Origin of the sequence: Butyrivibrio sp. XBB1001, assembly GCF_000424505.1 — a bacterium.
GTDB lineage: Bacteria > Bacillota > Clostridia > Lachnospirales > Lachnospiraceae > Butyrivibrio.
This window is the reverse complement of sequence record NZ_AUKA01000001.1, coordinates 288,357-346,027: the sequence shown is the minus strand read 5'-3', so window position 1 is coordinate 346,027 and position 57,671 is coordinate 288,357. Positions and strand designations below refer to the sequence as shown.

Genomic DNA, 57,671 nt, shown 5'->3' with positions numbered 1-57,671 from the left:
GTGAGACCATCAAGAAAACTGCATTTAAGGTTACAAGAGTAGGCCAGCTTGTAGCCAAAGAGGCATCAGAAAGACTTGGAGTTCCTTTCGGAATCATAGATCTTTCACTTGCTCCAACTCCAGCAATTGGAGACAGCGTAGCTGACATTCTTCATGAGATTGGTGTTGAGCATGCGGGAGCACCTGGAACTACTGCAGCTTTGGCTCTTTTAAATGATCAGGTTAAAAAAGGCGGTGTTATGGCATCTTCCTATGTAGGAGGCCTTTCAGGAGCTTTTATTCCAGTAAGTGAAGATCAGGGCATGATAAATGCAGTGGAAGCTGGTTGTCTTACTCTTGAAAAGCTCGAAGCCATGACCTGCGTATGCTCTGTTGGACTTGATATGATCGCTATTCCTGGAGATACCAAGGATACAACAATTGCCGGTATTATTGCTGATGAAATGGCAATTGGTATGATAAATCAGAAGACAACAGCGGTTCGTCTTATTCCTGTTATTGGAAAGGGCGTTGGCGAGACAGTTGAGTTTGGCGGACTTTTAGGCTATGCACCAATAATGCCTGTTAATCAGTTCTCCTGTGATGCCTTTGTAAATCGTGGTGGCAGGATTCCTGCTCCTGTTCATAGCTTTAAGAACTAAAAGCGCAGGACTCATTTAGAAATAGATAACTGTATAAAAATATATAAAAGAGATAAGGATACCTGTATTATTGCATGGATCCTTATCTCTTTTGATATATTAAATCTCTTCAGATTTCCTATGACATTACAATATTTTGGAATATTTACAAAAGGTCTTGCAATTATACGAAAATGAGAATACTATATTAACTGTACTAGATATATTAGTACAGTTAATATGAAGCAGTTTTTTTATCTTGCACAATACACCTGGTCAGTCTTAATGAAACTATTAACTAATAATTATGGTGGGGATGATATGAATCTAATTGACTATCAGGATAGCAGACCTATCTACGAACAAATTGTTGAAAATTTTAAAACACAAATGTACAAGGGAATCCTTCAGGCTGATGATCAGATGCCATCAGTCAGGAGCCTTGCTATGGAACTGTCTACAAATCCTAATACAGTTCAGAAGGCCTATGCAGAGCTTGAGAGACAGGGCTTTATTTATACTGTAAAAGGGCGAGGGAACTTTGTTAAGGGCAATACCTCCATGATGGACAACAAGAAGAATGAGCTCATAAATGCTATAACTGAGCTTTTTAAGGAAGCGCAGGATATTGGAATTCCTATCGATGAGCTTGTAGATGAAATCAAAAAGCGCCTGAGCAGTATGGGAATTGTAGCATGCGCTGCATCTGACAAATTAGGGAAAGAGGGAGGTTATCATGATTGAACTTATAGAACTAGTAAAAGATTTTGATGACATCAAAGCTGTCAATCATGTCACTATGTCCATATTAGATGGGGAAGTGTTTGGACTTGTTGGAACAAACGGAGCAGGAAAGAGCACAATACTAAGGATAATTTCTGGCGTTATAAAGCCGGATAAGGGAATTGTCTGTGTGGACAACAGACCGGTTTATGATAACCCTGAGGTTAAAAAGAATATTTTTTACATATCAGACGATCAATACTTCCTTCCAAATTCTACACCTGAGGAAATGGCTGATTACTACCAGGAAATCTATGATAACTTCGACAAGCTCCGCTTCTTTAAACTCTGCGGCGGCTTTGGCCTTGACATTAAGCGTAGGATCAGCTCTTTTTCCAAGGGTATGAAAAAGCAGGTATCAATTCTTCTTGGTATTTGCTCGGGAACCAAGTATTTAATATGTGATGAGACCTTTGATGGTCTTGACCCGGTTGTAAGACAGGGAGTAAAGAGTTTATTTGCTGCAGAGATGGCAGACAGAGGCCTTACACCTATAATTGCTTCCCACAACCTACGCGAACTTGAGGATATATGTGATCATATAGGCCTTCTTCATAAGGGAGGAGTGATCCTTTCAGAGGATCTTAGTGATATGAAGCTCAAGATGCAGAAGATACAGTGCGTATTTGCAAGCGATGAAGAGGAAAAGGCAGCTCTTGAGGGAATAGATATTCTGATCCATGAAAAGAGGGGAAGACTTCACACCATCACGATGCGAGGAGAAAGAGAAGATATAGAGGCGGCCTTTAAGAGAGGAAATCCTGTATTCTTCGAAGTGTTGCCACTTTCCTTAGAGGAGATATTCATTAGTGAAACGGAGGTAGTTGGGTATGACATCCGCAAGTTTATCCTTGAGTAATAGATTTTCTAATCACAAGAAATACGTAACAAGAACTCTTTGGTCTTCTATAATTGGCTTTCTGTTAATGGCAATTTACTACATTCTTGGTGTGGCAGTAATGGTCTCAAGATCTATCAATTATGGAAAGATATACCACCAGAGCCCTGAGTATATGTATCACGAGATGCAGAATGCAGTGACAAAGGTTATGGGATTTGAACAGCTTGGATGGATCCTGGTAGTTGGCGTAGCTATCGCCTTTGCATTTCAGGGTTTTTCCTACGTCTTTGAGCAGAAGAAGCTTGATTTTTATCTGAGTCAGCCAACAACAAGAGCTGAGAGAATGAGGAAAACATATTTTAAAGCAATTTCTACATTCCTCATTATGTACATTTCTGTTAATGCCATTGCACTTTTAGTTGCAACCTGTATGGGAGCCATGAGCAGAGTAGTTTTGGTTTCTGTACTTATAGAAACTCTTCGAAGCTTTGTTTTGTTTTTTACTATATATAACATTACAGTTCTGGCAATCCTCTTGTGTGGAAGCCTTCCAATTGCAATGCTTGTAATGGCATTTTTGATGCTGATATCTGTTGTATATGGCTATGTTTTCACAAGCTACAAGGAGCTTTTTTTCTCAACTTATGCGGCAAGAGGAGATGGATATGTAATAGCATCACCTCTCTATGACAGATTTATTATCATGAAAATGATGATTGATCAGGCTAGAGGGACAGGGGAATTATATAATACTTCTCTGGAATCTGTATTTGAATGTTTTAAAGAGACTATTTCTTATGATGTAGATATTCTGGTTGTTGGTCTTTTGGCATTTGTCTGCGTTGCTGTAATCAGCAGATTCAGAAAGGCTGAACATGCCGGGAAAGCTATTGTTTTCAGACCTTTTAGATGGATTGCCAAGATATTATCCTGCGTAGTTATAGGTCTTGCCAGTGGCTTTATATTCTATGCCATGAATGATTATGTCTGGAACAATGGATCTAAGTTTTTTATCATGATGTTTGCAATAATGGTCCTTGGAACAGTTATTTCCGGATGCATTATTGAAGCTATTCTTGATGGCAACATTAAGAGCTTTATTCAGGGAAAAGCCCAGACAATTATGGCTGTGGCTATCGCTTCACTTATATTTGTAATCTTTAAGGGCGACCTTTTGGGATATGACTGTTATGTGCCTTCCAAGGATAAAATTGAGAGCTGTGCATTTATTGGATCAGGCTATGATTACACAATTTACGAAAATGGACAGTTCAAGGACGGCTATAATATGTCGGAAGACTACATGTTTATTACTGACATTGACTCCTTCGTTGAACTTTCAAAGGCTGGAATGAGCACAAAAAAGAAGTGGGCCGAATATGATAGAACAGGAAATTATCACGATCTTGGATGGAGCGAAACAATTGTATACAGGCTAAAGAATGGCAGAAGTGTATATAGAGATATCTGTATTCCTTATGACATTGACGAACAGCTCCTTTCAAAGCTAATAGATTCTGATGAATATAAGAAGGGTTATTTTGTATTCTTCCATGATGAGGATATGAGGGAGTTTGATGCTGCAAATGCCAAGACAGGAACTGTTACTTATATATCAGGACCTGCTCAGAAAGTTACTACTGATATTCCTTATGCTGAGCTGAGCGATGCTTATAGAAAAGATATAGACAAATATTTTACTTATGAAATGGCCAAGGATACAGTGCCTGTTGGGCAGATTTCATATGACAATAATACTAATCACGGCTATGCGTCTACTACAATGAACGTATATGACTGCTATACTAACACAATTGACGTACTTAAAAAGTATGGCGTATTTGTTGAAAGCACATTGGACGTAGAACAAATAGAAAGCATAGAGGTAACTAATTACTATCCGGGATATGATCTTGAGAGCCAGGATATGGATGAAATTGATATAAATGTTGAATCAAAATCAATTACCTATACCGAAAAAGCACAAATTAGCGATATAATAGAAAATGTAGTGCTTGATTCTTACTACAGCAGATGGTATAGAAGTGACAAACTGGTAAATAATCAGTTTAACGTTATGATCAATTTTAAAAAGACTGGGGAGTCTAATAGTAATTACGCATCTTATTATTCTTTTGAAATGGGGAAGGTACCTGATTTTGTTTATTCCGACACCAACTAAACTAACAACACTTCAGAAGAAAAAGCTTATTTCCTGGCTTTTTCTTCTGCCTTCACTACTTGGAGTCATTTTGTTTTTTGTGGCTCCTTTTGGAGTGGTTATTTATTATTCATTGATAAATAACCCCATTCAAAAAGAGTTTGTAGGTTTTGATAATTTTGTAAATGTATGGAACAATGCAGCTTTTAAGCAGGCTGCCAGCAATTCACTTATTTTCTCTTTGATCGCAGTTCCGCTGGCAGTAGTTCTATCACTGTTTCTGGCTGCTGTTATGGAATCAAGGATTCCCTTTAAGAGTTATTTCAGGACCTTTTTCTTAAGCCCACTTATGGTGCCTACAGCATCTGTAGTTCTTATCTGGCAGGTAATGTTTCATCATAATGGAATAGTCAATAATTTTATGGTTTTCTTTGGCCAGAATAAGATAGACTGGCTTAAATCCGATAAAGCTGCCATCGTAATTGTAGCTCTTTTCCTATGGAAGAACCTTGGATACAACATGATTTTGTTTATGTCAGCTCTAGCCAGTATTCCCAAGGATCTTTTGGAGGTTGCAGCCCTTGAAAATGCCAATAAATGGCAGGTTTTCTGGATTGTTAAGGTAAGATATATGTCATCCACGATATTGTTTGTGGCAATCATGTCACTGATAAGCTCCTTTAAGGTATTTAGAGAGGTTTATCTTATGACAGGAGACTATCCATATCAGACGCTGTATATTTTGCAGCACTTTATGAATAACACCTTTGCTTCTCTTGACTATCAGAAATTATCATCAGCGGCCATCATCATGTTTATTGTAGTTACTATACTGGTGTACATCATGTACGCAATAGAGAACTGGTTTGGCAAGGATATAGAAGGGTAAAAGAGAAGATGAGCACGCAGGTTGGATTTAGACAAAAAGCTAAAAAGAAAAAAATAAGAATAGATAATTTTAAGACTGTACTTGTAACCGTGGCTGCCATTATTTTCGCCTTCATATTTCTTTTGCCAACAATCCTGACAGTTACGAATTCATTTATGTCGGCATCAGAAATAAGCGCCAATTACGGATCAATATTTGCTACGACGGAAAAAGGCGGCAAGGTATTTATATCAAAGACAGTAAACCTTAAGTTTATTCCGGATATGGTATCTTTCTCCCAGTATTACACAGTTTTGTTTAAGAGTCCGGAGTATTTATTCAAATTCTGGAATTCAATAATATATGTTGGCCCTATTGTAGTGTTTCAGCTACTGATAGCAACTCTGGCTTCCTATGGATTTGCGAGATATTCGGGGAAACTCAAGAACGCAATATTTTTTGCATATATCATTATGATGCTGATGCCTTACCAGGTTACGCTGGTTCCTAATTTCCTGGTATCTAGGGCAATTGGTATATATGGAACCAAATGGGCTATCTGGCTTCCAGGTATTTTTTCACCCTTTGCGGTGTACCTTCTTACTAAGTTTATGAGAAGGATACCAACTGAGGTGATGGAAGCGGCTTCAATAGATGGAGCTGATGAATGGTATATCTTTTCAAGGATATGCTTCCCGCTCTGCAAGGGCGGTATAGCTTCTATTTCCATTTTGGTATTCTTTGATTACTGGAACATGGTTGAGCAGCCACTGATTCTTTTGCCGGATTCAGATATGCACCCACTTTCGGTGTTCCTATCCAAGATAAATGCAGGTGAGATTTCTCTTGCCTTCGCAGTTGCAGTTATATATCTGGTTCCGCCGCTTCTGATCTTCTTGTACGGCGAGGACTATCTGGTAGAGGGAATCTCTTACCAGGGGGGAATAAAAGGTTAATTAAAAGGGAGAGTTAATAGAAATGTCAGATTTTAAGGATAATGAAAAAGAGATTGTTGAAGTGGTAGAGACTGATGGAACTTCAGCTCTTGCGCCAAAAGAAAAGGATAAAAAGCCTGTAAATAAAAAGGATATGATAAAGAATGTTGCTATCGGATTTTTGTCTGTGATGCTGCTTCTTACATTCTTTTCAAATACCATTATGAATTATTCACTGCCTCAGGTGGCAACTCAGAGTATTTCCTATGGCTCTATCAGTCCTCAGATAAGAGGGTCAGGAACGGTCAGTGCTGAGGATCCTTACAATATTACAGTTAAGGAGACCAGAAAGATCACTGGAGTAGCTGTTAAGGAAGGCGCTCACGTAGAGATTGGCGATGTTATCTATTACCTTGAGGACAATGAGTCTGAGGAGCTTAAGTCTGCCAAGGAAAAGCTTGATGATGCTGAGACGTCTTATGAGCAGGCTCTTTTTTCAGGAGATGTTCCAGATGATGTTATTTCAAGAGTTAGAAGCGGAAGCACAGCTACAATGGACTCTTATCAGCTTAAGCTTAAAGAGGTAAATACAGCCTACGATAATGCTAAGGCCCTTGCAGATGCTGCAACCAAGTCCAAGGAATATCTTGAGAAATTAAAGACAACTGATGCTAATGCAATTGAATATAACAAGCTTACCTATGAGTATGAAAATGCTATGGCTGCTTATGAGATTGCCAAGATCGAAGGCTCTGACATGTCCAAGGAAGATAAGGAAAATGCTGAGAGGCAGTGGAATCTTGATACTCAGGATAATAAGAGAGAGCAGACTGAGCTTGCTACTTATAAGAGCCAGATAGAGCTTAGCTATGATAGTAAGATTCTTGAAGCTACAGCTAATGAGACTGAAGCCAAGAAGCAGCTTGAGGATGCAGAAAAAGAAAAGACTAAGGTCACAACTGCCATTAAGACAGAGATTTCTCTTTGCCAGCAGAGAGATAAGATAAAGGAACTTAAGGAAAAGATTGCCAAGCTTGAAGAAGAGTCTGTAGGAGCTTCGATCAAGACTCCTGTTGCAGGAATTGTTTCTTCACTTGCCAAGGCATCTGGCGAAACTATAAATGCTGATGAAGCTGCTGCAGTTATTCAGGTTGATGGAAAAGACATGACAACAAGCTTTTCTGTTACTAATCAGCAGGCACAGAAATTAAAGATAGGTGATGCTGCAAAGCCTCAGAATGCATGGATGTTTGGCGATGATTTCAAGGCTACACTGATTTCAATCAAAAACGACAAGACAGATCCAGCAAATAGAAAGCTTTTAACATTTAAGGTTGAGAGTAAGGATATTACTCCTGGGCAGTCTATATCTCTTGCTATCGGAGAGAGATCAGTTGATTATGACATGGTCGTTCCAAACAGTGCAATAAAGACAGGTACTGCCAGCAAGTTTGTTCTTGTAGTTAAGAGTAAATCAAGCCCTCTTGGAAACAGATATATTGCTACCAAGGTTGACGTGGATGTTCTTGCTTCTGATGACAATTATTCAGCTATAACAGCAGCACTTGATGGTGATGAGTACGTTATTACCACATCAAATAAGCCTGTTAAGTCAGGGGAACAGGTGAGGCTTGCAAATAACTAATGATTTTTGAAAAAATATGGGGATATATTAAAAAATTCTTTTCCAATAGGAAAAGAAATATAGTACTTATCATTGTTTTATGCCTTTTGGTTATTGACCTGGTGCTTGGTCTTATCAGCAGAGTAATTATTGCAGGTCTTCCAGACCAGCTCGGGGCAAGTCGCTGGGAGTATGATGGCAAGGTTGCTCAGGTAAGCGTTTTTTTTACCGAGGATAGAGAGATTACACCTAGCGAGATCAGAAAACTTGAATATACCATGGAGCTGGAATTGCAAAAGGCTGGTGTCATGCCTGATGTAGAGGAAGATACTCAAAGTGATGGCAAGGAAATAGTTGATACTATAGATATAGGACATGAGAATACTCCAAAAGAGGAGGAGGCTTCCGCCATATCAGATTTGTATAATAGCTGCTACAGTGCTCAGGGACTTTCAACATTAAGTTTTGAAAACAAGAATGCTGAGAACGTTGATACAATAGGTGTTGATGGGGATTTTTTCTTTTTCCATCCTATGGAACTTGTGGCTGGATCCTATTTTATGCCTGATGATGTGATGAAGGATAAGATAGTTATCGATGAGCAGCTAGCATGGGAGCTTTTTGGTTCAAACGATATCATAGGGCAGTGCGTAACTATAGGTGGAATCAATCATTATGTTTCGGGCGTCGTCAAAAGGCAGGAAGGAAAATTAAAAGATGCTGCCGGATTATCAAAGAGTATCGTATATATGTCATATGATTCCCTTTCAAGATATGGCGAGATACTAAGTGGTAAGACAAGCCAGGTTGATCTTTCTGAGGATGGAAGTAAGGCAAACATCGGCGGAATCAACTGCTATGAAGCTGTTATGCCAAGCCCTGTAGATGGTATCGCTGCCCAGATAATTAAGACCAGCTCTGGATACGATGATCAGTATATTACAGTAGTTGATAATTCTGATAGATTTTCTTTTTTCAAACTCTGGGAAGTATCCAGAAATTTTGGAAAAAGAAGTATGTGGGATAAGCCAATCTTTTATCCTTATTGGGAAAATCTTGCAAGAGGTTATGAGGATATTCTTGCTCTTTTAAATCTTGTAAGAACGGTATGTGTAGTAGTTATAAGTGTAATATTGGCGGTTTTGGTAGTACTTGCTTATCGGAATAAAAAATGGACCGTAAGAGGTATTGTTAATTACCTGGCAGATAAGAAATATGATTTTGAATCTGACAGACAAAAGAAACTGCTACAAAAGCAAAATAATGATAAATGAGAGAGGAGATTATGAAAATGAAAGGTTATTTAAAAAGAGGCCTGTGCATAGGAATGGCCATGGCTTTAGCTTTTTCTTTTACCGGATGTGGAAAAGAAAAAAAGCCAGATAACGAGCTTTTAGAAGAAGCTTCAAAAGCTTCAAAAGATCATGTATTTTCGGTTAATGCTGTTGATATTGATGGCTTACCAGAAAACATTAACAGAATAGGGGCTATTGGAGACAGAGTTTATGCCGTTTCTTCTTCAGAAGATGATTATGTTTATGTATATACATTTAATCCTGATGGATCAGATCTAAAGACCACTAAGATTCCATCAGCTTATAATATGTATTATCAGAATACTTGCCCTGATAAGGATGGTAATGTTTATGCTGTCTGCTATAAGTACAATTATGAATATGAGGACGAAGAGACATCTGATGAGCCTGCGGATGAGACTTCAGAAGATGGAGAGATTGGTGTAGCCCATGCAGGCGAAGAAGCTGCGGAGGAAAAATCAGAAGAAGCTTCTGAAGAAGTCTCTGAAGAAGCCTTGGAAGAAGCTTCAGAGGAAACTTCTGAAGAGGTTTCTGAAAATGAAGAAGATAAAGAAATAGTAGATTCTGAGCAGGAAAGCTATTTTGTTAAGTACGACTCTGAGGGAAAGCTTCTTTATCAGGTTGACCTAATGAAAGAATTCGCAAGCGATGAAGACTACTTTGATGTTCACGATTTTACTGTAACAGATGATGGAATTATCCTGTTTTCAATGGAAAAGGGAATCTTTACCTATTCAGAGGAAAATGGCTTTAAGACAGTTGTAGACAACGCAGGACAGTACATGTATTACTACTTCCAGAAAGGCTTTAATGGCAAGCTTTTTGTTAGCTACTATGGAGATACAGGATATTGCCTTAGCACTTTTGACCCTAAAGATGGAAAGATTGGCGAGCCTTCAAAGGTTTTGGGAAATGGTGATTATTCATTTTTTGGTGGAAACGGATATGATCTGTATATCAGCGATAACACAGCCTTTTATGGCTATGACGCTGCATCCGACACCAAGACCAAAATTTTAGATTATGTTGATTCTGATATTCAGCTTACAAATTCTACCAGCTTTGCTGTTGCAATAAGTGATGTGGAATTCCTTGCTTGTATACCAGATGAGGAGTATAACTTCCATCTTTACAGACTTAATAAGATTCCACCAGAGCAGGTTAAAGACAAACAGATACTCACACTTGGCGGATACTATATTGATTATGATATTAGAAGATTGGTCTATGATTTTAATCAAAAGAGCAATGACTATAAGATTAAGTTTGTAGATTATTCTGCATTCGATAATGAAGAAGGCTCAGATAGCGCTGGCGCTGATAAGTTCAATATGGATATTATATCTGGTAATACTCCCGATATTATAATTATTGGCAATCAGATGCCCGTAGATAGTTATATCAATAAAGGACTGTTCCTTGATCTGACTCCATATTTTGAAAAAGATCCTGATATATCTGAAAGTGATATGGTCACAAATGTTTTTGACGCTCTAAAAACAAATGGCAAGACTTATCAGGTTGTTCCTAAATTTATGATAGGGACTATGCTTGTAAAGACTAAATATGTAGAGGGTAAAGATACAATTACATTTGATGAGTGCAAAAAGCTTATTCAAGAGACTGGAGTAAATCAGCAGTATGCTTTTGGAATTATTCCAAGAAGTGCATTTCTTGATGAGGGACTTAAATATGCTGGTAAAAATTATATCGATTGGGAAAACAAGACCTGTCACTTTGACAGCGAGTCTTTTGTGAATTTCCTTGAGTATAGTAAGAACTTCATGGAAGAGATACCAGATAGTGCTTATGATACTGTTAAGGATACAGCTTATCTTAATGATGAGGCTCTGTTCAACATAACATCTATTAATTCATTTAGAGCTTACAATCAGTATAAGAAGGGATATTTTGGCTCAGATGTAACCATGATTGGATATCCTAATGAACTAGGAGTTAATAGTTCGAGCATTTATCCGCTTCTTAGAGTTGCTGTAAGCGCACAGAGTAAGAATAAAGATGCAGCCTGGGATTTCGTCAAGAAATTCTATTCTGATGAATATCAGAAAGAGGTTTATGAATTCCCTATCACTAAAGCTGCTTTTGAGGAAAGCGGAAAGCTGGCAACTCAGAAGCCGTTTTATATGGATGGCGACGAAAAGGTAGAATATGATGATTACTACTATAGGGGTGATGAGGAAATAAAGCTTGAACCTATGTCTTTAGAGGAAGTTGCAGAAGTAACTAATTTCATCAAATCCTTGAATCAGGTTTATAGCAGTAACGATAGTATTGATAGCATCATCACAGAAGAGGCTTCTGCCTTCTATAGTGGACAGAAAACAGCCAAGGAAGTTGCTGATATTATACAGAGTAGAGTATCAATCTATGTAAATGAAAATAGTTAATATAAAACGAAAAAAGACAGAATATTAACTACAAAACAATATTTTAGCTGTAAATATTTCGAAAAATAAATATATTATTACGGAATTTTTTGAAAAATGCACAAATTAGACCCTATCTAAATGGTGAAAGCGCCTAAAGTTACGAAAATTCTGTAAATTAGCAATAAATGGCATGCGGGTAGCAATATCTGACATGCCATTTGTTACGTTAATTGTTACAATTTAGTCACTCGAGTAACGAAAACGTTTAAGCGCTTAGAAACATTGTACTTTTTAAACGAGAATAAAAACTAATAGGGGGTTTTTATCGTATGAGGAAAGGTATATCTTTATTTCTTTGCGGGTTATTATCTGCATCTGCAGTTGTAGCAAGTAGTTCGGTTACAGCATTGGCTGCTCCTAAGATTGATCCTTACAGCACAGTTCAGGCAGAACTAAACTTTGGAAGAGAAGGCGTTGTTCAGACTCCTGAAGTATATAATGGACAGAGGATAACAACACTTTCAAGTATAGAAGCTGGGGACTACTGGCTTGTTAAGGATGTTGATTTTAGTGAAGGCTTATCCAAAATTTCTCTTACAGCCAAGGCTGATACTCCTTCTGTTATTGAAGTAAGAGAAGGCGGCGTTGATGGAGATGTATTAGCTAATTTCAAGATTGGAAACACTAAGGGAGAATATAAGACAATCACTTATACTGTTAAAAAGAGTATTGAAGGAAAGCATACACTTGCTTTTGTCGGAGCTTTTGGTGATGCTACAGCAGATTATTGGGTAGCTGAGAAAGCTGAGGCTACAGTAGAGCCTACACCAACACCTACTCCAGTATATGGTGATGTTGATCCTTATGAAACAGTAGAAGCTGAGAATTCTGCTGAGATGAAGGCAGCAATTGTTGCTCAGGATGGCGATGTAACATATACACTTATCCGTTCAAATGGATATGTTTGTGCCAAGAATGTAGATTTCTCAAATGGTGTTGCAGCTATTGTTGCAACAGGTAAGGCTTATAAGCCAGCAGTTCTTGAAGTAAGAGTTGACGCTCCAGATGGAGAGCTTCTTTCAAACATCATGCTTTCTGCTGGCGATTTCACTACAAAGACAATTAAGGTTAATATGGACCTTTCAGGCAAACATGACCTTTACTTTGTAGCTGCACTTCAGGGTGCTACAGTTCTTTTTGACTCCTGGAAGGTTATGGCTCCTCCAGTTAAGCCAAATCCAGATGAGCCAGTTGTAGATCCAGAAGAACCAGTTGTAACAGATAAGATAAATCCATATACAACAGTTGAAGCAGAAGATGCTACTATCATGGAAAAGCTCGATGTTAAGACTGCTGATGGAAGAACATATGTTGAGAGACTTAGACCAAGAGTAACATACGTTGTTAAGAATGTAGAATTTGATGGCGCTTCAAAGATTGCGATCACTTACAAGTCAGATTGTTCTCATGTTCTTGAAATCCATGATGGCGATACATATGGACCAAGACTTGCATTCCTCAACATTCCTTGCTCAGATTATGAGTGGACAACAGTATATCTTAACTTCCCTGACCTTCACGGAAATTATGATCTGTACTTTGTTCCAAAGCATGGCGTAATTGATTTCGATTCTTGGTCAATCCTTAAGGATGGTCAGGAAGAGCCAGAGCCTGTAGATCCAGAACCAGTTGATCCTACACCAGTAGATCCAGAACCAGTTGACCCTACACCTGTTGATCCAGAGCCTGTAGATCCTACACCAGTTGACCCTCAGCCAGTTGCTAAGGGCTTAACAACAGAGTATTCAGTAAATAACTGGGGTTCAGGTTATCAGGTATCTGTAAAGGTTACTAACTCTTCAAGCCAGAAGGCAGAAGATTGGGTAGTTAAGATCAACAAGAACGATGTTGGCATCGATGCTAGCTGGAATGTAAACATTACAGAAGAAGGCGACTATTATGTAGTTACTCCTGTTGAATGGAACAGAGTAATTGAAGCTGGAAGTTCAGTAGAATTTGGTTTCCAGGGTTCATCACATGTTAAGGATTCTATTGAAATCTTTGCTGAAGGCGAAGTTAAAGACGAGCCACAGCCTGAGGATCCTACACCAGTTGATCCTGAGCCTGTAGATCCAGAACCAGTTGATCCTACACCAGTTGACCCAGAACCTGTAGATCCAACTCCAGTAGATCCAGAGCCTGTTGTAGTTAATGATGATCTTGCACTTGATTATACAGTAAATGGACAGGGTTCATTTACAATCAACATGGCAGTTGTTAACAACGGTAAGAGCACAGTAAATAACTGGACACTAAAGCTTAAAAAGAGTCAGCTCACAATTGATAATAGCTGGTGCGTTAAGGTTGCTACAGAAGGCGACTACTATGTAATTACTCCTGAGTCATGGAATGCTACTATCAATGCAGGTGGCAGCGCATTCTTTGGAATTCAGGGAACAGGAACATTCACTACTCTTGATTATATTCTTGAGTAATAGCAAATATCTCTTTCTCATAAAATAAAGAAAACGGCTATCGCAATTGATTTTGCGGTAGCCGTTTTTCTGAGGAAAAACAATAATCTAAAATATTAAAGCCGAATTGATATATTACAATTCTAAGTTTAAAGATCGGAAGTACAGCAAGGACACTTTGTTGCATCAATATTGATCTCACTCTTACATTTAGGGCAAATCTTTGTTGTCTTGGGTGCTTCTGCCTCTTCCTTGGCAAATTTGTTGGATACACTGTTCATGAACTTAACAAGAAGGAAGATCACAAGTGCCATCAGGATGAAGTTGATAACAACTGTGATAAAAGTTCCATAGTTAAGAGTTGCAGCTCCAGCTTCCTTGGCTGCTTCTAATGTGGCGTAGCTTCCGCCATCAAGTACAACAAACTTGTTGTTGAAATCAATTCCGCCTGTGAGAAGGCTTATTACTGGCATTATAATGTCATCCACAAGTGAAGAGATGATCTTCTGGAAAGCTCCGCCGATGATAACACCGACTGCCATGTCCATTACATTGCCACGCATGATAAACTCACGGAATTCCCCTGCAAGGCTTTTGCCCTTGCCTGCTACTTTTTTTACTTTGTCTGTCATTTCTCCTGCTTTCTACACAAATCGTCAGTTTGTGTTCCCCAAAAAGTCTGATGGTTACTAGAATTTGTACAATTCATACTTGAAATTATACCATAATTTAGCTACTATTAAATAGTCGACTATATCAAATGTGCAGGATTAGTACATCGGTAGTATATCAGCTTCCCAAGCTGAGGAGGCGGGTTCGATTCCCGTATCCTGCTGAATAACAAGCGATGCAAAGAAAGCCCAATATGAAAACTGCAAATTTATTTGCAAAGTTTTTCATGTTGGGCTTTCTTTATACCGCGCCAAAGCGCGGACAAGAATTGCGCAGCAATTCTTGTATGCATCGCTTGTTATTCAGCAGGAAAGTAAATTTGAAACTATACCGCGTTTTTTTCCATTTTGTTTGTATATTCGTATAAAATAGATATATGAATCTAAGCATCGCTAAGGGGGAACATTAAATGAATACAGAAATCTTAAATGAAACAGAACTTGAAAACATCACTGGTGGAGCCAACAAGAAGATCAAGTTCATGAAAGTATCCTGCAAAAAGTGTAGTAAGAACTTTGAAGTAAACATGGATGTGACAATGGCTAAATGTCCATTTTGCAAAACTCTTCATACTTTTGAAGGCTAAGACTATAGCTCTTTTTCTTTTGACTGGAAAACAGTGATATAAACTAAGATAGTTCATAAAAAATTCAGTTTCATATTTTTTGTTATAGTGATATAATTTCAAAAGGTATTAGGGAGTAGCTGGCATGTAGAAATACATGTAACATATATCGTCAGCACAGGAGTAATCCTCGGGATATGTTATAATTAGCGAGACTTTTACCACAATTTTTGTTGTGGAAAAAAGTCTCTTTTTTTCTGCATATTTTAAGGAGGAAAATATGTTATTAAACTTATTGTTACTTGTTGTTGGTTTTGTTGCTCTTGTAAAGGGCGCAGACTTTTTTGTTGATGGAGCAGCTTCTCTTGCCAAGGTATTCAGAGTACCAAGTCTTATCATCGGTCTTACTATTGTAGCCATGGGAACCAGCGCTCCAGAGCTTGCTGTCAGTTCCACAGCTGCACTTGCAGGATCCAATGAGATTGCTATCAGTAATGTAGTTGGATCCAACATGTTCAATCTGCTTGTGGTTCTTGGAGCCTGCGCTCTGTTTTGTACAGTTCCTGGTGGTAAAGAGATCTTCCACAGAGATTTCCCTGTTTCGATCATCGCAACAGTAGTTGTATTTCTTTTCACACTTTCATCAGCTGTTTTTTCAGGTAATATCCTTGGTCATAACATGGCTGATCAGGCTGGTGTTATTGGAAGAGTAGAGGGCATCGTTCTTTTAGTTCTCTTTGTTGCTTATATGGTTTGGCTTATCAAGGCTGCCAAGGAGAACAAGACAGAAGAATCAGATGAGAAGCTTATGCCTGTTTGGAAGTGTGCACTCTTTATCTTGGGCGGACTTGTAGCTATCGTAATTGGTGGTAACCTTGTCGTAAACTCTGCCAAGGAAATTGCAAGAGCCCTTGGAATGACCGAGACTCTTATTGGTCTTACAGTAGTAGCTTTTGGAACATCACTTCCAGAGCTTGTTACATCAGTTATTGCAGCAACCAAGAAGGAAACTGGACTTGCAGTTGGTAATGTTATTGGATCTAATATCTTTAACCTTCTATTGATCCTTGGAACATCTGCAACACTTCATCCTGTTGCTGTTAACTTTGCATCCTTCTATGACCTTATTATTCTTATTGTAATGATGATCACTACATATTTCTTCCTTAGAAGCAAGAGAGAATTAAACAGGCCAGAAGGCATTATCATGATTTTAATTTACGTAGCGCAGGTTGCATTTGCTATAGTAAGATAAGATAGCAGATACAAACTAAGTTATTATTGGTATAAGTATGGAAGATTTTGAATTTAGATCAGTACAAGACAAAAAGCTTGAAAAAGGCTCAGCTCTTATTGCCATGAGTGGTGGAGTAGACAGTTCGGTAGCAGCGGCCCTTATTCAGAAAAAGGGATATAATTGCGTTGGCTGTACTATGCGTCTATATGAAAATGACATGGTAGGTCTTGATCTTCTTGGCACCTGCTGCAGTATTGAAGATACCAAGGATGCAAGAGCTGTCTGTGACAGGCTTGGAATAGATTATAATATTTATCACTACGAGGCGGAGTTCAAGAACAAGGTAATTGAGCCCTTTGTATGTAGCTACGAGAGGGGAGAGACACCCAATCCTTGCATCAGATGTAATAAATATCTTAAGTTTGACAGTCTTTATAAAAGGGCTTTAGAGCTAGGATGTGACTACATTGTTACAGGTCATTATGCCAGAATAGAAGAAAGAGATGGACATTTTTATCTTCTTAAGGCTAAGGATCTTAACAAGGACCAAAGCTATGTTTTATACGACCTTTCTGAAGAGCAGCTTCGGCACACTCTTTTTCCTCTTGGTGAATTTACTAAGCCAGAGGTCCGCGGAATTGCTGAGGAATATGGTTTTGTCACATCTCATAAGAGTGAGAGCCAGGATATTTGCTTTGTTCCTGATGGTGACTATGCTGGAATGATAAAAAGATATAGAGAAAAAGAGTATCCAAAGGGCGATTTTGTCGATAAAGAAGGAAATGTCCTTGGAAAACATGACGGAATCATAAATTACACGATTGGCCAGAGAAGAGGCCTTGGTATTCCGGCAGACAGAAGGCTTTATGTAACTAAGCTTGATGTTGAGAATAATAAAGTAATCCTTGCAGATAATGAGGATTTATTTAAAAGAGAACTTGTGATCAGGGAGTTTCACTGGATCACAGGAGATATGCCGGCAGAAGACTTTAGATGCAGCGCCAAGATAAGGTATAAGCACAAGGAACAGCCTGCTACAGTTTCTTTACTTGACGGAGGCAAGGCAAGGGTAGTATTTGACGAGCCACAGAGAGCCGCCACTGCAGGTCAGTCCTGCGTACTTTATGATGGCGATATTGTCCTTGGTGGTGGTATTATAGATTCTGTAGGTGATAATTGAAATTAAAAGTGATATTCATTTAGTTTGAATATCACTTTTAAAATATGAGAAAAACAATAATTGGGGGTAAAGCTATGTTATATGGAGCATTAGAGGCTGGCGGAACCAAGATGGTCTGTGCAATTGGGGATGAAAATGGACATATTATAGAGCAGGTTTCTATTCCTACTACTACACCAGATGAGACAATGCCTAGGATCATCGATTACTTTAAGGACAAGGATATAAAGGCTATTGGAGTTGCCTGCTTTGGACCTATAGACCTTGATAAGAAATCTGAGACCTACGGATATATTACATCAACACCTAAGACAGCCTGGAAGAACTTTAATATAGTAGGCTGCATCAAGGACGCTCTTGGAGTGCCTGTAGGCTTTGATACAGACGTTAATGGGTCGCTCCTTGGAGAAATCACCTATGGCTGCGCCAAGGGGCTTACAGACGCTATTTACCTTACTATTGGAACAGGAATTGGTGGAGGCGTTATGACCAATGGTAAGCTCCTCCATGGTATGCTCCATCCAGAGCTTGGTCACATTATTATTGAGAAAAGATCTGATGATAAGGGAAAATGTGTCTGCCCTTATCACAAGGCTTGCCTTGAGGGCCTTGCTGCTGGTCCGTCTATTGAGAAAAGATGGGGAAAGAGTGCCAAGGAACTTTTTGATGACTCAAAGGTTTGGGAACTAGAAGCTGATTATATAGGAACTGCCCTTGTAAACTTCTGCATGACTCTCAGCCCTCAGAAGATAATTTTGGGAGGTGGCGTAATGCATCAGTTGCAGCTATTTCCCCTTATTAGAAATGTTTTTAAGGATAAGATGGCTGGATACATTAACACGAAGACTCTTGAGAACCTCGATGAATACATTGTTCCTGCTAGCTTAAATGATGATCAGGGAATTATGGGAGCAATCAAACTTGCAATTGATGCTCAGTAAATTGAAAAGATATAGATTTTTGCCATTTTATGTCAAAAATCTAGAAAACAAGCCATCTAAAGGCAGCTTCGCTGCAGGGCTTGTTTTCCTCTTGTATCATTTTCTTACGAAACCCGCAGCTAGTGCGGGTTTCTATTTGAAGTCACCAAAATCTGTACATTCCTAAAAACCCGTCTTGAGATAATCTCAGGACGGGTTTTATGATCAGAATAATACTTTTTTGAAAAGCTCAGTTGTTTTTTCTTTTCCCATTGCATTTAGAAATACGTCTGTGGCAGGACCACCATTATTAAGAAGACCGTCAACGTAGACAGATGTCTTTTTTTCTTTTGTTTCGTGATCTGTGACATCTTTTGCATCGATACAAACGAAGGCGTTCATAAATTCAAGAGCCATCTTATCAAAAGAATCGCTATCTTTCTTTTTACCTACAAATGTAGTGGTCTGAGATAGCTTTATGTCATCGTACCACTGCTTTTTAGCTTCAGCCTTAGGAATATCGCTGTATTTGGATAAGAGGTCGTCAATGGCTTTTAAATTAGGTCCTTCAACGCAGGTGTCATAGAACTCAACGTATAATTTATCATTGCCCATAGCTTTTATTCTGTCATAGGAAAAAAGAGGAAGATCTTTATATTTGGGTGTAATGATGAGAGTGTCCATTTTCATAAGTCCAAAGAAGCCCTTGGCGCACATGGTTGAAACATGCCCAAGACCTTTTGCTTCATAGGAATTAATGGCAAACTTCATGCCCTTAACCTTTATTCCATCAAATCCTGATGCGCCTTTTTCTATAAGTGGATACTTGTCTGAAATAGCATTAAGTAGTTTTGATATCATGTGATTCCCCCATGGAATAATAGACTTTTATGTGACTAGATTACTGGATATACGGCTACTTGTAAAGATTAGCGCCGCTTGAAAGTATAAAATTATGCTGATAAACTTATACTCTGTCAAAAGTAAGATATAGATAAAAAAGAAGAATTGCCAGATTCTGGATATGCTAAAGTTGAAACTGGCGATGTAGTTAGATATGTGATCATGGAGGGAGAATCACTTGAAATCATACAAAAAGACGAATAAAAAGAAAGAGATTATTCGTAAGAAAGAGAGTTCTAAAATAGGAATAAAGTTAATAAGAATCGGATTGATCTTTCTTGTCATTGCCACGGTGTGGTTAGTTATCTGCATAGTTTTATATAATCATAAAAAAGAACAGGAAGCTATCTATGAAAAAGAGCAAATTCACGAGGCTACAGGTGAAGCACTTTGGAAGATGGATGAGTGTTTTGTAACAGTCTATGGGGATTACCTTTTTAGCAGCAATGGTAAAAAAGTAAATATCATAGAAGATACCATAGAGACCAACTATTCAAATCCCCATTACACCTCATACAAGGTTTGTACTGATGCATCAAGAAAACGCGTGCTTATCCTTACCACTTATGACGAACTTTACTTGTATAACACTGACCTTGAGAAAACACTTATTTCTGAAAAAGTTGAAGATGCAGGGATGAGCCTTGATGGAAGCAGGATATTTGTAATTAAGGAGGCTCCTACAGGCAAATATACAAGAGAAAATAACCTATATCTTTATGATCTTAATAAAGATATCTGCGAATTAGTACATTTCCATGACGAGGATGTTTCTAGAGGGGCTATTTCTCCAAACGGTCGTTATTTTGCAGCACTGTCACTTGGAGAATCTAACAAGGTAACTGTGTGGGACCTTGAAGATAATTGTAAGCATATGTATAGCTTTAATGTTGGTGATGCGTATTGGAATCTTGATTATCCAAGGTATGTATCTTCTGATGGTAAGACAGTGTATTGTGAAAAGAAGGTTACCGGCTCAAATGATAAAAACCCTGATTACTATATCAGTATATATAAAAATGGCAAAAATCAGTATCTTGGCAATAAAATGAACTATTCATTTGCTGTTTTTAGCAGAGACATGAAACAGATGATCTATGGTCAGTATGGAAATACATATTATTATTCGGAGAATCAAAAAAAGATTAAGGTAATTGAGTCAGAAAAAAATTCATTATATTTTGCTAAGGATTATTTTTCTCCAAATAGTAAAAATCCTAACATAAAAATAATCACGGATCGAGAGTTTGGCGGATTTGGTTTCATTAGCGATAAAAAAACTATATATTTCAATAACGATATGAACTGCATAGAGATTTTTGGTAGACCCAGGGAGTGTTATTTAAGCTTTTACGATGATGCTATCACAACATTTTATTATGAAAGTGATGATGGTCTATTGCATAGATCTGTTTATTCAGCGGGCGCCACTGATTCCCATAATCTTGAAAAGAAAATAGAGCCTAAAAGGGTTGTTTCTAATGAAAATCATAATGAACTATACATTCTGACAACGGATTTAGAAATATATCTATATGATGGAAGTAACGGAAATTATACCTTGGTTGATAGGTTAGATAATAACTATGATTACAAAGGGCTTATAATCAAATATTCAAGGGCTGATCATAAGCTTTATTACCAGAATGGGGCATCGCTTTATAGTTATGATCCGCTTAGCACAAAAAGTGCCCTTGTTCTTGAAAACACTCTTTTGATAGATGAACCAGATGATGAAAAAGATCTTTTACATTATCATGTTGATTCTTATCAAAATCATTATGTTCTAATAGGGGGCGAATCTGTTAAAATAGAATAGTGACTATATAAACAATTTACTAGTTGGGGGTAATTACGGTGAAAAAAGTATTAATTGATCAGGTTGGATTTTTGCCTGAAAGTGCCAAGAAAGCGGTGCTTACTTTTGAAACGCCTGAATTTGAAGTGATTTCAGATCAGGGGGAATCTGTCTTTAAGGGGGATGTAACACACTTTGGAAAAGATGAGATATCTGGTGAAGACACTTACGTGGCGGATTTTTCAGAACTAAAGGAAAATGGCAGATACAAGGTATTGGCTGGAGGAGAAGAGAGCCTTACATTTGAAATATCTGACAGAGTTTATGATAAACTCATGAAAGATATCTGTAAATGCTTCTATTTCCTTCGTTGCGGAGATGCTCTTGATAAAGAACATGCAGGTAAGTATTACCATAAGCCCTGTCATATGAGTAAGGCCACTGTCTATGGGGAGGATGTTCCACCTGTTGATGTAACAGGCGGATGGCACGATGCCGGAGACTATGGCAGATACTCTACAGCCGGAGCTGTGGCTGTTGCACATCTTCTCTATGGCGTAAGATTTTTTGATAATCTTCTTAAGGTTGAGTTTGATATCCCTAAGGTTAAGGGTGATATAGGGAATCTGCCTGATATTCTGGCTGAGGTCAAGGTTGAACTTGATTTTCTTATGAAGATGCAAAGAGAGGATGGATCAGTATGGCATAAGGTAACAACCTTTAATCATGCAGATTTTATTATGCCCGAGGATGATAAAAACGAGCTTTTCCTCTTTGCAACGTCTTCAATTGCTACAGCTGATATAGCAGCTGTATTTGCTCTAGCCCATACAATCTACAAGGATTATGACAAGGCCTATGCAGACAAGCTAATGGAGAAATCTCTTCTTGCTTATAAGTGGCTTTTGGATAATCCCAAGGAGAAGCTTTTCTTTAACCCTGAAGGTTCTAATACTGGCCAGTATGACGAGGCTGAAGATGGCTCTAACAGATTTTGGGCTGCTTGCGCTTTGTACGAAGCAACATCAGATGGCAAGTACTATAGCGATGCCTTAGAACTTAGAAACAGAGTAGAGGAGTTTGATAAAAAGGCTGAGAATAAGCTTTATCACTGCGGAGTTTTTTCAAGCCTTGGCTGGGCTGAAGTTGCCGGACTTGGATGTATGTCCCTTATTCTTAAAAAAGAGGATAATGCTCTTACAATGCAGGCTAGGAAGTATTTCTTTGATGAGGCTGACAGGTTATGTGATGTAGCTTCAAGAAATGGATTTAATCTGTGTATGGCCAAGGAAGACTTTATCTGGGGCAGCAACATGGAACTTCTTAAATACATGATGGTGCTTAGTGTTGCTAATACTATGAGTTTCAAACAAGAGTATTATAATGCTATCACTTCCGGACTTGACTATATTCTTGGCTGCAATAGTATGGATATCAGCTATGTTACAGGAAACGGAGAGAAGGCCTTTAAGAATCCTCATCTTCGTCCGACAGCTGTAGATGATATTGAAGAGCCATGGCCAGGACTTGTATCTGGTGGACCAAATTCAGGGCTTCATGATGAGCGTGCTCAGAGCCTTCGCGGTCAGAACCTTCCTCCAATGAAGTGCTATTTAGATCACGTAGAGTGCTATTCACTTAATGAGATCACTATTTATTGGAACTCACCACTTGTATTTGTTATGGCTGGGCTTCTTTCTACAGTAAACGCTAGATAAATCTTCCGTTTACTATATAGCCTTAGGCAGATAGCAAATAATAGAGTGAATTAGATAATTATTTAGATAAAAAAAGAGAATCTTTTCATTAGTTTAACTGAAAAGATTCTCTTTTACTTTTTAGAAAGATGTGGATCCTCTCTTAATGAGCTCACCTGAGAAAATGGTTTTCTGAGGCATCTCGTTGGATGAGAGAGTACCTATAAGTGTCTTGACCAGCTGAATACACATATCTTCAAGACGGTTGTCAATAGAAGAAATAACTGGTTCTGAGCACTTGGTTAAAATGGAATTATTATATCCGATTATCTGAAGATCCTTGGGAACATTGATGTTATTTGCTCTTGCAAAATTCATTGCTCCAACTGCAAGGAAATCATCACTGGTAACAATACCGTCAAACCTGATTCCTTTTTTATAAAGGTTTTCAACAAAGTTTTTTACACCATCTATATCTTCATGGCTTCCCTTAAAACACTGCTGCATTTCCTTTTTAAGAGGAATGTCGTGTGTGAGTAGAGCGTTCTGGAATCCTGCAAGCTTCTTGAGACCTGAATATGAATTACTATTGTATAAGTAAAGGATATTCTTGAGCCCGGCATCAAGCATTTTCTCTGTGGCGTCCTGAGTTGCCTTGTAATCATCGCAAAGGGTGCAATAAACATTAGGACAGTCAAAGTCAGCATTCAACAGCATTATAGGTACAGAAGCAGAAGCATCCTTGACATACTGATTGTCTTCTGCATTGTTCATGATAAAGTTAGAACCTACCATTACAACACTGTCAACATGCTGAGAGAGCAGGAGATTAAGGGACTCTTTTCTGGCGTTCATATCATATCCGGTACAGCACAGAACAGAGTGATAACCATTCTCTCTAAGGTTCTGCTCAATGAAGTAGATTGCCTTTGCAAGATAAAGGTCGGAAGCATCCGCGCACAGAATACCAATTGTCTTCATGGAATTAAGACCAAGACCTCTTGCAAAAGCATTGGGCTTATAGCCATACTGTTCGATGATGTCCATTACCTTTTTCTTGGTACGTGGCTTAACGTTAGTGCTACCATTTAATACTCGTGAGACAGTGGCAATTGATACGCCAGCTTTTTTGGAAATATCATAAATTGTCATCTGATTACTCATATTATTATCTCGTTTCTAAAGGAAATTTGAAATATCTTACTGCATTATTATAGGAAATATCAGCAGCAATCTCTCCGAGAATATCAAGATTCTCTTCTGGATATTCACCGTTTTCTACGAAGTTTCCGAGGAAATTGCAAAGAATTCTACGGAAGTAATCGTGTCTTGTATAGGAAGTAAAACTTCTGGAATCTGTGAGCATTCCAACAAATCCTGAAAGGTTTCCTGATTCAGCAACAGAAGCAAGCTGATCTTCCATACCCATCTTAGTATCGTTGAACCACCAGGCACTTCCCTGCTGAATCTTGGCTACTACAGGGCCTTCGTTGAAGGCGTTGAGGGTTGTGTTGATAATCTTGTTATCATTAGGGTTAAGGCTGTAAAGAATAGTCTTAGGAAGGCTCTTCTTACAGTGGAGAGCATTGAGGAAATCAGCAAGCTCACCCATAGGATAGTAAGCGTCAATTGTATCAAAACCAGTATCAGGACCAAGCTTCTCAAACATAGGAGTGTTGTTATCACGCTTACAACCAAAGTGAAGCTGCATTACCCAATCTCTCTTGGCAATTTCTACACCTTCAAAGAGCATGAATGCTGTCTGATACTTAAGATCTTCTTCATAAGAAAGATCCTGGCCAGCAAGTCTCTTGGCAAATATAGCCTCAACTTCTTCATCTGTAGCAGGGCGGTACATTACATACTCAAGAGCATGGTCAGTAACATTGCATCCCTTTGAAGCAAAGAAGTCAAGTCTTACTCTAAGAGCCTCTTTAAGGCTTGCGAATGAATCAACCTTAACACCACTTACCTTGGAAAGGGTATCAAGATATGAAACGAATTCTGGCTTTCTGATATTCTTGGCCTTATCTGGACGCCAAGCAGGAAGAACCTTAACATCAAAAGAAGTATCTTCCTTGATCTTGTCGTGCCATTCAAGGCTATCTACAGGGTCATCAGTTGTGCAGATAAGTGTAACGTTACTCATCTTGATAAGTTTACGCACACCCATGTCTGGCTGCTGAAGAACCTTATTACAGATATCGTATACTTCCTCAGCTGTCTTTTCATTGAGGACTCCGTTGTAACCAAAGTACTTACGAAGCTCAAGATGAGCCCAGTGATATAATGGATTGCCTACGGCTTTGCCAAGGCACTTTGCAAACATAAGGAATTTATCTTTGTCTGAAGCATCCCCGGTCATATATTTCTCATCAAGACCAAATGCTCTCATAAGACGCCACTTATAGTGATCACCACCAAGCCAAACCTGAGTGATGTTGTCAAAATGACGATCCTCAGCAATTTCCTTGGGGCTGATGTGACAATGATAATCGAGAATAGGCATGTTTTCAGCATAGTTGTGATAAAGCTTTTTAGCAGCTTCACTCTGAAGCAAAAAGTCTTCATCCATGAACTTTTTCATCCCATTTACCTCCGAATTTTATTAAATTAAGTAGTTATTAGCAAGTGAAACTAGTCCTACAAGACTTACAAAATGTAAAAAAATATGTAAGCGATTTCATAAAAATAGACAAAATTATTATACAAGACGAACCTAGTAAATACAATAGAAAAATTTGTTGACTCTAGGCATATATGATTATATATTGGAATTGTAAACGCTTACATTATGTAACAAAAATGAAACAAGGGGTAGGTTATATGAGCAGATTTTTACAGATTCATCCAGAAGATAACGTTGTTGTATGTTTGGAGCCTCTTTCACAGGGTGAGAAGATTACTCTTTCAGATGGAAGAGAGATTGTAGCATTAGATGAAATTCCTGCTGGTCACAAGATAGCTATAAAGGATATTGGTAATAATGAGAATGTGATCAAATATGGATATGCTATCGGTCATGCTACAGAGGGTATTAAGGTTGGCAGATGGGTTCATACTCATGATATCAAGACTAACCTTGAGGGAATCCTTGATTATAAATATGAACCAGATACTAAAGATATAGAAAAAAAGATTGCGCAGATGGGCACCAAGAAGAGAACATTCCAGGGCTTTGTAAGAGAAAATGGCAAGGTTGGAATTAGAAACGAAGTATGGATCATTCCTACTGTTGGATGTGTCAACAACATTGCTACAGCCCTTGCCAAAAAGGCAAATGAATTTGTTAAGGGAAGTGTTGATGAAGTAGTTGCCTTTACACATAACTATGGCTGCTCACAGACAGGTGATGATCAGGAACACACAAGAACAATACTTGCAGATCTTATCAATCATCCAAATGCTGGAGGCGTTCTTGTGCTTGGGCTTGGCTGTGAGAATAGTAATATTGATGTATTAAAGCCATATATAGGTAATGTTGATGAGTCCAGAGTTAAGTTCCTTGTTTCTCAGAAATCAGATGACGAGATGGAAGAGGGCCTTGAACTTTTAAAAGAGATCATTGATGTTGTTTCCAATGATAAAAGAGAAGAAGTGGATGCTTCAAAGCTTGTTATAGGCCTTAAGTGCGGTGGAAGTGACGGCTTTTCAGGGATAACAGCTAATCCTCTGGTTGGTAGAATTTCTGACAGGATAGTAGAGTGTGGTGGTACATCTATTCTTACAGAAGTTCCAGAGATGTTCGGCGCAGAGACTATCCTTATGAATAGATGTAAGGATGAGGCAACATTTGATGCCACAGTCAGCATGATCAATGGATTTAAGGATTATTTCACCAAACAGGGCGAACCTATCTATGAAAATCCATCTCCTGGAAATAAGGCAGGCGGTATTACAACACTTGAAGATAAGTCTCTTGGTTGTACTCAGAAGTCTGGAGATTATCCTGTCATGAATGTTCTTGAATACGGAGAGAGGACAGATGTAAAGGGGCTTAATCTTTTATGTGCTCCTGGCAATGACCTTTGCGCTGCGACAGCACTTGCAAGTGCAGGAGCTCAGATAGTTCTTTTTACAACAGGAAGAGGAACACCTTTTGCATGCCCTGTTCCTACTATGAAGATTGCAAGTAACAATACAATCGCTGACAAAAAGAGTAACTGGATTGACTTTAGAGCAGGACAGATACTTGAGGGAAAGAGTTTTGAAGAACTAACTGATGATCTTTTTGACAAGATCCTGCGTACAGCTTCTGGCGAAAAGCTAAAGAGCGAACTTGCGGGCTTCCATGATATGGCTATATGGAAGAGAGGAGTAACCCTCTGATAATAAATGTAAGGACTTACGGAAAAATAAGTGCATTATGCATGTTGTTTATTTTGTAAGCAATAATTGACAAAAGTAGAGCATTATGTGATTGTTTTTATTTTGTCAAATATACAAAGTGCACAAATGGAAACCGGTTACATTGTGTAAACTGTTGTATAAAACAACGTGTGATTTTACGTTCGTTCACAGTTTATTAAAAAAATTGTTGTGATTTTTTACATGTAAGCACTTACGGAAATGCAGTAAAAACGGCACTTCCCGAAAAAAGTGTACAACTTTGTTACAAATCCTACAAAATTCGTGCTTGCAAAGGTTTTAAATACATGATAAAGTACGTACATAAGCAAGTGAAAACGCTTACATTTTTAAATTCAAAAATCATTATTGGGAGGAACAAAATAATGAAAAAGAAAGTTTTATCATTACTTCTTTCAACAGCAATGGTAGCTTCTCTTGCAGCTTGTGCTTCAGAGACACCTGCAGACACAACAGAGCCAACTCAGGCAGCTGGCGAAGCAACTCAGACAGAAAATGCTGGCGAGACAGCAGCTGCTGAGGACTTTAACCTTGAGACTCTTAACATTGTAGTTGATGGAACACTTACAGCTACAGTAGAGAGCGGACAGAAGGAATTCGAAGAGCAGTGGGAAGCTGCAGTAGCTGAGAAGCTTGGTCATCCAGTTGATCTTGTTATCAACCAGCTTGATCACTCAGACTATGCTGGAACAGTATCTCGTCTTCTTACAACAGGTGAGGTTGGCGATGGCTCTTATCCAGATGCTCTTATCATGAGCGCTACAATGCTTAGACAGTACCAGACAACTGGACTTCTTTGGGATATGGCTGATGCTTATGCAAACGCAGAGTTCCAGTCACGTATCACACTTCCTACAATCAACGAGAACATGAAGGACAAGGAAGGTCACCTTTACGGATTTGCTCCTACATATGGTAACGGATGTGTTACTTACATCAAGAAGTCATGGCTTGATGCAGTAGGAATGAAGGTAGAAGACATTAAGACATTCGATGATTACTATGCAATGCTCAAGGCATTCACAGAGAATGATCCTGATGGAAACGGATCAGCTGGTACATACGGTGTTATCGCAGCTGGTTATGGTAAGCTTGATGAGGCTCCATACATCAACTATATGCCAGAGTTCTGGCAGGGCGCATATCCTTCATTCTATCAGAAGGATGGCGTATGGGTAGATGGATTCCAGGAGCAGGCTACAATCGATGCTCTTGCAAGACTTGCACAGGGTGTTGCTGATGGCGTTATCGATCCAGATACAGAGGAAGCTGGAACAAAGCAGGCTCGTGAGAAATTCTTCTCAAACGATCAGACTACATCAGAAGGTGTATTCACATACTGGGCTGGTACATGGCTTAGAACACTTACAACAAACATGGAGAAGCAGGAAGTTGACAACGATCTTGGTGATGACAGACTCGTTCAGCTTGCTCCTATCCAGGAGATCAAGGATACATGGGGCGGATACCTTAACAGAGAAGCTCCTGTATGGGTAATCACAGATGATCAGGATGGCAATTCTGCTCGTGAGCAGGCTATCTTCGATGCTCTTCTTGAAACAATGCTTGATGGTGACAAGGTTCAGACACTTTGGACATATGGTGCTGAGGATGTTCACTGGTCAACACATGCAGAAGAGTTCACAACAAATGCTGATGATCCTGAGAAGAAGAAGGACTACTCTTATGAAGAGGGTGAGTTCCACCTTAAGCAGGCTCCAAATGATCCTAATTCTGTATGGAAGAAGAACCATCTTGATCCAGTTCTTGTAATTGCACCTCTTACTAACGGATACGTTGATAACGATGAGCTCGTACAGGCTGGTAACAAGTTCTTCACAGAGAACTGTGTTGATGCTCCTGCAGCAGCTTCTTGCGATACTCTTACAGAGAACGAGGCAGCTCTTGTAGAAGAGAAGACAACACTTATGAAGCAGGCTATCGCTGGTGAGATCACACCTGAAGAGGCTATTGCTCAGTATCAGGCTGACTTTGGCGATATTGCTCAGCAGATTGTTGATGAGCTTAACGCTCAGTAATTAGCATATAGCTAATAAAAGTTTGACTTTTTCCCATCCTCCGAGGGAAAAGCTCTTTTGGAGGATGGGATTTTTTTGAAAAAAAATAAAGATTTGATATAATATAATAGTAAAAAAGTAACGATTTATTGTGAAAGGAATAGGATGCTATGAGTAAGAAACAAAATGTTACTACTACATCCACTGGTGCTCCTATCAATCAGAAACCTCTCGGTACACGTATCTGGAACAACCGTGGATACTATTTGATGTTTCTTCCGGTACTAGTTTTTGTAATCATCATATATTATTGGCCTATGCTTGGTGTTAGATATGCTTTCTACCAGTATAAGCTTAAGAACATCACATGGGTTGGTCTTAAGAATTTCGAGACAATGTTTTCTAAGAAGGAGTTCTGGACAGCCTTCACAAACACTTTGCAAATATCTATAACGAAGCTGCTTATCACAACCTTTACATCAGTTCTTGTTTCAGTATTTTTGAACGAGATGCACAATATGTTTGCAAAGAAGTCTTTACAGACTATCATATATCTGCCTCACTTCATGTCTTGGGCAGTAGTAGCAGCTATTTTCCAGTTGTTCCTTTCAACTTCATCAACTGGTTTTGTAAATGAAACACTTAAGGAATGGGGACTCATTTCAAAGAGTATCGATTTCCTTCATTCACAGACTCTGTGGAGACCAATTTTCTACTTGATCAATATTTGGAAAGAGACAGGTTGGGGAACAGTTATTTTCCTTGCAACACTTTCCGGTATTAACCCTGAGCTCTATGAAGCTGCTGATATTGACGGTGCTTCTAGACTTCAGAAAATCTGGTATGTAACTGTACCAGCACTTATGAATACGGTAATTATCGTACTGATCCTTAACCTTGCTAAGGTTCTTAACCTTTTTGAATCAGTATTCGTTTTATATAACAACCGTGTATTTGGTGTTTCCGATGTTATTTCTACATACGTTTACCGTCAGACTTTCCTTACTGCCATACCTGACTATGGCTACACAACAGCAGTTGGTCTGTTCAAGTCAATCGTTGGTTGCGTGCTTGTTCTTGTATGTAACTATGCTAGTAAGAAAATCCGCGGACGTGGAATTATTTAAGGAGGGAACATTATGGCACAGGCTAAACAGGCTCAGATGCGTGTAAGAGCCAAGAAAAATAAGGTTCACGTATTTGATGTTGTTAACTATGTAGTATTCGTTATCATTGCTTTGATCGTATTGATCCCTATTTGGAAGGTTGTAGTTGACTCATTTAACTCAGTAGGAGTTTATAAGTTCAAATTATGGCCACAGGATTTTACCTTTAACGGATACCTCACAATCTTTACAACAGTTAGATTATATAGACCATTCATCAATTCAGTTGTTACAACTGTTCTTGGTACATTGCTTGGTCTTATACTGTCAACACTTGGAGGATATGTACTTACTCAGAAGGATATGCCAGGAAGAAATGCACTTTCATTTTTCCTTCTTTTCACAATGATCTTCTCTGGTGGTATGATTCCTGAATACCTTGTTATGAGACAACTTCACCTTGTAGATACAATGTGGATCCTGGTTATCAAGCATGGTATGAACGTATATAACCTTGTACTTATGAAGAACTTCTTCGAAGGCATTCCTGAGTCTCTTTTTGAGGCTGCTGAGATTGATGGATGCTCTCCTATGGGAATCTTCTTCAAGATAGTACTTCCTCTTTCCAAGGCAGCTCTTGCATCAATCGGTCTTATGTATGCAGTTACTGTATGGAATGACTACAGCACAGTTCAGATTTATATTACAAACCCTGATCAGGTTAACTTCCAGTACAAACTGAGGGTTATGATCATGGATGGTGATACACCAACAACAGCATACAAGGTATCTCAGAATACATTGTATTATGCAGCTATTATTGTTGCGATCCTTCCATTCATGGCAGCTTATCCATTCCTTCAGAAATACTTTGTACAGGGTGTTAATGTAGGAGCTGTAAAAGAGTGATCATCATTTAAATCATATAGAGAGAGAAATTGTTTACAATTTCTCTCTTTTTTTATACAAGGAGCGAGGCAATAATGAGACATATATTTTGGGCTGGAGATTCAACAGTAGCCTGTAATAAATTTGGTACCTATCCGCAGACTGGAATTGCTCAGGCCTTTGACAGGTACACAAAAATGGATGTAGCAATCTGCAATCATGCTGTTAATGGCAGGAGTACAAAAAGTTTTATTGACGAAAGCAGACTTGCCGCTATATATAACGATATAACAAAGGGGGATTTTCTTTTTATCCAGTTTGGGCACAATGATGAAAAGAAAAATGATCCTAAAAGATATACAGATCCACATGGCGAATTTATCGTAAATCTTGGAAAGTTCGTGAATGTTGCCCGCAATAAAGGTGCATTTCCAGTATTTATTACCTCGGTGGAGAGAAGACTCTTTGATGAAAATGGAAAGCTTAAGCCATCGGAACATACTGAGTATGTCCTTGGGATGAAGGAGGCAGGCGAGAAGTTTGATGTGCCTGTGGTAGATCTTTTTATTATGAGCAGAAACTTTCTTGAAAAAACAGGAGATGAAGCTTCTAAAAAGTACTACATGAATCTGGAACCTGGTGAAGTTTCCTGGGCAATTGAAGGAAAAAAGGATAATTCACATCTTCGCTATGAAGGAGCACTTCTCTATGCGGGAATGATAGCAAAGGGACTTGCAGACCTTGGAGAGCCTTATTCTACGCTAATTGCCGATACTGAGTATTTAAAAGAGACCTACGATATTGAGATAAATGGTTAATGGGGAGAAATAAATGAAATATAGAAATCCTATTCTTTTTGCTGATTATTCTGACCCTGATGTTATAAGAGTGGGGGATACTTATTATATGACTGCCAGTAGTTTTAACTATACACCTGGCCTTCCTATTCTGATATCCAAAGATCTTGTAAACTGGGAACTTGCTTCTTATGCCCTGGAAAATATTAAGGAAAAAAGATATGACATTCCAAGGCATTCAGAGGGAGTGTGGGCTCCAGCTATCAGGTATCATGATGGAATGTTTTATATTTATTATGGAATGCCGGATGAGGGCTACTACGTAGTTAGGACTTCTGATCCCTTTGGAAAATGGGAGGAACCTGTTTGCATCCTGGAGGGAAAGGGGCTTATTGATCCATGTCCGTTTTGGGATGATGATGGGAAAGCTTATGTTATTCATGGCTATGCCAAGAGCAGGATTGGATTTAAGAGCATCCTTGGCATATTTGAGCTTAGTAGTGATGGACTAAAGGCGATTTCAGAGGACCATTTTATCTTTGATGGTAATGATAAGGACCATCCTGCAGTGACTATAGAAGGGCCTAAGGTTTACAAACGTGATGGCTATTATTACATTTGGGCTCCTGCGGGAGGCGTTAAGTTTGGCTATCAGGTTGTTCTTAGAAGTAAGAATATACGCGGCCCCTATGAGATAAAAGAAGTAATGCATACAGGAAGTAGCTGCATAAACGGACCTCACCAGGGAGGACTTGTTGATACAGTAAATGGAGATGAGTGGTTTATTCATTTTCAGGACAGGGGAATGTATGGAAGAATCTGTCATTTGCAGCCTGTAAGTTGGGAAAGCGACTGGCCTATTGTTGGCGTTAACCCTGATGGAGATAAGGTTGGAGAGCCTGTATTTGAGCATGAAATGCCCTGGACTACTGATGAAACCTGTAATAGCAATATCATAAACTTTAATTCAAAAATATACGCCAAAGAAGCACCGGGAAAAGGAAAAATAGATGATCTATCTTCGGATAGTTTTACAGATGGCAAATACAATCTTTCATGGCAATGGCTTGGCAATCACTATGAGTATTTTACAAGAATCATAGATTCAAATAATGGAAATACAATGTCTTTAAATGATGATGATATAAGAAAAGATAATCTATGCCTTAATGCTCTTAATCTTTCGGGAGATGACACTCCAATAATATGGAAGAGCCCTAATGTACTTACACAGAAGATTGTCTATCCTATGTTTGAGACTATAGTAAGGTTAGATGCTACAGAGCTTAAAGCTGGCGAAAAGTGTGGCGTTTGTATGACAGGCGGACAGTATGCAGGAGCTTTTATTAAAAGAGAAAATGATAATAAGTATACTGTAAGAACGATAAAAAGTGATGGTGGAGATTTTGATAAAAAAGAGATAGTGCTTGCTGAGTTCGATTTTGAAGAAATGTGCAGAGAAAGAGGTATTTCTCTGGATGAAGGCCTTAAGGACATCTCTTTTGATCTTGTCTTTGATTGTGATGACAGTAGTGTAACTTCTGATAGCATGTATTTTGCAAATGTTGAGGATAAGACATATGTTCCTGATCTTAAGATCTATCTTTTGATTGGAGATAAAAATGAAAAGGGTATAGATCTTGGCATTAAATATACCCCTTCTGACCACACATGGGTTGGAGCCAAGGTAGGAATCTTTGCTCTGTCAGATAATAATTGTGACCTTGATAAATGCGGATATGCAAGATTTATGTCTGTAACTACAACCAAGTTATGACTGTTGTTTTACAGTATTAAAGAAACTGCGATGCATTTAGATTTCTTGAAAGCAGATTTGGAGAGGCAAAATGGATGTTGGAAAGATAAGTATATACGAAGCTGCTAAAAATGGTGATTTTGAGCTTGTTAGGTGGATTGTTGAATATTCAAGGGCAAGTCTTAATGAATTTGATGACAAACATAGGACAGCGCTTTTTTATGCCGCAGTTTCAGGCCATCCTGAGATGTTTGAATACCTTGTAGACAGATGCGGACTTGACCCTATTATGGGTGATAAAGATCTTATCACGCCATGGGATCTGGTTCGTTTTAAGATAAAAGAAATTGAAGATAGCAGCAATGCTAGTGATAGTAATGAACTATTAAATAATCTTAGGAAAATAGAAAAATTTCTTGAGGAAAAATATGGCCATAAATATGAGGATTTTTATAGAAATCCCATCAGAACAGGCTTTTATCCTGATCCATCCATATGCAGGGTAGGTAGTGACTATTATATGGTCAATTCTTCTTTTATCTTTTTCCCTTGCATTCCAATTTCTCATTCAAAGGATCTTGTGCACTGGGAAATTATAGGTCATGCCATAACAGATCCTAAATGGGCACAGCTTGATGAACTTGAGGGAGGCCGCGGATACTGGGCGCCGGATATTAGCTACTATGAGGGGAAGTTTTATATTGCAGCTACTTATAGACACAATGACTCAGGACCTGTCTATAGGAGACAGATGGTTGTATCATCTGACAGACCTGAAGGTCCTTATAGCGAGCCGGTTTTCATCGAAGAAGATGGTATAGACCCAGGGCTTTTTAATGATGACGATGGCAGACGCTATATGTTATTAAATCGCGGAGCAAGGATATTTGAGCTTGATGAAACTGGAACAAGGAAGATATCTGATGCAAGGCTACTTTATTATGGCAGTAACAAAAGAGCTCCTGAAGGTCCTCATATTTACAAAAAAGATGGCTATTACTACCTTCTTCAGGCAGAGGGTGGAACAGGACTTGGCCATAGGGTTACAGTGGCAAGAAGCAGGGAACTTTTTGGCATTTATGAGCCCTGTCCCTATAATCCAATAATGAGACAAAATGATGAAGGCGGAGCTATTCAAAGATGTGGACATGGAGACCTTGTTGAAACTCAGGATGGCCGATGGTTTATGGTATATCTATGCGGCAGGCAGATAGGGGATGGCTATAGCATTCTAGGAAGAGAGACCGCGCTTGACTCTGTTACCTGGACAGCAGATGGATGGCCAATTGTAAATGGACTTAAGGGGCCTTCCTGCATGCAGATAAAGCCTTTTAATAATAGCGATACTAGTATCCAACGCCAGACTTATTCTGAGAATGATGAAGCTTGTAACCTTTCTCCTTGCGGAATTCCTTTGGATTACATGACCCCAAGAGCTTTTTATCCTGGTGATATTGTATATAGAGATAATGAGTTTATTATTAAGGGAAGCAAGGCCCCGCTTAGTAGTGTAGATAGTAGAAATATTGTACTTAGAAGACAGGAAGATTTTAAGTTTAAATATAGCGTGATATTAAGTACTTTCGATTTAAAGGAAGGTCAGAGTGCTGGAATAACAGGCTACTACGATGAAAATACATATTTGGAGTTTGGAATAGTAAGGAAAAACGGTAATTTGTTTATTTATTCAAATGAGCATATTGGAACAGAGGATCATTCCTTTTACGGAAATGAACTGCTAAGCGAGGAATTACTTGGCATTGAGCTTTTAATGACTACGGATAAGCTTGTAAGAACCTTATCTTACAGACTACTTCCTTCTTCAGAATTAACTACATTTAATACACTTTCTGATGTATATTATCTTTGTGATGAGGGGTATCATATTGGTAAAAGATTTACAGGAGCTCTAATTGGTATGTATGCCTACGGAGGAACAGAGGAACTTACAGCTGTCTTTAAGGCTCCTGCTTATATCAGCCAGTAAAAGATATAGGTGCCAAAAGTAAATTTGACATCATTTTAGAAAATAATTTACACGAAAGGATACCAAAATGCAGATAGGAATCAGATTTCATGACACAGTGGAGCTTCCCTTCGAGGAAAGATTACAGGAGATTAAGAGACAGGGCTTTACCTGCACACATATTGCACTTTCAAAAGTGCCGGGATTTACCGCAAATACAGATGCACTTACGCCTGGATATGCAATGTATATGAGAGATGCATTTAGAAGAGCAGATCTTGATGTTGCCGTACTTGGCTGTTATCTTAATCTGGCTACTCCTGATGAAAAGGTTCTTAAGGCAACTCAGGATAAGTACATGGCTCATCTTCGTTTTGCTTCCCTTATGGGAGCTGGAATGGTTGGAACAGAGACTGGTGCTCCAAATGTAGATTATCACTACGACAAGGAGGCTTGTCACTCACAGGAAGCTCTTGATATTTTTGTAAATAACTTAAGACCTGTTGTATCATATGCCGAGAAAATGGGCGTTATACTTGCTATTGAGCCAGTTTACAGACATATAGTATGGAATCCTAAGAGAGCAAGAGAGGTTCTTGATAAGATAGGCTCTCCAAATCTTCAGATTATCTTTGATCCTGTTAACCTTTTGTGGACAGATAATTTTGACCAGAGACAGGAGGTTTTTGAGGAAGCAATTGATTTTTTGGGAAAAGATATATGTATGATCCACTTAAAGGATGCAGTGATAGAGGGTGATAGCGTAAAGAGTATGGCCTGCGGCCTTGGAGATATCAACTATGACGCTGTTGTGAAGTTTGCAGTTGAGAAAAAGCCTTTTATCCATGCTACACTTGAAGATACAAAACCTGATAATGCTGTTGCAGCAAGGGAATTTATACAGAATATAGAGAAAAAATATAAGGCTTAATAATATAGAGCCGCTAGATGGCAAGACCTTCTAGCGGCTCATATAGTAGAAAGGCTAAGGATTTTTGACTTGATTTGATGTCAATAGATTTCAAGCTTTGAAAAAATATTTAGCTTCGTAGATATTCAATTTGCTTTGTTACAGCCTCTGGAATTGGAATATCATCTTTTTTTAGCTTAGCTACAATATTTGACACTGGTTTTGCAAGATTCTGTATTCTAGTATTGTAGTGGCTTATAAGCTCAGTGTACTGAGGATTATCAGCAATCTTTTCCCTTAACTCTTTTGAAAAAGGACAGAAGGTAAAGAGAATTTCTCTTGCAACCTTATTGAGTCTTGGGGATCCGGCGGCCTCAAATTTGGTATATGCCAGATAGTCTGCAATGAACATATTTTTATAATTGTTATTGTATTTCTTTAAGTCTGTTCTTAACTTCTCCTTCATATCTGATGATAGAGAAGGATTCTTTTTATAGAACTGAAGGTAATCGCAATACATGGAGGTAAGAGATGGATCAGTAACATCATTCCAGTGCACGCCTTGTTCAGTTTTGCACATTTCCCATCTGAATTCTGCAAAAAGCTTTATCATACATTCTTCGGTATTCTCAGTATTAAAGATGGAGACTACCATTCTTGCAGGCGTTCGTCTGTTTTTACCCTCAATTTCCTGCCAGAGAGCAGCTCTTGATCCCACATTAGGCAAAAGAATCATATATGGCGTGATGTCTTCTGAGTAGTGAAGCTGGGTTATGCCAATTTCAGGGTTTGAATAGACAGCAGATCTGCAAAATACACCATAGTCCAGATTCCTGATCATCTTATAGTAGTCATTTATTTTAGTTACTGTAAGATAAGCCATATCAAGCGGGCGCAGTACATTTTGAGCGTCAAAAACTGGAACAAAGGATGATATTCTGCCAAAGGTCATTCTGTTTCCAAGACCAAAAAGATTATGAATCTCAAACTGAAGTCTGCTAGTAGGGTCATTTGTCATAAGCTCTACCTGAGCCTGGTTTAACTGCCCGGTGCTTTTTTGCTCTCGAAGATAGGTAGGCCAGTCCTGGTCAAATTCGTTTCTGGAGGGCTCGAGTTCAAGATTATATATTTTAAGTAGCCACTCATAGATTGTAAGAACTTTTCCATCAGGATCCGGAACATATGCTTTGGCCATGTTGTATAGAATCTGTGTATTTTTTTCTCCAGCAAGCTCTTCGTCTACAAAACCAAACATAAAGAACATTTTAAGCTCTATTGGAATATTATTGTCATTTAAACTTTTAATATAGGCAGGAGTGTATACATCGTAGAAGGTAGAACCAATGCTTCTTCTGAGTGCTCTTGCTTCATCTGATGAATCGTAGCGGTTATTGTTGGCTTTAAATTCAGATAACTGTTCTTCAAATTTGGCAGCTATCTCTGGTGATACACCAGAATACTCAAGAATTGTATTAAGAGCGTTGACAATGGTCACTACAGAACCATCGCCATTATTGTTTTCCAGATCATTTAACTTGGCATTTATAGCCTTCATTGTATTAGCAAAGGTTGTAGTTGTTTTCTTTAAAGTGTTTCTATATTGTATCAGGTGCTTGGATTCCTCAGAAATCTTATGAAAGATAGTATAGGAGGACATAACAACACCAGTAGCTATTTCGATACTTAGAGGATACAGGGATTTTTTTAAAGATGCTTCATTGGCTTTTAATGCTCTGACAAAGTCAAATGCCCAATCTTTTATATTGTCGCTTTTTTCAGGAGGTTCAATAGTTTCTATTTCTGGAAATGACTTGGCTATTTCTCCTACCTTTATACAAAGGGCAGGGTAGTCGTTGTAATCAGAGATTATCTGCTCATATTCTGACAGGGCATCTTCAAATTCTTTTTCAAAGATGTCGCAGCATTTAAAGGCAGATTCAACAGATTGAGCAGCGAGAATAGGGGCTATTTTTGGATTTGAACGAACTACATTGGGAATATCATCGGCGTTGTCATAAGGATAGGAATAAACTGAAGTCTCTTCGAGGGCTTCAATCGTATAGTTATATGGAGTTCCTGGAGCTTCAACTATGCCTATGAAACTGCCAACAGACAGCGTAATAGAAGTGAACTGATTAGAGATTTTAAGGCTTCCCTTAACGAGAACCTCGATTGTTTCAACAATATCTGATCCAGCCTTGTGCAAAATCTGACCTTTTTCTAGTTTGACAAGCCCCATATGTAACCTCCGGACAGGTGCGATGTGTTGTTAAATCGTATACACATTAATGGTAACACGTTGAATTTTTATCTTCAATCAGTAATGACAAGGCAAATCTAAAAATTAAGTTAATTCGTGATAAGCTGCTTTAGTTTGTATTCATTTACTGGAACTCTTGAGCATATAAGGCCATATATCTCAGATGAAGACAGATTTTTTTTAAGAATCTCCTGTTCATCATCTGATAATATTTTGGAAGCATTTTTCAGGTTTATAAGAATTTTATTATCTGTCAGAGCATTCATTCTCTTTACTAGAGAGGATGCTGACTTTTTCATTCCAAGAATTCTCAAAGGGGAAATATAGCCCTTTGACTTATACTCATCCATATCATCTTTGGTTATGTCAAGAAGAATATGGATCAGACATCTGCTGATCCTTGAATAGGCAAGATCTTTTGATTTTAATAGCTGGCAAAAACTGTCAAAATCAGCATAATTTTCAATATTCGCAATTATCTTATTGGAAAGATCTGTATTTATGTCAAGGAAACGGTCAAAGCCATTATCTTTTTCCAAAATAAGCTTGTAGCCTAGAAGGGCAGACAGTTTACCAGGATTTCTTATCGAATCAGCATTATTTCTTAAAATTTTGATACATGTTTCAGGCATAGTTAAAGATAAATTGTCTGTTATGCCGTTTGTTGAAATATATGATCTTATAGCTGATGCACTGGAATATTCAGTGAATAAATCAGATGAATAGTCTTGTCCAACTCTTTTTATAGAATAAGGCTGTATGGGACTTGCAGAGCTTATAAGAGCCTTAATATATTCAATCCCCAGAATGTTGTTAGGAGAAAGAAAGGCGTTTTCTACGTCTTTTTTGTTATATGGAGTATTAGCAGAAGAAATATAGGCAAGGAGTGCCTTTTGCCTTGCACCGGCATAGGAAAAGCCTGACTTTAGTTCTTTTTGCAGAGTTTCCTTGTAGTTTGCGGGCTCTTTTTCCAGAATGTCAGCAATGCTGGTTAAAAGGTCAACACTTCCACATTCACTTCCAAAGCAGAGATAGTCAATACAACCAAGTCTGTTTAGTAAAGAAACAGCTCCTTTTGCAAAGAATTCAGCACTTCCTGTTGAATAGCAAACTGGCAATTCAAATACTATGTCTGCTCCACAGGAAAGAGCCATCTGGGTTCTTGTGTATTTATCGCAAAAAGAAGGGTAGCCTCTTTGAACAAAGTCGCCACTCATAACGATAACGACATGATCTGCATTTAGGTCTTTTTTACAGGCCTCGATCAGATGAAGGTGGCCAGTGTGAAATGGATTAAATTCTGCAATGATTCCAATAGTTTTCATAAAAATGTAAGCGCTTTCAATTTTTCTCTTGCTAATAATTTTTTCACTGATATAATTATAATGATGCATCATGCAAATGCAAAGCATCGATTTATTTATGAAAAATAAATGCACTAATTAATATTATATGAAAAGGGGTTATCTTATGAAAATTCTTGTAATTAACTGCGGTAGTTCTTCACTGAAATTCCAGCTTATCGATTCTGATTCAGAGGCTGTTATCTGCAAGGGACTTTGCGAGAGAATTGGTATCGACGGAAGCCAGATCGTTTACACTCCAGAAGGTAAGGACAAGGTTACAAAGGTTACACCAATGCCAGATCACAACAGAGCAATTGAGCTTGTTATCGAGGCTCTTACAAATGCTGAGGATGGTGTTGTTAAGCTTGAAGAGATCGGTGCTGTAGGACATCGTATCGTACATGGTGGTGAGAAGTTCACTAAGTCTGTTGTAATAAACGACGAAGTTATCAAGGCTATTGAGGATGTAAGCGATCTTGCACCACTTCATAATCCTGCAAACCTTATCGGTATCAGAGCATGTCAGAAGGTTATGCCTTCAGTTCCTATGGTTGCAGTGTTTGATACTGCATTCCATCAGACAATGCCAGAAGAGGCTTATCTTTATGGCCTTCATTATTCATACTATGAGAAATATGGTATTAGAAGATATGGTTTCCACGGAACCAGCCATTCATATGTAAGTAAGAGAGCTGCAGAGGTTCTTGGTAAGGATCCTTCAGAGCTTAAGATGATTGTTTGCCATCTTGGTAATGGTGCCTCTGTATCAGCAGTAAATGGCGGCAAGTGCGTAGATACATCTATGGGACTTACACCTCTTGAGGGACTTATCATGGGAACAAGAACAGGTGACATTGATCCTTCTGTTGTTGAGTTCATCATGAAAAAAGAGAATGCTTCTGTTGCAGAGGTTACAAACATTCTTAATAAGAAATCTGGTGTATTTGGCCTTTCTGATGAGCTTTCATCTGATTTCAGAGATCTTCAGGCTGGATATGAGAGCGGACATAAAGGCGCAAAGCGCGCTGTAGATGCTTTTGTTTACAGAGTAGTTAAGTATATTGGCGCTTATACAGCAGCTATGGGAGGAGTTGATGCAATAGCTTTCACAGCAGGCGTAGGCGAGAACAGTGGATTTGTTCGTGGACTTATCTGCAATAGACTTGGCTTTATTGGTGCAACTCTTGATGATGAAGCAAACAAGGTTCACGGTGAGGATAAGATCATTTCTGGCGCTGACAGCAAGGTAAAGCTTTTGGTAATTCCTACTAATGAAGAGCTTGCTATCGCTCGTGACACATATGCATTATGCAAATGATTAAATTATGAAAGAACTTAATTCATGCAAGGAAGCAATGGCAAAAAGCATGGAAAACAAGTATTTTGCCATTGCTCACCTATACAAAGATGAAAAAGCTATGGAAATGCACATTCATGACTGCTATGAAGTGTATTTTTCAATTTCAGGTGGCAAGCAATTCCTTATTGATAATAAGGTTTATGACATTGAGCCTGGTGATCTTTTCCTGATCAATCAGTATGATTCGCATTATCTGACTCAGATAGATAAGGAACTTCATGAGAGAATTGTAATAATGATAGATCCTGAGTACATGCGCAGCATTTCAAGTGCAGAAACAAATCTTGACGCGTGCTTTCAGGATAGAAATGACAAATTCTCGCATAAAGTTAAAATGTCAGCAGAGCAGCAGGGAAGATTTCTTTATTTTATAAATAAGATCATAACAAGTAACGGTTATGGACATGACCTTTTGGAAAGGGCTACTTTTACTGAACTTTTTGTTATGATCAACCAGATAATTTGCGACAAACAGAATAATAAAGTTACTGAGAAGACTGCTACCTATAATGAACAGGTGGATGCGATACTTTCTTATCTTAATAACAATATCCAATATCCGCTTAGTATTGGAGACCTTGCCAAGCATTTTTATATCAGTGAGTCCTATATATGTAGAATATTTAAGGCTGCTACTGGAACTACGATCAATAAATATATGACGGCAAGGAGAATATCTATTGCTAAATCCCTTTTAGCTGAGGGAATAGGTGTTAGTGAGGTTTGCGACAGGTGCGGCTTTAGCGATTACAGCAATTTCCTTAAGGCCTTTACCAAGTCAGTTGGCATATCACCTAAGAAGTATTCTCAGTACTGCAACAGATAAAGAATCATAAAGTTAAAAAAATTATTGACAAATAGCATTACTATGGATATACTACTAAAGTATGCTAATGAATAAACGTAAACAATTGCCTTAAACACAGGCAGTTTCTTATACGGTTACTGTAAGGAGGTGTTACTGAAATGTCAATCTGCCCAAAGAATAAGTCATCAAAAGGCCATAGAGATCAGAGAAGAGCTAACTGGAAAATGACAGCTCCAACTCTTGTAAAGTGCAGTCATTGTGGAGCTCTTATGCAGCCTCATCAGGTTTGCAAGAAGTGTGGCTACTACAATAAGAAGAACATTGTTGAAACTGAGGCTTGATAAGTTTTAGTACAACCTAATTAGTTCGAATTTTAAGGCTTTCCGAATACTTCGGAAAGCCTTGATTTTTGCATATCACTTTAGTATAGTTATATAAGTTCAAAATTGATATGGGGGAACTAATAATGGCGGATTTAGTTAGAGTAGCTGTTGATGCCATGGGTGGAGACAATGCTCCTTTTGTTACAGTAAAGGGTGCTGTTGATGCCGTTAAGGAATCAGACAGCTTAAAGGTTTTTTTAGTAGGCCAGGAAGATGCTGTTAATGCTGAGCTTGCTAAATATGAATATGATAAGAATAGAATCGAGGTAGTCAATGCTACTGAGATTATTGAAATGGCAGAGCCACCTGTTATGGCTATCAGGACCAAGAAGGATTCATCTATAGTTAAGGCTATGTACATGGTTAACCATGGAGAGGCAGATGCCTATGTTTCTGCTGGTAGTACAGGTGCAACTCTTGTTGGCGGACAGGTCATTGTCGGAAGACTTAAGGGCGTTGACAGAGCTCCACTTGCGCCACTTATCCCTACAGAGAAGGGAAATTCACTTCTTATTGACTGTGGAGCAAATGTGGATGCCAGATCCAACCACCTTGTCCAGTTTGCCAAGATGGGTACTGTATATATGGAAAATGTTATGGGAGTCAAGAATCCTACAGTTGCCATTGTTAACATTGGCGCTGAGGAAGAGAAAGGTAATGCTCTTGTCAAGGAAACGTTCCCTCTTCTTAAGAATTGCCCGGACATTAATTTTATTGGAAGTATAGAAGCAAGAGATATTCCTGCGGGATTTGCAGATGTAATTGTCTGCGAGGCTTTTACAGGAAATGTAATTCTTAAGATGTATGAAGGCGTAGCCAAGTCTATGATGCATATCATCAAGAATAGCCTTATGTCTAGCCTGAAGACCAAGATAGGTGCGCTTCTTATAAAGAATGATCTCAAGAAGTCACTTGGTAATTATAGTATGGACAAATATGGCGGAGCTCCTATGCTGGGACTCAAGGGCCTTGTAGTCAAGACACATGGAAGTGCCAATGATGTCGAGGTCAAGAATTCAATCCTGCAGTGTGTAGTATTCACACAGCAGAAGATCAGTGAAAAGATTAGCGCTAAGCTTTCACCGGAAGCATAAGCTACTCGAATATAATTTTTATCTACTGCCTAGCAGTAAAGGAAGGTTTATTATGGAATTTGAGAAGATGAAAGAAGTTATTGCAAACGTACTCAATGTTGATCCTGAAGAGATCACAATGGAGACTACTTTTACAGAGGACTTGGGAGCTGATTCGCTTGATCTTTTCCAGATCATCATGGGACTCGAGGATGAATTTGATGTTCAGATTGACCCTGAGAAGACAGAGAGCATCTCTACTGTAGGAGAGGCTGTAGAGCTTCTTAAAACTGCAATTTCTGGAAAATAATTGTAATAAATACAATGGACGATGGAGGCAGTTAGATTTTAACTGCCTTTTTTAATTATTGCAGAGTAGAAAGGCTAAACGTCTACTACTAGACTTTAAGAGGTGAATATGCTAAACGAACAGGAATTAAATGAGTTTCAGAATGTGATTGGATATAAGTTCAAGAACATTGATCTTCTAATACAGGCTTTGACACATAGTTCTTTTGTTAATGAGCAGAAGATTAACAAAAAGCCAGACTATGAGAGGCTTGAGTTCTTGGGAGATGCTGTTCTTGAGATGATATCCAGTGATTTTCTCTTCAGGAAATATCCTGATAAGAAGGAAGGAGAAATGTCCAAGATAAGGGCATCTCTTGTATGCGAAGGAGCTTTGGCTTTTGATTCAGAGCAGATCAACTTAAAGAAATACATTCAGCTTGGAAAAGGTGAAGAGGCTACTGGCGGAAGAAATAAGGAGTCTATTATTGCTGATGTGTGTGAGGCTGTGATTGGAGCTCTTTTCCTTGATGGTGGCATAGAGGAGTCTAAGAGGTTTATTGACACCTATGTGCTTACTAATGCAGATAGCATGCAGATGTTCAGTGATAGCAAATCTCATTTACAGGAGTTTGTTCAGGCTAAGGGACTTGGGGCAATTAAATATGAAATTTGTGGCGAAAGTGGTCCTGAACATGATAAAATATTTGATGTCCGCGTTTATGTCGGGGATGAAATTATGGGAGAGGGGACAGGGAAAACCAAAAAGGCTGCGGAGCAGAAGGCAGCTTATCAGGCGCTTCTTGTATATAAAAAGTAATTTGCAATGTATTTAAAAAGTATTGAAATCCATGGTTTTAAGTCTTTTGCCAATAAAATAAAATTTGACTTTCACAATGGAATTACGGGTATTGTTGGACCTAATGGTTCCGGAAAGAGTAATGTAGCAGATGCTGTCAGATGGGTCCTTGGAGAACAGCGTATCAAGCAGCTGCGAGGCGGATCTATGCAGGATGTTATCTTCTCCGGCACGGAACTTAGAAAGCCACTTGGTTATGCCTATGTAGCTATTACTCTTGATAATTCAGATCATTCTCTTGCTATTGATTATGATGAAGTTACTGTTTCTAGAAGATTGTATCGTTCTGGAGAGAGTGAGTACATGATCAATGGCTCTTCTTGTCGTCTTAAGGACGTCAATGAGCTCTTTATGGATACAGGTATCGGTAAAGAGGGCTATTCTATTATTGGACAGGGTCAGATCGACCAGATTCTTTCCAGCAAGCCAGAGGATAGGCGTAATCTTTTTGATGAGGCTGCTGGTATCGTTAAGTTTAAATCTCGTAAGGAAACAGCTATCAAAAAGCTAGAGGAAGAGAAGATCAACCTCACAAGACTTAGTGATATTTTGTCTGAGCTCGAGAAGCAGATTGGGCCTTTGGAGAAGCAGTCTGAGGTTGCCAAAGAGTATTTGAAATTTAGAGAACGACTCAAGACTCTAGATGTCAATATGTTTCTTGTTGAGAATAAGCGTCAGAAGGAACAGTTCGAGGAAGCTAGTAAAAACCTGGAGATTGCTAAAGCGTCTTTAGAAGAGGCCAAGGCAAACTATGACAAGACAAAAGAGGAATATGAATCAATTCAAGGCAAACTGGAAATCCTCGATAAAGAGATTGATGAAGCCAGAGCCAAAATCACAGATTCATCTGTAAAAAGAGAAAAACTTGAGGGTCAGATTGGTATTCTTAATGAGAAGATAAAGGCTGCTACTGATAATGACACACATTTCAAACAGCGTCAGAAGGATGAGCAGGCTAAGATAGATGAAAAGAACCTTCAAAAGGATAAATATCTTGAAGATAAGGCTGAGATTGACAAGATTGTAGAAGAACTTTCTGAGAACAGAAATGCTGCCAGAAAAGAACTTGATGCAGTGATCACCAAAATCTCAAATGTTAATGATGAGATTGAAGCCTGCAAGAATATGATCATTGAAACTCTTGGAACAAGAGCGACGATCAAGTCTAAGCTGAGTTCTCTTGATACTATGAAGGAGCAGGTCAATATCAGGAAGGCAGAACTTACAGGTAAACTTGTAAGAGCAAGGTCAGACGAATCAAGGCAGGAAGAAATCATTCAAAAGCTTCGCGATGAGTTTGATGCTATTACTGCTGAAATTTCTGAAATGAACAAGAAAAAGAAGAGCGCTGAGGCTGAGGTTGTTAGTATCCGTGAGGGTATGAGCAAGAAGGACACAGAGCTTAGGAATACTCAGATTCTTTATCAGCAGGAAAAATCAAGACTTGAAGCTCTCGCAAATCTGACTGAACGCTATGAAGGATATGGTGGAAGTGTCAAGAAAGTCATGGAGAGGAAGGATGATACCAAGGGTATTATTGGTGTTGTTGCTGATATTATAAAGACTGAACCTAAGTATGAGACAGCTATTGAGGTTGCTCTTGGCGGTAATATCCAGAATATTGTTACAGATGACGAAGAAACAGCCAAGAAGATGATTCAGTATCTTAAGGATTCAAGGGCTGGTAGAGCAACATTTTTACCTCTTACAGCACTTGATAATCCTCCAGAACTTAAGGCTAAAGAAGCACTTTTAGAGCCTGGCGTTCTTGGAATGGCAGATGAGCTTGTAACTACGGATCCCAAGTACAGATCTGTTGCTAAGGCTATGTTAGGCAGAATTGTGGCTGTTGATCATATCGACAATGCAGTCAAGATTGCGCGAAAATACAAATATACTGTTAGAATGGTAACCCTTGAGGGTGAACTTCTTGTTCCAGGTGGTGCTATCAGTGGTGGTGCTTTTAAGAACAACAGTAATCTTCTTGGAAGACGCCGTGAGATGGAAGAACTTGAGGGAAATGTAAAGAAATATAAAGAAAAGCTTGAAAGTCTCCAAAAAGAAATTGAAGAAGACAAGAAAAAGAGAAATGAACTTAGAACTGTTGTAGATGAGCTAAGCTCTGAGCTGCAGGGCAAGTTTATTCTTCAGAATACTGCAAGACTTAATGTAGAGAATGAAGAAAAGAGACAGGAGGAGCAGAAAGGAAGCTTATCTGACCTCAAGGCAGAAAACGAGGAAATAGAGTCTAAGCTCCTGGAAATTGCCAGTCAAAAGGAAGAGGCACAAAAGGCTCTCTCTGAATCAGAACAGCTCGAGAAGGACAGTTCTGAAAAGGTTGCAGGATATCAGAAGGAACTTGAAGGACTCCATGCTATTGAGGAGACTGAGAACGAGAAAGTTTCCAAATGGGATATCGAATACGAGAAGATAGCTCAGAAACAGGAATTTGCCCAGGTTAATATTAATCGTATTGATGAAGAAATAATAGAAGAAGAGAAGGCACTTGCTGAGATTATTGAGAATCTGAACAACAATGCTATCTCCCTTGAACAGAATAAAAAAGACATTGAAGAAATAAAGCTTACTATTGAAGCATCATCCAATGTTACGGATGAGACTAATAAGGAACTTGAGGAAAAGAAAAAGACTAAGGCATCGCTTTCAGAAACTCAGAAGGAATTCTTTGGAAAGACTGAAGAATTGAATGCCCAGATGCTGAGCCTTGATAAAGAAGTTACAAGGCTTAATTCCAGAAGAGAAAAGTGCGAAGAGACAATTGATGCTCAGATCAATTATATGTGGAATGAGTATGAGATTACACTTTCAGATGCAGCTGGACTTAGAGACGAAGAGATGACTGATGTTCCGGCCATGAGAAAGGAAACAGCTTCTCTTAAGGATTCCATCAGAAAACTTGGTGACGTAAATGTAAATGCCATTGAGGATTACAAGAATCTCATGGAGAGATATACATTTATGAAGACCCAGCATGATGATCTTATTGTGGCAGAGGAACAGCTCAAAGGAATCATCAAGGATCTTGATGAATCTATGCGCAAGCAGTTTATTGAACAGTTCCATCTTATCAATACTGAGTTTGATAAGGTATTTAAAGAGATGTTTGGAGGCGGAAAGGGCACTCTCGAGCTCAATGAAGATGAGGATGTACTTGAGGCAGGAATTAGGATCAATGCTCAGCCACCCGGAAAAAAGCTTGTTAACATGATGCAGATGTCTGGTGGAGAGAAGGCTCTTACAGCCATAGCTCTTTTGTTTGCTATTCAGAATCTTAAGCCTTCACCATTCTGCTTGCTTGATGAGATTGAGGCAGCTCTTGATGAGAACAACGTAGTTCGCTTTGCCAAGTATCTTCACAAGCTTTCAAGTACCCAGTTTATTGTAATTACTCATCGTCGTGGTACAATGGAAAGTGCTGACAGACTGTACGGTATTACTATGCAGGAAAAGGGTGTTTCTACCCTTGTTAGCGTAAACCTTATTGATAAGGAGCTTACAAATTAATGGCAAATGGATTTTTTTCAAAATTACAACAGGGTTTATCCAAGACTAGGGATAATATAGCTAAAGGCATAGACAATGTCTTTAATGGTTATTCTAATATTGACGAGGATTTCTACGAAGAACTTGAAGAAACTCTTATTATGGGAGATATCGGGATCAATGCCACCAGTAAGATCATGGATGAATTAAGAGCTCAGGTCAAGCAGCAACACATCAAGGATCCTTCTGAGTGCAGACAGCTTCTTATTGATGACATCAGACAGCAGATGAAAACTGATGAGCATGCATATGACTTTGAAGATAAGAAGACAGTTATATTTGTTATTGGCGTAAATGGAGTAGGCAAAACCACATCTGTAGGTAAACTTGCATCTGTTTTTAAGAAAAGAGGAAAAAAAGTTCTGATTGCAGCAGCAGATACTTATAGAGCAGCAGCTACTGAGCAGCTCAAGGAATGGGCTGACAGAGCTGATACTCCGCTTATTTCTGGAAGAGAAGGGGGAGACCCTGCCAGCGTAATATATGATGCTGTAAACTCTTTTAAAGCAAGAAATCTGGATATTCTGATTGTAGACACTGCGGGAAGACTACATAATAAGAAAAATCTTATGGAAGAATTGTCCAAAATGAATAGAATAATAGACAAGGAATTGCCTGGAATATGCAGAGAGAACTTTATTGTACTTGATGGAACAACAGGGCAGAATGCTCTTAATCAAGCAAGAGAGTTTGGAGAAGCAGCTGATCTTACTGGTATTGTCCTTACTAAACTTGATGGAACGGCAAAAGGGGGAATTGCTGTAGCTATCGTGTCTGAGCTTAATATTCCAGTCAAGTATATTGGTGTTGGGGAAGGGCTTGATGATCTGGAAAGATTTGATTCAGATGAATTTGTAGATGCGCTTTTTGAGTGATATAAGGAATGAGAACACATAGTGCTGTGCTTGCACAAAGCACTATGTGTTTGAAATGACTGAACAGACATGAGGAATAAAGAAATGCGAATGATATTGAGCATTTCGAGTTCCGAATGGATGTAGGATTGCGAGAACGAAGTGGAGCAATCCGTATATCGCTCAAAATATATAAAACATAAACATTTTTGGGAGGAGTATGAAAAATGGCCGATGAAAAGAAGATGACTCTTGATAAGTTTGAAGAAGCCTATGAAGATGTCAAAAAAGTTACCCTGGAAACAAAACTAATCTACAGTGATTATTGGAGCAACACTACTGGAAATAAGGTTTATTTAAAACCCGAAAATCTTCAGAGAACTGGCGCTTATAAGGTTAGAGGTGCCTATTACAAGATTACAACTCTTTCTGATGAAGAGAGGAAAAAGGGCCTTATTACAGCATCTGCTGGTAACCATGCGCAGGGTGTAGCTTATGCGGCTAAATGTTATGGCGTTAAGGCAACTATTGTTATGCCTACGTCAACTCCACTTATTAAGGTCAATAGAACCAAAGCTCTTGGTGCAGAAGTTGTATTACATGGAAATGTATATGATGAAGCTTATGAGAAGGCAGTAGAGCTTTCTAAAGAGTATGGATATACTATGGTCCATCCATTTGATGATCTGGATGTTGCTACAGGCCAGGGAACAATTGCTATGGAGATCATCAAAGAACTTCCAACAGTAGATTATATACTTGTGCCAATTGGAGGAGGCGGACTTGCAACTGGCGTATCTACTCTTGCAAAGCTTCTTAATCCTAAGGTTAAGGTCATCGGCGTTGAACCTGCAGGTGCTAATTGTATGCAGGAATCTTTAAAGGCAGGTCACGTAGTTGCACTTCCTTCAGTTAATACAATTGCTGATGGTACAGCTGTTAAAAAGCCTGGAGAGAAGATATTCCCATATCTTCAGGCTAATATCGATGAGATAATTACTGTTCCTGATGAAGATCTTGTAGTTTCTTTCCTGGATATGGTAGAAAATCATAAGATGGTTGTTGAAAACTCAGGATTATTATCAGTAGCAGCTCTTAAGCAGCTTAATTGCAAGGATAAGAAAATTGCCTGCGTATTATCTGGCGGTAATATGGATATTATTACAATGTCGTCTGTAGTACAGCAGGGACTTATTATGAGAGACAGGATATTTACTGTTTCTGTGCTTCTTCCTGATAAGCCAGGTGAACTTTCAAGGGTTGCAGGTGTAATTGCTGGCGTGAGCGGCAATGTAATAAAGCTTGAGCATAACCAGTTTGTTTCTATTAACAGAAATGCTGCTGTTGAACTTAGGATCACACTTGAAGCATTTGGAACAGATCACAAGGAAGAGATTATAGAAGCTCTCAATAAAGAAGGCTATAAACCAAGAATTGTAAGGACAAATATTTAATATGAGTAGTACAAAGAAAAATAGCATTAAAAAGAGACTGATGGAATACCTGATCATTACGGTTGCATCAACGCTATACGGGCTTGCCACAGCGATGCTAGTTGACCCTAACAATATAGCTCCTGGTGGGATGACAGGCCTTGCTATCGTAATTAACAGGCTTATTCCAATCGGAACTGGTAAGTGGTTTTGGATCATGAATATTCCTATACTGCTTGTTGCTATTTGGAAGTTTGGCATCAGATTTACAGTTTCTACAATCTATGCCACAGGGGTTATATCCCTGACTACAGATTTCTTTCACAATTATTTGTCTGCTTATTTTATAAATGATATTATTTTGGGCGTTACCATTGGTAGTGCATTATCAGCTATTGCCATGGGACTTATTTTTAAAAACCACGCCACAAGTGGTGGTACAGATGTTATAATTAAACTATTAAGGCTCAGGTATCCGCATATCAAGACTGGCATGCTATTTATTATGACGGATATGGTAGTACTTATTATTGCAGGAATAGTATTTGGAGATATATCTGCTGCTTTGTATTCATTTCTTTCTGTTATAATCACATCTTCAGTTCTTGATCTTGTATTATACGGAAGAGATGGAGCTAAACTGCTCTATATCATATCTGATCATCCAGATATTATTACAGCGAGGCTTTTAGAGGAACTTGATATTGGCGTAACACACGTATTTGCTCAGGGAGCATATAGTGGTGAAGATAAAAAGGTTATTATGTGCGCCATTAAAAAGAGACTTTCGCCTCTTGCTGAGGATATAGTAAGAGAAGAAGATCCTAATGCATTTATGATTGTAACTAGTGCCAGTGAAATTTTTGGTGAAGGCTATAAGAGTTATTTTGACGAGAGAATGTGAGCATGAAGAATACTTCCCAGGACACAAGAGAACGCATAGGCGTTAGAAATACTCATAATATCATATCCATTATTTTTTTAAGTCTGGTAGCGCTACTTGCTTTATCTTTTAGCGTTATGCTGCTTATTAAGAATGCCTCCCTTAAGAGAGAAGAGGAGGCTGTCAGAAGTGAGCTTGAAGCTTTAAATGAGGAAGGCTATTACACTGTAACTGAAGCTGACAGGCTTATTGAGGATGCCAAGGCACAGACTAGACTTGAAACTACAAATTCTATTAAGGCGACAATTCAGTCTAAGCTTGAGGCTGGAGAGGGAACTACAACGACTATCAGATCTCTTTTCCCTGACCAGATGGTAGTTGCAAGCTCAGGCAGATATTACTTTTTTCCAATACTAGATACAATTGCGCATCATGGTTTTGGAGAAGAGGACTTTGTGGTTGGTGATGATGGATTTCTTGAGTATGTTGGTTCTGATGAGAGTATCCATGTAAAAAAAGGTGTTGATGTCTCAAGGTTTCAGGGCAATATAGACTGGAAGACAGTTAAAGAACAGGGGATAGATTTTGCATTTATAAGAGTTGGACTTCGTGGAACGACAGAGGGCAAGATTCTTACAGATGACTGCTTTGAGGATAATATTAAGGGAGCTACCGAAAATGGCATTGATGTAGGAGTATATTTTTATTCCCAGGCAGTTAATGAGAAAGAGGCTCTAGAAGAAGTTCAGCTTATTCTGGATATGATTGAGCCATACGATGTCAAATACCCTGTTGTGATCGATATAGAATCAGCAGATTCAGATTCTGCGAGAACAAATGACCTTACTTCAGATGAATATGAGGTTGTTGCCAAGACCTTCTGTGATACAGTAAGAAGCGCAGGCTATAAACCTATGATCTATGGAAATGTCAAATCTTTTACGCTTCTTATGGATGCGCAGGATGTTGATGATTATGGAATTTGGATTGCATATTATGGTAGTCCGTTGTACTATCCATACCATTTTGATGTATGGCAGTTTACATCTTCAGGAACAGTTAAGGGAATTGATGGCAACGTAGATCTTAATATAAGCATTACGGATTATTGAAAAGAGTGATATGGTCAGAGAATTTGATGAAAAGCTTCCTTATTCCGCCTACGAGGAAAAGGGATATCTTAACAATGACTTTAAGTTTTTTCATATAAATGATCATGAAAAGGTTGACATTCCTTATCATTATCATGATTTTCATAAATTGATCCTTGTGCTTGGAGGCAAGGTTAAATATCTGATCGAAGGAAGGGAGTATGAGCTTCTTCCCTTCGATTTTGTGCTGGTTAACAGGTATCTTATACACAAGCCTCTATTTGATGGACAGAACAAAGAAAATTATGACAGGATCATATTATATCTAAGTGATGATTTTCTTAGAAAGTATAACCTCTTGGATGCATTTGAAAAAGCAAGAGAAATTGGGAGTTTTGTTGTAAGATTTCCTGGAAATGTTAGTTCAGATCTGTATGACAGATTTCAAAAGATACAGACAGATCTTCAGAATCAGGATAAAGAATATGCTGGAGAATTGCTTACCAGAATTGATGTTTTAAAAGCCATCATCGGTTTTAATAAGGCATGTATAAGCGAAGATTTTGGCTTTAAGCCAGAAGCCAGATATAACAGAAAAGTAATAGAGATAATAACATATATTACAGAGAATCTTTCATCTGATCTTTCCATAGATTACCTGGCTGATCATTTTTATATGAGTAAGTATCATATGATGAGAATCTTCAAGAATGAGACGGATTATTCAATTCATCAATACATTACTGAAAAAAGAATTCTAATGGCGAGGAATCTGATTATTTCAGGTATGCCTGCAACAGCCGCTTGCCTGGAGTGCGGATTTAAGGATTATTCTTCTTTTAGCAGAGCTTTCAAGAACCAGCTTGGATGTTTGCCATCTGATATTAAGATATAAGTGTCAAGAAAAAATACTTGACACCTATATCTTTTTTGTTTATTATATCATTTGTGTTTATAGGTAAAGAGGATATGTATGAAGAAAATCGTAGAGCAAGGCTTGTTGTATGATTTCTATGGCGAGCTTCTAACTGAACATCAGAGAGAAATATATGAGGCCGCTGTTTACAATGATATGTCTCTTACCGAGATTGCTGATGAAAACGGTATCAGCAAGCAGGGAGTGCATGATCTTATCAAGAGGTGCACCAATACGCTTGAGAGTTATGAAGACAGGCTTCACATGATCAGAAGATTTGAAGCTATTAAGGCTCAGGCTGTGGCTTTAGAAAAGTTATCCGGAGATTCCGGAACTAACATGGATGCTGAGCTTAGAGCTAAACTTAAAGGCATCTCAGGCAAAATAATCGAGGAGCTTATTTGATAAATGGCTTTTGAAAGTCTTACTGATAAATTACAAAATGTTTTTAAGAATCTCCGCAGCAAGGGCAAACTTACAGAGGAAGATGTCAAGACTGCTCTTAAGGAAGTCAAGATGGCACTTCTTGAGGCTGATGTAAGTTTTAAGGTTGTTAAACAGTTTATTTCTGCTGTACAAGAGAGAGCTGTTGGAGAAGATGTACTAAATGGTCTTAATCCAGGCCAGATGGTTATCAAGATTGTTAATGAGGAAATGATTTCCCTCATGGGCTCGGAGACTACTGACATTAAGCTCTTGCCTGTGAACGAGATTACAGTCCTTATGATGTGCGGTCTTCAGGGTGCTGGTAAGACAACAACAGCAGCCAAGATTGCCGGCAAGCTCAAGATGAAGGGTAGAAAACCACTTCTTGTAGCCTGCGATATATATAGACCTGCTGCTATTGATCAGTTACAGATCAATGCCAGCAAGCAGGAAGTAGATTTCTTTACACTTGGTTCTTCAGCTGATCCTGTAGACATTGCCAGAGCGTCAATTGATGAAGCTAAAAAGAATGGCAATAACGTGGTTATCATCGATACTGCTGGTAGATTGCAGATTGATTCCATTATGATGCAGGAGCTTGTAGATATAAAGAATGCTGTATCTGTTACTCAGACACTTCTGGTTGTAGATGCTATGACCGGTCAGGAAGCTGTTAATGTGGCTACTGAATTCAATGAGAAGGTCGGAATAGACGGAATCATTCTGTCTAAGATGGATGGCGATTCAAGAGGTGGTGCTGCACTTTCAACTAAGGCAGTAACAGGCAAGCCTATCTTATACGTAGGTATGGGAGAGAAACTTTCAGATCTTGAACAGTTCTATCCTGATAGAATGGCTAGCCGTATTCTTGGCATGGGAGATGTTCTTAGTCTTATTGATAAGGCTGTAGAGGCTAATGCTGAGAGAGATGCAGAAAAAGATCGTGAAATGGCCCAGAAGATGAAAAAGGGCAAGATCGATTTTGAAATGTACCTAGAGAGTATGAAGGCTATGCGCAATATGGGCGGCCTTTCATCAATTATGGGTATGCTTCCAGGAATGGGTAAGATAAGTGATGATATGCTTCCTGATGAGAAGCAACTTGCCAGAATCGAAGCGATAGTTCTTTCTATGACACCTGAAGAACGCAAGAATCCTAAGCTTATGTCACCACAGAGAAAGTTTAGGATAGCTAAGGGCTCTGGCAACGATATCGCTGATGTTAACAGATTTATCAAGCAATTTGAACAAATGCAGAAGATGATGAAGCAGATGCCTGGACTTATGGGTGGCAAGAAGGGCTTTGGTAAGCTCGGTGGTTTTGGCCGAGGAGGATTTCCTGGCGGCAGATTCCCGTTTTGATATGTCTATCAGCTTTTGTGGCTGTTTTATACATATAAGCAAATAATATATCTATCTTAATTTTTTTAATGGAGGAAATTAAAATGGCAGTAAAAATGAGATTAAAGAGAATTGGTAAGAAGAAGGTTCCTTTCTACAGAATTATCGTTTCTGATTCAAAGGCTCCTGTACAGGGTAAGTTCATCGATGAGATCGGAACATACGATCCTAACACAGATCCTAGCACAGTTAAGATTGACGCAGAACTTGCTAAGAAGTGGCTTTCAAATGGTGCACAGCCTACAGAGTCTGTTGCAAAGCTTCTTAAGCAGGCCGGCATTAAATAAGGCTTTTTGGTAATTAAAAAACATATGCCGGGGGTTAATCAATGAAAGAATTAGTTGAAGTTATAGCAAAAGCGCTAGTTGATAATCCGGATGAGGTTGTTGTTTCCGAGAAAACAGACGGGCGTAACATTATGATCGAACTTCATGTAGCTTCTTCAGACATGGGCAAGGTCATTGGCAAACAGGGCCGTATTGCCAAGGCAATTCGTGCCGTTGTTAAGGCTGCATCAACAAGAGAAAATCTCAAGGTTGATGTAGAGATAGTTTGATTTTAACCTTTGCATTTGCCAATAATATGAGTCGAATAGGGCTTTACAGCTTTATTCGACTCTAAGTTTATTACAGGATTTTTAAAGAATATTATGAATTTTCATATCATGACGTTATTTCCAGAGATGATAACTGGAAGTCTTTCAAACAGCATTACTGGTAGAGCAAGCGATAAGGGTTATATCTCTTTTAATGCTGTCAATATCAGAGATTATTCTAACGACATTAAGCATCACAAGGTTGATGATTATACATATGGAGGCGGTGCAGGTATGCTTATGCAGGCACAGCCTATTTATGATTGTTTTATTTCTATTAAAGACGAGATTTTAAAACGCGGCGGAAAGAGCCCTAGAGTTATCTATGTTACGCCACAGGGCGCTGTTTTTAACCAGAAAATGGCTCAGGAATTTGCTGCCGAAGAAGATCTTGTGTTTCTGTGCGGACACTATGAAGGTGTTGATGAGAGAGTACTAGAAGAGATTGTTACAGATTATGTCTCTATAGGTGATTATGTACTGACAGGAGGCGAACTTCCTGCAATGGTCATGATCGATGCAATTTCAAGACTTGTACCAGGTGTCCTTAATAACGATGAGTCAGCTATGACTGAGAGTTTTAATAATAATCTGTTAGAGTATCCTCAGTATTCGAGACCAGAGGAATGGATGGGCAAAAAAGTTCCTGCTATACTATTATCAGGTGACCACAAGAAGGTTGATGAGTGGAGACTTGAAAAGTCTATAGAAAGGACCATGGAGAGGCGCCCGGATCTTTATGAGAAATATCTTGCCGAAAACCCGCCCAAGCCTCCTAAAAAGAAACGAAGGAGAAGGAAAGCTGATCCGGAAATTTCTTCCGAGCAAGTAACAGGTGATAAGACAATCAATACAGAAAATGGAGAATAATAGTGACAGATAGATTTCAGGTTGGAGTAATTGCATCAACACATGGCCTTCAAGGGGAAGTTAATGTTTTTCCTACTACAGAGGATCCAAACCGTTTTAAAAAGTTAAAGAAGGTTACTCTTCATACCCAAAGAGGAGAAGAGATTGAACTTGATGTTCAGAGCGCAAGATTTTTTAAAAAGTTTGTTATAGTGAAGTTTAAACAGTATAACAACATAAACGATGTGGAGAAGTTTAGAGGGTGTGAACTTACTATCGACAGAAAAGATGCCATTAAGCTTGAGCCAGGAGAATATTACTGTGCTGATCTTATGGGACTTTCTATTGTTGATGAAGAAGACAAACTCCTTGGAACAGTAACAGATATCATTCAGACAGGGGCTAATGATGTATATGAAATGACAAAAGAGAATTCTGAGGACAAGATTTATATCCCAGCCATAAAAGACTGTGTCAAAAATATTGACC

Annotated in this window: 48 protein-coding genes and 1 tRNA gene (2 of these 49 cut by a window edge); 43 read left to right on the top strand and 6 right to left on the bottom strand. The window is 38.6% G+C overall.

The features are described from left to right. The 10 genes from G631_RS0101495 to G631_RS0101450 all read left to right on the top strand — a co-directional run. A protein-coding gene (locus G631_RS0101495; protein ID WP_026487927.1) for a PFL family protein crosses the window boundary here: on the top strand, window positions 1-641 show its 3' end. It extends 724 nt beyond the left edge of the window; 641 of the gene's 1,365 nt are visible here — the last part of the coding sequence; the start codon falls outside the window, past its left edge; it ends in the stop codon at window positions 639-641. A gap of 300 nt (window positions 642-941) precedes the next feature. Next, the gene (locus G631_RS17635) at window positions 942-1,364 is read left to right on the top strand and encodes a GntR family transcriptional regulator (protein ID WP_035789087.1); all 423 of its coding nucleotides are present in this window, start codon (window positions 942-944) and stop codon (window positions 1,362-1,364) included. Next, window positions 1,357-2,262 carry an ABC transporter ATP-binding protein gene (locus G631_RS0101485; RefSeq protein ID WP_026487926.1) on the top strand — a complete coding sequence of 302 codons (906 nt, stop codon included), beginning with the start codon at window positions 1,357-1,359 and terminating at the stop codon, window positions 2,260-2,262. Before G631_RS17635 ends, G631_RS0101485 begins: the two co-directional genes overlap by 8 nt. Continuing rightward, window positions 2,234-4,426: a DUF6449 domain-containing protein gene (locus tag G631_RS0101480; RefSeq protein WP_026487925.1), complete on the top strand. Its 2,193-nt coding sequence runs from the start codon at window positions 2,234-2,236 to the stop codon at window positions 4,424-4,426. The genes G631_RS0101485 and G631_RS0101480 overlap by 29 nt, the downstream gene beginning before the upstream one ends. After that, window positions 4,404-5,294, top strand: a complete 891-nt coding sequence (locus G631_RS0101475) for a carbohydrate ABC transporter permease (RefSeq protein WP_242829042.1) — start codon at window positions 4,404-4,406, stop codon at window positions 5,292-5,294. The genes G631_RS0101480 and G631_RS0101475 overlap by 23 nt, the downstream gene beginning before the upstream one ends. Before the next feature lie 8 nt (window positions 5,295-5,302). After that, a complete protein-coding gene (locus G631_RS0101470; protein WP_051196710.1) occupies window positions 5,303-6,229 on the top strand; it encodes a carbohydrate ABC transporter permease in 927 nt (308 codons plus the stop codon). Window positions 6,230-6,251: 22 nt separating this feature from the next. After that, window positions 6,252-7,853: an efflux RND transporter periplasmic adaptor subunit gene (locus tag G631_RS0101465; protein WP_026487922.1), complete on the top strand. Its 1,602-nt coding sequence runs from the start codon at window positions 6,252-6,254 to the stop codon at window positions 7,851-7,853. Continuing rightward, entirely contained in the window at window positions 7,853-9,106 is a 1,254-nt protein-coding gene (locus tag G631_RS0101460; RefSeq protein ID WP_026487921.1) for an ABC transporter permease, read from the top strand. The genes G631_RS0101465 and G631_RS0101460 overlap by 1 nt, the downstream gene beginning before the upstream one ends. 17 nt (window positions 9,107-9,123) lie before the next feature. Beyond that, window positions 9,124-11,556 (top strand): ABC transporter substrate-binding protein, encoded by a 2,433-nt coding sequence (locus tag G631_RS0101455; RefSeq protein WP_026487920.1) that lies wholly within the window; start codon window positions 9,124-9,126, stop codon window positions 11,554-11,556. Between the two features lie 311 nt (window positions 11,557-11,867). Further along, window positions 11,868-14,033, top strand: coding sequence for a cellulose binding domain-containing protein (locus tag G631_RS0101450; protein WP_026487919.1), 2,166 nt, complete (start codon window positions 11,868-11,870; stop codon window positions 14,031-14,033). 128 nt (window positions 14,034-14,161) lie between these two features. On the opposite strand, the gene mscL is transcribed toward G631_RS0101450, so the two are convergent. Beyond that, window positions 14,162-14,644, bottom strand: coding sequence for a large conductance mechanosensitive channel protein MscL (gene mscL / locus G631_RS0101445; RefSeq protein WP_051196708.1), 483 nt, complete (start codon window positions 14,642-14,644; stop codon window positions 14,162-14,164). 132 nt (window positions 14,645-14,776) lie between these two features. Between mscL and G631_RS0101440 the strand changes: the two genes are divergently transcribed. The 5 genes from G631_RS0101440 (at window position 14,777) to G631_RS0101420 (ending at window position 18,607) form a co-directional block, all read left to right on the top strand. Further along, a tRNA-Gly gene (locus G631_RS0101440) sits at window positions 14,777-14,847 on the top strand. A 246-nt stretch (window positions 14,848-15,093) separates the two neighbouring features. Beyond that, window positions 15,094-15,270: a bacteriocin gene (locus G631_RS20835; protein ID WP_155833852.1), complete on the top strand. Its 177-nt coding sequence runs from the start codon at window positions 15,094-15,096 to the stop codon at window positions 15,268-15,270. Window positions 15,271-15,529: 259 nt separating this feature from the next. Beyond that, window positions 15,530-16,504 (top strand): calcium/sodium antiporter, encoded by a 975-nt coding sequence (locus G631_RS0101430; protein ID WP_026487917.1) that lies wholly within the window; start codon window positions 15,530-15,532, stop codon window positions 16,502-16,504. Window positions 16,505-16,541: 37 nt separating this feature from the next. Continuing rightward, complete coding sequence (gene mnmA, locus G631_RS0101425; RefSeq protein ID WP_026487916.1) at window positions 16,542-17,666, top strand: tRNA 2-thiouridine(34) synthase MnmA; 1,125 nt, start codon at window positions 16,542-16,544, stop codon at window positions 17,664-17,666. A gap of 74 nt (window positions 17,667-17,740) precedes the next feature. Then, the gene (locus G631_RS0101420; protein WP_026487915.1) at window positions 17,741-18,607 is read left to right on the top strand and encodes an ROK family protein; all 867 of its coding nucleotides are present in this window, start codon (window positions 17,741-17,743) and stop codon (window positions 18,605-18,607) included. Window positions 18,608-18,811: 204 nt separating this feature from the next. Here G631_RS0101420 and G631_RS0101415 read toward each other — a convergent pair whose 3' ends face one another. Then, on the bottom strand, window positions 18,812-19,447 hold the full coding sequence (locus tag G631_RS0101415; RefSeq protein WP_026487914.1) for a hypothetical protein: 636 nt from the start codon (window positions 19,445-19,447) through the stop codon (window positions 18,812-18,814). Window positions 19,448-19,667: 220 nt separating this feature from the next. On the opposite strand from G631_RS0101415, the gene G631_RS0101410 reads away from it, so the two are divergent. Next, window positions 19,668-21,308 (top strand): hypothetical protein, encoded by a 1,641-nt coding sequence (locus G631_RS0101410; protein WP_026487913.1) that lies wholly within the window; start codon window positions 19,668-19,670, stop codon window positions 21,306-21,308. A 38-nt stretch (window positions 21,309-21,346) separates the two neighbouring features. After that, complete coding sequence (locus tag G631_RS0101405; RefSeq protein ID WP_026487912.1) at window positions 21,347-23,005, top strand: glycoside hydrolase family 9 protein; 1,659 nt, start codon at window positions 21,347-21,349, stop codon at window positions 23,003-23,005. Between the two features lie 120 nt (window positions 23,006-23,125). Here the strand turns inward: G631_RS0101405 and G631_RS0101400 are convergent, their stop codons facing one another. Beyond that, window positions 23,126-24,148: a LacI family DNA-binding transcriptional regulator gene (locus G631_RS0101400; RefSeq protein WP_242829041.1), complete on the bottom strand. Its 1,023-nt coding sequence runs from the start codon at window positions 24,146-24,148 to the stop codon at window positions 23,126-23,128. 4 nt (window positions 24,149-24,152) lie between these two features. After that, complete coding sequence (uxaC, locus tag G631_RS0101395) at window positions 24,153-25,571, bottom strand: glucuronate isomerase (protein ID WP_026487910.1); 1,419 nt, start codon at window positions 25,569-25,571, stop codon at window positions 24,153-24,155. 239 nt (window positions 25,572-25,810) lie between these two features. Between uxaC and G631_RS0101390 the strand changes: the two genes are divergently transcribed. The 8 genes from G631_RS0101390 (at window position 25,811) to G631_RS0101355 (ending at window position 36,814) form a co-directional block, all read left to right on the top strand. Further along, window positions 25,811-27,313, top strand: a complete 1,503-nt coding sequence (locus tag G631_RS0101390) for a UxaA family hydrolase (protein ID WP_026487909.1) — start codon at window positions 25,811-25,813, stop codon at window positions 27,311-27,313. 404 nt (window positions 27,314-27,717) lie between these two features. Further along, a complete protein-coding gene (locus tag G631_RS0101385) occupies window positions 27,718-29,391 on the top strand; it encodes a hypothetical protein (protein WP_026487908.1) in 1,674 nt (557 codons plus the stop codon). A gap of 149 nt (window positions 29,392-29,540) precedes the next feature. Beyond that, the gene (locus tag G631_RS0101380; protein ID WP_026487907.1) at window positions 29,541-30,497 is read left to right on the top strand and encodes an ABC transporter permease; all 957 of its coding nucleotides are present in this window, start codon (window positions 29,541-29,543) and stop codon (window positions 30,495-30,497) included. Window positions 30,498-30,509: 12 nt separating this feature from the next. Beyond that, on the top strand, window positions 30,510-31,385 hold the full coding sequence (locus G631_RS0101375; RefSeq protein ID WP_081671179.1) for a carbohydrate ABC transporter permease: 876 nt from the start codon (window positions 30,510-30,512) through the stop codon (window positions 31,383-31,385). Between the two features lie 74 nt (window positions 31,386-31,459). Beyond that, the gene (locus G631_RS0101370) at window positions 31,460-32,182 is read left to right on the top strand and encodes a rhamnogalacturonan acetylesterase (RefSeq protein ID WP_026487905.1); all 723 of its coding nucleotides are present in this window, start codon (window positions 31,460-31,462) and stop codon (window positions 32,180-32,182) included. 13 nt (window positions 32,183-32,195) lie between these two features. Further along, window positions 32,196-33,938 carry a glycoside hydrolase family 43 protein gene (locus G631_RS0101365; protein ID WP_026487904.1) on the top strand — a complete coding sequence of 581 codons (1,743 nt, stop codon included), beginning with the start codon at window positions 32,196-32,198 and terminating at the stop codon, window positions 33,936-33,938. Between the two features lie 70 nt (window positions 33,939-34,008). Further along, on the top strand, window positions 34,009-35,904 hold the full coding sequence (locus G631_RS17630) for a family 43 glycosylhydrolase (protein WP_051196706.1): 1,896 nt from the start codon (window positions 34,009-34,011) through the stop codon (window positions 35,902-35,904). Window positions 35,905-35,971: 67 nt separating this feature from the next. Further along, window positions 35,972-36,814 (top strand): sugar phosphate isomerase/epimerase family protein, encoded by an 843-nt coding sequence (locus tag G631_RS0101355; protein WP_026487903.1) that lies wholly within the window; start codon window positions 35,972-35,974, stop codon window positions 36,812-36,814. Window positions 36,815-36,923: 109 nt separating this feature from the next. Here G631_RS0101355 and G631_RS19810 read toward each other — a convergent pair whose 3' ends face one another. Both G631_RS19810 and G631_RS0101345 read right to left on the bottom strand, forming a co-directional pair. Then, window positions 36,924-39,032: a cyclic nucleotide-binding domain-containing protein gene (locus tag G631_RS19810; RefSeq protein ID WP_051196704.1), complete on the bottom strand. Its 2,109-nt coding sequence runs from the start codon at window positions 39,030-39,032 to the stop codon at window positions 36,924-36,926. Between the two features lie 110 nt (window positions 39,033-39,142). Further along, on the bottom strand, window positions 39,143-40,378 hold the full coding sequence (locus tag G631_RS0101345; protein ID WP_026487902.1) for a tRNA(Met) cytidine acetate ligase: 1,236 nt from the start codon (window positions 40,376-40,378) through the stop codon (window positions 39,143-39,145). A gap of 145 nt (window positions 40,379-40,523) precedes the next feature. On the opposite strand from G631_RS0101345, the gene G631_RS0101340 reads away from it, so the two are divergent. From G631_RS0101340 to rimM, 18 genes are all read left to right on the top strand, one after another. Continuing rightward, the gene (locus tag G631_RS0101340) at window positions 40,524-41,717 is read left to right on the top strand and encodes an acetate/propionate family kinase (RefSeq protein WP_026487901.1); all 1,194 of its coding nucleotides are present in this window, start codon (window positions 40,524-40,526) and stop codon (window positions 41,715-41,717) included. Window positions 41,718-41,724: 7 nt separating this feature from the next. Further along, window positions 41,725-42,585: an AraC family transcriptional regulator gene (locus tag G631_RS0101335; protein WP_026487900.1), complete on the top strand. Its 861-nt coding sequence runs from the start codon at window positions 41,725-41,727 to the stop codon at window positions 42,583-42,585. Between the two features lie 140 nt (window positions 42,586-42,725). Further along, window positions 42,726-42,908 (top strand): 50S ribosomal protein L32, encoded by a 183-nt coding sequence (gene rpmF / locus G631_RS0101330; protein ID WP_013280968.1) that lies wholly within the window; start codon window positions 42,726-42,728, stop codon window positions 42,906-42,908. A 125-nt stretch (window positions 42,909-43,033) separates the two neighbouring features. Next, on the top strand, window positions 43,034-44,044 hold the full coding sequence (gene plsX / locus G631_RS0101325; RefSeq protein ID WP_026487899.1) for a phosphate acyltransferase PlsX: 1,011 nt from the start codon (window positions 43,034-43,036) through the stop codon (window positions 44,042-44,044). Between the two features lie 52 nt (window positions 44,045-44,096). After that, the gene (gene acpP, locus G631_RS0101320) at window positions 44,097-44,333 is read left to right on the top strand and encodes an acyl carrier protein (RefSeq protein WP_026487898.1); all 237 of its coding nucleotides are present in this window, start codon (window positions 44,097-44,099) and stop codon (window positions 44,331-44,333) included. A gap of 108 nt (window positions 44,334-44,441) precedes the next feature. After that, on the top strand, window positions 44,442-45,131 hold the full coding sequence (gene rnc, locus G631_RS0101315) for a ribonuclease III (RefSeq protein ID WP_026487897.1): 690 nt from the start codon (window positions 44,442-44,444) through the stop codon (window positions 45,129-45,131). 6 nt (window positions 45,132-45,137) lie between these two features. Then, window positions 45,138-48,695: a chromosome segregation protein SMC gene (gene smc / locus G631_RS0101310; protein WP_026487896.1), complete on the top strand. Its 3,558-nt coding sequence runs from the start codon at window positions 45,138-45,140 to the stop codon at window positions 48,693-48,695. After that, on the top strand, window positions 48,695-49,609 hold the full coding sequence (gene ftsY / locus G631_RS0101305; RefSeq protein ID WP_026487895.1) for a signal recognition particle-docking protein FtsY: 915 nt from the start codon (window positions 48,695-48,697) through the stop codon (window positions 49,607-49,609). The genes smc and ftsY overlap by 1 nt, the downstream gene beginning before the upstream one ends. Before the next feature lie 206 nt (window positions 49,610-49,815). Then, complete coding sequence (gene ilvA / locus G631_RS0101300; RefSeq protein WP_026487894.1) at window positions 49,816-51,042, top strand: threonine ammonia-lyase; 1,227 nt, start codon at window positions 49,816-49,818, stop codon at window positions 51,040-51,042. 1 nt (window position 51,043) lies between these two features. Beyond that, window positions 51,044-51,925, top strand: coding sequence for a YitT family protein (locus G631_RS0101295; protein ID WP_026487893.1), 882 nt, complete (start codon window positions 51,044-51,046; stop codon window positions 51,923-51,925). A 2-nt stretch (window positions 51,926-51,927) separates the two neighbouring features. Beyond that, window positions 51,928-53,016, top strand: a complete 1,089-nt coding sequence (locus G631_RS19805) for a glycoside hydrolase family 25 protein (protein WP_051196702.1) — start codon at window positions 51,928-51,930, stop codon at window positions 53,014-53,016. 10 nt (window positions 53,017-53,026) lie between these two features. Further along, entirely contained in the window at window positions 53,027-53,890 is an 864-nt protein-coding gene (locus G631_RS17615; RefSeq protein WP_051196700.1) for an AraC family transcriptional regulator, read from the top strand. Between the two features lie 78 nt (window positions 53,891-53,968). Continuing rightward, window positions 53,969-54,316 carry a YlxM family DNA-binding protein gene (ylxM, locus tag G631_RS0101280; RefSeq protein WP_026487892.1) on the top strand — a complete coding sequence of 116 codons (348 nt, stop codon included), beginning with the start codon at window positions 53,969-53,971 and terminating at the stop codon, window positions 54,314-54,316. A gap of 3 nt (window positions 54,317-54,319) precedes the next feature. After that, the gene (gene ffh, locus G631_RS0101275) at window positions 54,320-55,699 is read left to right on the top strand and encodes a signal recognition particle protein (RefSeq protein ID WP_026487891.1); all 1,380 of its coding nucleotides are present in this window, start codon (window positions 54,320-54,322) and stop codon (window positions 55,697-55,699) included. Window positions 55,700-55,782: 83 nt separating this feature from the next. After that, entirely contained in the window at window positions 55,783-56,025 is a 243-nt protein-coding gene (gene rpsP, locus G631_RS0101270; protein WP_026487890.1) for a 30S ribosomal protein S16, read from the top strand. Between the two features lie 41 nt (window positions 56,026-56,066). Then, the gene (locus G631_RS0101265) at window positions 56,067-56,294 is read left to right on the top strand and encodes a KH domain-containing protein (protein ID WP_026487889.1); all 228 of its coding nucleotides are present in this window, start codon (window positions 56,067-56,069) and stop codon (window positions 56,292-56,294) included. Window positions 56,295-56,387: 93 nt separating this feature from the next. After that, window positions 56,388-57,203, top strand: a complete 816-nt coding sequence (gene trmD, locus G631_RS0101260) for a tRNA (guanosine(37)-N1)-methyltransferase TrmD (protein ID WP_026487888.1) — start codon at window positions 56,388-56,390, stop codon at window positions 57,201-57,203. A gap of 2 nt (window positions 57,204-57,205) precedes the next feature. Then, window positions 57,206-57,671 carry the 5' portion of a ribosome maturation factor RimM gene (gene rimM / locus G631_RS0101255; RefSeq protein WP_026487887.1) on the top strand. Its footprint extends 47 nt past the window's final position, so the window shows 466 of its 513 coding nt (coding positions 1-466); the start codon lies at window positions 57,206-57,208; its stop codon lies off the right edge, out of view.

What these genes read in the sequence shown, in the direction of transcription:
- G631_RS17615 (WP_051196700.1), top strand. Translation starts at nt 53,027, where the DNA reads ATGGTCAGAGAATTTGATGAAAAGCTTCCTTATTCCGCCTACGAGGAA.
- ffh (WP_026487891.1), top strand. Translation starts at nt 54,320, where the DNA reads ATGGCTTTTGAAAGTCTTACTGATAAATTACAAAATGTTTTTAAGAAT.
- uxaC (WP_026487910.1), bottom strand. Translation starts at nt 25,571, where the DNA reads ATGAAAAAGTTCATGGATGAAGACTTTTTGCTTCAGAGTGAAGCTGCT.
- G631_RS19805 (WP_051196702.1), top strand. Translation starts at nt 51,928, where the DNA reads ATGAAGAATACTTCCCAGGACACAAGAGAACGCATAGGCGTTAGAAAT.
- G631_RS17635 (WP_035789087.1), top strand. Translation starts at nt 942, where the DNA reads ATGAATCTAATTGACTATCAGGATAGCAGACCTATCTACGAACAAATT.
- rpmF (WP_013280968.1), top strand. Translation starts at nt 42,726, where the DNA reads ATGTCAATCTGCCCAAAGAATAAGTCATCAAAAGGCCATAGAGATCAG.
- rpsP (WP_026487890.1), top strand. Translation starts at nt 55,783, where the DNA reads ATGGCAGTAAAAATGAGATTAAAGAGAATTGGTAAGAAGAAGGTTCCT.
- mscL (WP_051196708.1), bottom strand. Translation starts at nt 14,644, where the DNA reads ATGACAGACAAAGTAAAAAAAGTAGCAGGCAAGGGCAAAAGCCTTGCA.
- acpP (WP_026487898.1), top strand. Translation starts at nt 44,097, where the DNA reads ATGGAATTTGAGAAGATGAAAGAAGTTATTGCAAACGTACTCAATGTT.
- G631_RS0101470 (WP_051196710.1), top strand. Translation starts at nt 5,303, where the DNA reads ATGAGCACGCAGGTTGGATTTAGACAAAAAGCTAAAAAGAAAAAAATA.
- smc (WP_026487896.1), top strand. Translation starts at nt 45,138, where the DNA reads ATGTATTTAAAAAGTATTGAAATCCATGGTTTTAAGTCTTTTGCCAAT.
- G631_RS0101295 (WP_026487893.1), top strand. Translation starts at nt 51,044, where the DNA reads ATGAGTAGTACAAAGAAAAATAGCATTAAAAAGAGACTGATGGAATAC.
- G631_RS0101365 (WP_026487904.1), top strand. Translation starts at nt 32,196, where the DNA reads ATGAAATATAGAAATCCTATTCTTTTTGCTGATTATTCTGACCCTGAT.
- G631_RS0101485 (WP_026487926.1), top strand. Translation starts at nt 1,357, where the DNA reads ATGATTGAACTTATAGAACTAGTAAAAGATTTTGATGACATCAAAGCT.
- G631_RS0101335 (WP_026487900.1), top strand. Translation starts at nt 41,725, where the DNA reads ATGAAAGAACTTAATTCATGCAAGGAAGCAATGGCAAAAAGCATGGAA.
- G631_RS0101340 (WP_026487901.1), top strand. Translation starts at nt 40,524, where the DNA reads ATGAAAATTCTTGTAATTAACTGCGGTAGTTCTTCACTGAAATTCCAG.
- G631_RS0101375 (WP_081671179.1), top strand. Translation starts at nt 30,510, where the DNA reads ATGGCACAGGCTAAACAGGCTCAGATGCGTGTAAGAGCCAAGAAAAAT.
- ilvA (WP_026487894.1), top strand. Translation starts at nt 49,816, where the DNA reads ATGGCCGATGAAAAGAAGATGACTCTTGATAAGTTTGAAGAAGCCTAT.
- G631_RS0101455 (WP_026487920.1), top strand. Translation starts at nt 9,124, where the DNA reads ATGAAAGGTTATTTAAAAAGAGGCCTGTGCATAGGAATGGCCATGGCT.
- plsX (WP_026487899.1), top strand. Translation starts at nt 43,034, where the DNA reads ATGGCGGATTTAGTTAGAGTAGCTGTTGATGCCATGGGTGGAGACAAT.
- G631_RS0101400 (WP_242829041.1), bottom strand. Translation starts at nt 24,148, where the DNA reads ATGAGTAATCAGATGACAATTTATGATATTTCCAAAAAAGCTGGCGTA.
- rnc (WP_026487897.1), top strand. Translation starts at nt 44,442, where the DNA reads ATGCTAAACGAACAGGAATTAAATGAGTTTCAGAATGTGATTGGATAT.
- mnmA (WP_026487916.1), top strand. Translation starts at nt 16,542, where the DNA reads ATGGAAGATTTTGAATTTAGATCAGTACAAGACAAAAAGCTTGAAAAA.
- G631_RS0101420 (WP_026487915.1), top strand. Translation starts at nt 17,741, where the DNA reads ATGTTATATGGAGCATTAGAGGCTGGCGGAACCAAGATGGTCTGTGCA.
- G631_RS0101265 (WP_026487889.1), top strand. Translation starts at nt 56,067, where the DNA reads ATGAAAGAATTAGTTGAAGTTATAGCAAAAGCGCTAGTTGATAATCCG.
- G631_RS0101430 (WP_026487917.1), top strand. Translation starts at nt 15,530, where the DNA reads ATGTTATTAAACTTATTGTTACTTGTTGTTGGTTTTGTTGCTCTTGTA.
- trmD (WP_026487888.1), top strand. Translation starts at nt 56,388, where the DNA reads ATGAATTTTCATATCATGACGTTATTTCCAGAGATGATAACTGGAAGT.
- G631_RS0101480 (WP_026487925.1), top strand. Translation starts at nt 2,234, where the DNA reads ATGACATCCGCAAGTTTATCCTTGAGTAATAGATTTTCTAATCACAAG.
- G631_RS0101385 (WP_026487908.1), top strand. Translation starts at nt 27,718, where the DNA reads ATGAAAAAGAAAGTTTTATCATTACTTCTTTCAACAGCAATGGTAGCT.
- G631_RS0101415 (WP_026487914.1), bottom strand. Translation starts at nt 19,447, where the DNA reads ATGATATCAAAACTACTTAATGCTATTTCAGACAAGTATCCACTTATA.
- ylxM (WP_026487892.1), top strand. Translation starts at nt 53,969, where the DNA reads ATGAAGAAAATCGTAGAGCAAGGCTTGTTGTATGATTTCTATGGCGAG.
- G631_RS0101345 (WP_026487902.1), bottom strand. Translation starts at nt 40,378, where the DNA reads ATGAAAACTATTGGAATCATTGCAGAATTTAATCCATTTCACACTGGC.
- G631_RS0101460 (WP_026487921.1), top strand. Translation starts at nt 7,853, where the DNA reads ATGATTTTTGAAAAAATATGGGGATATATTAAAAAATTCTTTTCCAAT.
- G631_RS17630 (WP_051196706.1), top strand. Translation starts at nt 34,009, where the DNA reads ATGGATGTTGGAAAGATAAGTATATACGAAGCTGCTAAAAATGGTGAT.
- G631_RS0101370 (WP_026487905.1), top strand. Translation starts at nt 31,460, where the DNA reads ATGAGACATATATTTTGGGCTGGAGATTCAACAGTAGCCTGTAATAAA.
- G631_RS0101355 (WP_026487903.1), top strand. Translation starts at nt 35,972, where the DNA reads ATGCAGATAGGAATCAGATTTCATGACACAGTGGAGCTTCCCTTCGAG.
- G631_RS19810 (WP_051196704.1), bottom strand. Translation starts at nt 39,032, where the DNA reads ATGGGGCTTGTCAAACTAGAAAAAGGTCAGATTTTGCACAAGGCTGGA.
- G631_RS0101465 (WP_026487922.1), top strand. Translation starts at nt 6,252, where the DNA reads ATGTCAGATTTTAAGGATAATGAAAAAGAGATTGTTGAAGTGGTAGAG.
- G631_RS0101450 (WP_026487919.1), top strand. Translation starts at nt 11,868, where the DNA reads ATGAGGAAAGGTATATCTTTATTTCTTTGCGGGTTATTATCTGCATCT.
- G631_RS0101380 (WP_026487907.1), top strand. Translation starts at nt 29,541, where the DNA reads ATGAGTAAGAAACAAAATGTTACTACTACATCCACTGGTGCTCCTATC.
- G631_RS20835 (WP_155833852.1), top strand. Translation starts at nt 15,094, where the DNA reads ATGAATACAGAAATCTTAAATGAAACAGAACTTGAAAACATCACTGGT.
- ftsY (WP_026487895.1), top strand. Translation starts at nt 48,695, where the DNA reads ATGGCAAATGGATTTTTTTCAAAATTACAACAGGGTTTATCCAAGACT.
- G631_RS0101390 (WP_026487909.1), top strand. Translation starts at nt 25,811, where the DNA reads ATGAGCAGATTTTTACAGATTCATCCAGAAGATAACGTTGTTGTATGT.